The organism is Ochrobactrum soli (assembly GCF_003664555.1).
Taxonomy (GTDB): domain Bacteria; phylum Pseudomonadota; class Alphaproteobacteria; order Rhizobiales; family Rhizobiaceae; genus Brucella; species Brucella teleogrylli.
On record NZ_RCHH01000023.1, the window covers coordinates 1 to 54,440 of the forward strand.

Consider the following 54,440-nt stretch of genomic DNA (forward strand, 5'->3'; position numbering starts at 1 on the left):
CACCGCTGCTGACCGCGTGGCGAAGGGCCATTCGGTGACCGGGCTTGCGCTCGTTTCCGCTTTCTGGTGCCGCTATTGCTATGGCACCACAGATAGCGGCGCTGTTATCGAGCCGAATGATCCGTCATGGGATCGCCTGACCAAGCAGGCAGCGCGCGCCAAGGCCGACCCGGCTGCGTGGCTTTCCATGGATGATATTTTCGGAGCGCTTGCCGCCAATCCCGCCTATGTCACCGCGTTCAGCTCTGCACTGAAAGCAATCTGGCGGGATGGCACGGTCAAGACATTGGAACGCTATCTTGCAGGTCAGCAGTTTTAATTACAAAGGAGCTGCAATCAGATGCCCGGTCGCGGCGTGGCGCATGACTTCCATCGGCACGCCGTAAATCTCCCGAAGCTGATTGGGCTCCATCACACCGGCGGGTGTTGATTGGGCGATCAGGCGGCCACTGTGCAGCGCGAAGATGGAATCGCAGAAGCGGGCGGCCATGTTCACATCGTGTAGGACGATGAAAACGCTCAGTTCCTTCTCCTGCGACAGCTTGCGTACCAGCGACAGAACTTCCAGCTGATGGGCAATATCGAGCGCCGATGTGGGCTCATCGAGAAGCAGGCATTGCGCATCCTGCGCCACCAGCATGGCCAGCCAGACGCGCTGGCGTTCGCCGCCGGAAAGCGTATCGACAAGCCGGTCCGCAAAAGGTGCTATGCCGGTCAGTTCGATGGCCTCTTCCACCTTCGCCCGGTCGGTATCACCAAAGCGGCCCAGAGCGCCGTGCCACGGATAACGGCCAAGCGCGACCAGTTCCTTGACCAGCATGCCCGATGCGGATGCCGTCTGCTGCGGCAGATAGGCAAGCTTGCGTGCAAATTCGCGGTCGCCCCATTGGTCGAGGCGCTTGCCTGCAAAATGGATTGTGCCTCCCGACGCTGGCTGCTGGCGGGCAAGTATTTTAAGCAGTGTCGACTTGCCTGAACCGTTATGTCCGATCAAGGCTGTCACACTTCCTGCCGGTATCGACATGGTCAAAGGCTGCAACAGCGTGCGCCCGGCAACCGAAAAGCTGACATTCTCAAGTTCGAACAAGTTGGTCATCAATCGTCGTCCTCTGGCGCAGTGCTTTCCCTGCAATAACGCAGCTTTTCGAAAGTTGCCACAAAAACATGAGTAAGTTATACCTCTTTTAGATTAAGATTTCAGGAAAGCAGATTTGGGTTTCCATCCGCATATGAAAAGCCGGATCGAAGACGTCACCTTGCTGGACGACCTTCACTATCGCGTCTGGAATGGCGCGATTGCCGACGTGTGGTCTGTCGAATGTGGTCCCGGCGCGCGCGGTGAATATGTCTCGCAAGCGCCACGCCTGTTTCTCGTCTGCGAAAGCCAGGGCGCGCTCGATATCCGTCCCGGCAGCAAGGGGCGTGCCGTTGCGCAAGGCGCGAACCCTTCGCGTCTTTGCTATATTCCGGCGGGCATGACGATCTGGAGCGAGAGTGCGAGACCGGGTAAGCTCAAGCATCTTGATCTGCATCTCGACATCAACACGCTGCAGCAGCGCTTTGGTGGCGCGCTCGACAGGGCTGCGGTCGAGCGTCCACGCCTTTTGTTTTCCAATGCCAGGATTGAGCAGATCGGCGGGCTTCTGGCGGAAGAGTGCCTGTCCAATGCGCCGTTGCACGATCTCTATGGTGAAGGCCTGATCAACGCGCTTGTCGCGGAACTGTTCGGGGCGGAAGCGCAGCCGCGTGCAGGCGCGAGCAGGCTGTCACCATGGCGGCTCCGGCGCGTGACAGATTTCATCGAGGACAATTACGCGCGCATCATCCGCTTGCAGGAACTGGCCGATCTGGCTGGTCTGTCGGAAACATATTTCTGCAGCGCCTTCAAGGCATCGACGGGGGTGTCGCCCCATAGCTGGCAGATGGAGCGACGCATCGCGCGTGCGCAGGCGCTGCTGCTTCAGGCGCACACGCCGCTGCCGCATATTGCGGCGCTGGTCGGGTTTTCCGATCAGGCCCATTTCACGCGTGTTTTCAAGAAGCAAACCGGCACAACGCCGGCGGCATGGCTGAGACAACAGGTGTAGCAGAGCCACAGAAAGGATTGCTTTTTTACTGCACGCTGAGATGAACTGAAGATCGTTCAATTTGCCATAAAAACGAACAATCCTGCCGAATATTCTTGATATAAGCACTCATATTAACGCGCCCGTCTGCGGGGTCGCGGGAGCCTGTGAAGGTTCGCGTTTTTATCCGTCTTAGGGGTCACATCATATGCCGTCGATGAAGCACAATCTTCTCGTCCTGCTGGCAAGCGGTACTGCGCTTGCCGCCATTCCTGCCTTGGCGCAGGAAGACAGCAAACCCCTTCAGCTAAACACGGTTGTCATTCAGTCTGATGGAAATGGCGGCACCACGCGGGCCGACGGTGTTGCGCCGGTCCGGGGCTTTGTGCCTCAGGCGACCACCACCGGCTCGAAGGACAGCGTTGCAATCGACAAGATCCCGCAATCCGTATCGGTCGTCGGGCGCGATCAGATGGATGCGCTCGGCGCGCAGAAGATCGACGAAGCCTTGCGCTATACGCCCGGCGTGCTGGCGCAGCCTTTCGGCGTCGATAATGACACGAACTGGCTCTATATTCGCGGTTTCGACGCGACGGCCAATGGCACCTATCTCGATGGGTTGCAGAATTTCAGCTACGGCTTTGGCGGCTTTTTAATCGACAGTTTCGGTATCGAGCGCATCGACGTGCTGCGTGGTCCGGCATCGGCTCTTTATGGCGGTGCCAATCCCGGCGGTATCGTGAATTACATCAGCAAGCGCCCGACCGGCGAACGCCTGCGCTATCTTGAGGCGGGCATCAACAGCTATGGCAATGGCTATCTCGGCTTCGACATTGGTGACAAGGCGACGGAGACGGTTAATTACCGCGTCAACGGCAAGATCCAGGGTGGCGACAACTATACGGATTTTTCCAAGGAATTTCGTGGCGTCATCTCGCCAAGCATCGAATACAAGCCGGATGAATCGACCAGCCTGACCATTCTGGCCAACTATACCCATCTGGACCTGACGCATGATGGCGGCTTTCTGCCTTACTATGGTACCGTGGTGCCGACCGAGTTCGGCAAGATTTCGCGCAAGGCGAATTTTACCGAGCCGGATGTCGATTCCTATAATCGCGAACAGCTATCGATCGGCTATGAATTCGAACACACATTCGACAGTGACTGGACCGTCCGTCAGAATGTGCGTTACGGCTTTGCCAATGTGAAGGAGCATAGCCTCTACCCTTACGGCTATGACGGATTTCTGGCGCAGCCAGCTGCTGGCAATCCCTACCTCGCCCGCATCAATTTCAAGCACGATACCACGGTCAACACCTTTCAGGCTGATAACCAGCTTGAAGGCAAGGTGACGACCGGGGCCATCGACCACAATCTGCTGTTCGGCGCGGAGTACCGCTATTTCCGCATCGACCAGATGCAGCAGACCGGCGGCGCAACGATCATCGACGCCTATAACCCGGTTTATGGCGAGCCGCAGGGGCCTATGTGGGACCCCTATATTGATCAGGATCTGCGCCGCAATCAGGTGGGTGTCTATGCGCAGGATCGCATGGAATTCGGCGATGGCTGGATACTGACGCTGAATGGTCGTTACGATCATGTCTGGACTGAAGCCTCAGGTCTGCCGAGCTTCGAATATGATACGGGCCGCTTCTCCGGTCGTGCAGGTCTCGGCTATGAGTTCGAGAACGGCATCACGCCTTATGTGAGTGCTGCGACCTTCTTCAATCCGATTATCGAGACCCTGTATGACGGCAGCTATGCCAAGCCGGAAACCGGCGTTCAGTATGAAGCCGGTGTCAAATATCGCCCGGCATTCTTCGATGGCCTGATCACCGCGTCCTTCTTCGATCTGACCAAGGAAAATTCGCTGACCGGCTCCAGCTTTGCCCGTGAACAGCTCGGCAAGGTCAATTCGCGCGGCTTCGAACTCGAAATGCAGGCCAATATTGCCGAGGACTGGAAGGTGACGGCAAGCGTGACCGCCTATGACCTGAAGGTCAAGGAAAACGCCTCGGACCCAACGCTGGTCGGCAAGCGTCCTTATCTCCTGCCGGAGCAACAGGCTTCGGTCTTCGTCGAGTATAAGGTGCCCGAAGGCGCGCTGAAAGGCGTGACGCTGGGCGGCGGCGTCCGTTATATCGGCTCGTCCTATGCCGACGAGCAGAACACGCTGAAAGTGCCCGCTGTGGCACTCGCCGATTTGAAACTCGGCTATGAAAAGGATAATTGGGGCATCGATCTCAACGTGACCAATCTTTTCGACAAGGATTATGTTGCTGGATGTCAGGGCGTCTATGTCTGCGGTTATGGCGAGGGCAGGAAGGCTTTGCTCAAGGTGCACACCAAGTGGTGATGCGACGGTTTTCGCCGCGCGTTCCGTCATGACAGTCACCCGTCGCGCGGTTCTCGGATTCGCAGGCGCCCTTTTTGCGGCGCCTGCACTGCGTTCGGCCCATGCCGCGACGATGCGTTTTGCGGTGATCGACTGGGCCATGCTTGAGACCGCTCTGGCGATCGGCGCTGTGCCGGTGGCAGCGGCAGAACTGCGCCAATACAGGCAAATGCAGCTTGAGCCGGCGGTGCCGGAAAATGTCGCTGATCTTGGTCTGCGCGGAGCGCCCAATCTTGAGCTTCTGCGCATGATGGAACCGGATCTGATCGTCGCGTCCAATTTTTACGAATATCAGCGTGCAGCCTTCGAGCGCATCGCGCCGGTCTTCGCGCCGACTGTCTATAGCGCCGGTCAGCCGCCCTATGCGATGCTGGAAGAGGCGACGTTAAGTCTTGGGGAAAAGCTCGGTCTGGCTGCGGAAGCGCGCGCTTACGTCGCGACTGTTGCACGCGAGATTGCGGAGGCGCGGCAGCGCTTCGCTGCGATACCGGGACGGAAGGTCTTCGTCATCAGTCTGGGCGATGCCCGGCATTTTCGCGCTTTCGGGCGCGACAGCCTGTTTGGCGATGTGCTGGTTCGGCTCGGTTTTGAGAATGCGTGGACGCGCGATACAAGCTATTCAGCCGCGGCGCCGGTGGGGCTGGAGCAATTGGCCGAAACGCCGGACGCATCCATCGTGATCGTCGGCCCGACCGATCCTGAAACGCTTTATCGTCTGCCGCAAAATGCCTTGTGGAACGCGCTGCCCGCTATCCGTGAAAAGCGGGTTCTGTTTCTGCCGCCGCTCGATCATTTCGGCGGATTGCCTGCCGCGCGCCGCTTTGCCCAGCTTCTTCGTGAAAACTGGAAGAGCAGCCCATGACGGAGAAGAGTGTTGCAGGCATAAGGCCGCTGCTGTTCTGGGCGCTGCTCGCGCTTGTCGCGGCACTGATGGCCGCTTTCGAATTCACGCGGGCGCTGAATGCCCCTGCCGGTTCACCGGAACTGCTGGCGCTGCACCGGGTCATCGCGTTTGACACCGTCTTACCGCGCAATGCTATGGCCCTGATCTGTGGCGCAGGCCTTGGGCTTTCCGGCCTGCTGTTGCAGCAGGTTTTACGCAATCCGCTCGCCGAACCCTCGACGCTCGGCATTGCTGCCGGAGCGCAGCTCGCCATGACGGCGGGTATACTTTATCTGCCCGCAGCCTTCATCTTTCGAGAATGGCTGGCTTTGGCGGGCGGTCTGGCGGCGGTCAGTCTGGTGCTGGCGCTCAACTGGAAACGCTCGCTGGAACCCGCTTCTGTCATTCTCTGCGGAATGATCGTGTCGCTGACCGCAACGGCGGCAAGCACGGCGCTCATCCTCGCCAATGGCGAATATGTGTTCTCGCTGTTCGTCTGGGGCGGCGGTTCGCTGGAACAACAAAGCTGGGGGCCGGGCATTGCGCTCTCCCTGCGGGTTCTGATCGGCGGCGGGATTGCCTTCTTCCTGCTGCGCCCGTTGACATTGCTGGCGCTCGACAATGCCAATGCGCGCAGCCTCGGCCTGTCGCTGGCGGCAAGCCGCCTTCTGGTGATTGCCATTGCCGTCTGGCTGGCGGCAAGTATCACGGCAGAAGTCGGCATATTGGGCTTTGTCGGTCTGGTCGCTCCGACGCTGGCGCAGCTTTCCGGCGCGCGCCGTCTCAAGACAAAGCTGATCGCCGCGCCCGCCATTGGGGCAATTCTGCTCTGGTTGACCGATGGCTGCGTCAGCCTGTTGCAGGCCGTCACCGGCGACCGCCTGCCGGTGGGCGCTGCGACTGCATTGCTCGGCGGTCCGCTGCTGCTCTGGATGCTGCCGCGTCTGCGCATGTTTGAATGGCCATCGGGCCAGAGCGAGGCCAGCGCTGTTCGCCTCAAGCGTACCGGCTTGTTCTTCGCCATTTTGCTGCTGCTTGTCCTGCTTGTGGCCGCCATCACGCTGGGTCTCGGCCGGGGGCAGGACGGTTTTGTCCTTGCCCGTGGTGAAGTGTTCGATGCGCTTTTCGACTGGCGCGTGCAAAGACTTGCTCTTGCGGGCCTATCGGGCGGCATGCTGGCATTGGCCGGAGCCATTCTCCAGCGCATGACGGGTAACACGCTCGCCAGCCCCGAAATTATGGGCGTCGGCCTTGGTGCTGGTGCGGGTTTGGCGGTGGTTCTCCTGCTTCCCGTCGCAAGCCTTTCCCTGCAATGGCTGGGCGCTTCCATCGGCTCGGTGCTGGCGCTGATCTTCATTCTGGCGATTGCCGCGCGCAGCGGTTTTGGTGCGGAAAAGCTGCTTCTGGCCGGTGTCGGCCTTGGCGCTATGGTCAGCTCCATTCTGACAGCCATCATTGCAACCGGCTCTCCACAAGCCTTTGTCCTGCTCGGCTGGTTGAGCGGTACCGGCACGCAGGCGACGCCTATGCAGCTTTGGCTGGCCGCTCTTGCGCTGGCTGCCAGTTTCACGATCCTGCTTGCTTTGTCGCGCTGGCTCGACATTCTGCCGCTTGGTTCGGTGACGATGCGCACCCTCGGTCTTTCGCTCGTCCTGCCGCGTCTTGTGATCGTGCTGATTGCAGCGCTTCTGACAGCGATTGCATCGATGATGGTGGGGCCGCTCTCGTTTGTCGGGCTGATCGCTCCGCATCTGGCGCGCAATTTCGGCCTGCATACGCCGAAGCGCTTCCTGACGGCATCCATGCTGATCGGCGCGCTGATGATGGTAAGCGCCGATTGGCTCGCGCGGATGGTGGCCTTTCCCTACAATCTGCCGCTTGGCCTGTTCGCCTCGCTTCTGGGTGGGGCCTGCTTCATCGCGCTGCTATCGCGGCGCGGGTAGCCTTTATGACGTGGCCTTCGCCGGGGCGGTTCTAAGCACGCGCCAGCCGAGAAGACTGAAGCCGATGGTCATCAGCGGATTGAGAATGTTGAAAAAGCAAAAGCCGAGATAGGCGGTGGTGCTGACCCCCAGCGCCGCAGCCATATAGGCGCCGCAACTGTTCCATGGGATCAGCGGAGACGTCACGGTTGCGCTGTCGCCAATCACGCGGGAAAGAAGTGCCGGTGCCAGTCCGCGATTGGCAAAAGCCTGCTTGAACATGCGCCCCGGCAGGGCAATGGAAATATACTGATCGGACGTGACGACATTCGACAGGACAGCGGTTCCTGCGACGGTCGAGATCAGACTGGCATCGGATTTCGCGCGATGGATCAACGGGTCGATCAGGCGATTGAGAATGCCTGCATGTTCGATTACCGCGCCAAAGGCGAGCGCCGTGATGATGAGCCAGATGGTCGTCATCATGCTCGCCATGCCACCCCGGCTGAGAATCATGTCGATATCGGGATCGCCGACGGAGCTCGTATAGCCGGTGGCAAGCGCCAGCCATGCGCCTTTCAATAGGGCGAGCGCACTGGGAAGTGCTGCATCATTGGCAAATGCGATCACCCGTTGTGGGTCCATGATGACGCCCTGGATAGCGCCTGCCAAAGCGCCGCTGAATATCGCCACGACCGGAGATACCCGCGCTACCGACAGCACGAAGACCAGCAGCAGGGGCAGGAAAGCCCAGAGCGAAACCTGAATCTGGCTGTCGATCTTTGTGAGAAGCGAGCTTGCGTCAAAATCGTTTTGCTCACCAAGAAAGCCGAACAGCACAATGGACAAAAGCAAAGCGGGGATCGAGGTCCAGAGGGATTCCCGGATGTGGTCGAATATTTCCGAACCGGCGGAGGCGGCCGCCAGATTGACCGTGTCGGAAAGCGGCGATGCCTTGTCGCCAAAATAAGCGCCGGAAATGACGGCGCCCGCTGTGATTGCGGGGGAAAGGTCCATATGAGCCGCGACACCCATAAGCCCGATGCCGATAGTGCCTGCGACGGTCCATGAACTGCCGATGCTGAAGGCCACCACCGCGCAGACAATGGTGGTCGTCGCGTAGAAATAATCGGGGTTGAGAAGCTTCAGCCCGTAATAGACCATGGACATGATCGTGCCGCTGAGCGCCCATGTGCCAATCAACGCGCCAACCGCCATCAGGATGAGAATGGCGGGCAAGCCGGTCGCGATCCCGTCAACAACGGCGGCGCGGACCGCGGCCCAGCTCGATCCGTTCTTATAGGCAACACCGGCGGCGATCAGCCCGCAGACCGCAAGGGCGATCTGGTTGGGGCCGGACGAGGCCGCATCACCAAACAGATAATAGGAAAGGGCGAGGAAAACGATAAGCGCAATACATGGAACAAGTGCATCCAGCATGGATGGAATATGACCGCCAGTGGTCGGCGCCGGTTCGTTTTCGCTCACCTTGTGGTCTCCCCTGATAGCGACTTTAGTAGATTAAACGCTGAAAACTCCGGTCTTCCCTCAAAGACCGGAGCTTCCAATATTTCATTCAATGCCAGGTCAGTTTTGAAAAGCCTGTACTGACAATGGTTCCTTTTTTGCCATCGACAATGCCGGGAATGTCGGCCAGCGCGCCGATGGCGGCGGATTTTCCGGTCGCCTTGGCAAAATTGCAGGCGGCATCCACCTTCGGTCCCATCGAACCTGCCGGAAACTGATAGTGCGAAAGGGATTCCGGGGTCGCTTCGTGGATGCCCTTTTGCGTCGGCTTACCCCAGTCGGTAAAGACCGCTTCGGCGTCGGTCGCCATGATGAAGAGGTCGGCGCCAAGTTCACGTGCGAGAAGCTCGCTCGCCAGATCCTTGTCGATGACGGCCTCCACGCCGCCAAGCGAGCGTTCCTTGCCTTTCTCATACATGGTGGGAATGCCGCCGCCGCCCGCGCAGATGAGAATGGTGTTCTTTTCAAGCAGCCATTTCAACGGGCGAATTTCGAAAATCCGCTTCGGAAGCGGCGAGGGCACAACCCGTCGCCACTTGTCGCCGTCCTGCTTGAAGGTCCAGCCTTTTTCGCCACGGATGCGGTCGGCATCGTCTTTGGAATAGACCGGGCCGACGAACTTGGTCGGGTTTTGGAAGCCGGGATCATCGCCATCCACCTCAACCATGGTAAGGACGGTTGCGATGGGAATGTCGAATGGCAGAACATTGCCAAGTTCCTGTTCCAGCATATAGCCGATCATACCTTCCGTCTGGGCGCCAAGCACGTCCAGCGGATAGGCCTCGTCAGGCTTGTAGGCAGCGCCCTGCAAGGCAAGCAACCCCACCTGCGGACCATTGCCATGGGTGATGATGACCTGATGGTCCTTGGTGACCGGCGCGATGGCTTCGACAGCGGTGCGGATATTCCTGCGTTGCACCTCGGCTGTCATCGGCTCGCCGCGCCGTAAAAGGGCGTTGCCGCCCAATGCGATGACGATGCGCATTCTCAATCTCCAATCGTTGCCACAAGCAGGGCCTTGATGGTGTGCAGACGGTTCTCCGCCTGTTCGAATGCGATATTGGCGTGGGATTCGAAAACTTCGTCGGTCACTTCAAGACCGTCCGAGATGCCGAACTGATCGGCAATCTGCTTGCCCACGACGGTTTCGGTATCGTGGAAGGCTGGCAGGCAATGCATGAACTTCACCTGCGGATTGCCTGCGGCTTTCATCAGCGCAGCATTGACCTGATAGGGCTTCAGCAGCTTGATGCGTTCGGCCCAGACTTCCTTCGCTTCGCCCATCGACACCCAGACATCGGTGTGGATGAAGTCCACGTCCTTGACCGCCGCCTTGACGTCATCGGTGATGGTGACCTTTGCGCCCGATGCAGCGGCGAGGTCTTCTGCAATCTTGCGATATTCGTCAGCGGGCCACAGTTCTTTCGGTCCGCAGATGCGGACATCCATGCCCATCAGGCTGCCGACGATCAGAAGCGAATGACCCATATTGGACCGCGTGTCGCCGACATAGGCATATTTGATCTGGGGGATCGGCTTGTCGCTGTGTTCCCACATGGTCAGCACGTCGGCCAGCATCTGTGTTGGATGATATTCATCGGTCAGGCCGTTATAGACCGGTACTCCGGCATATTTGGCCAGCGTTTCAACACCGCTCTGCGATGAGCCGCGATATTCGATAGCGTCATACATACGCCCCAACACACGCGCCGTGTCCTTGAAGGATTCCTTGTGGCCGATCTGGGATCCGGCAGGATCGAGATAGGTGACATTGGCGCCCTGATCCGAACAGGCGACCTCGAAGGCACAGCGGGTGCGTGTGGAGGTCTTTTCAAAGATGAGGCAGATTTCCTTGCCTGACAGGTGCTTTTGTTCGGTGCGGGCATATTTGGCGCGCTTCAGATCGCGCGCCAGATCGAGCAGGAAGCGGAATTCGCGTGGCGTGTAATCCTGCACCGTGAGGAGGGAACGATTGCGCAGATTAAAGCTCATGATACGTCTCCAAAACTATATAACGTTGCGATGGAAGTCCGGTCCTCAGACTGGATCGCGCCATATGGGGCAAGTCATGCAATGCCCGCCGCCCCGACCACGGCCCAGCTCTGAACCGCGAATGGTGATGACTTCAACGCCCGCCTTGCGCAACAGCGTGTTTGTGTAAGTGTTGCGGTCGTAGGAAACCACCACGCCGGGCTCCAGCGCGACGACATTGTTGCCGTCGTCCCACTGTTCGCGCTCGGCTTCGTAGGCGTTGCCGCCAGTTGCCACCGAGCGGAGTTTCTTCAGTCCCAGCGCTTCCGCCGTCACTTCCAGCAGGTGCTTTGTTTCGGGACGAACGGCGATTTTTCCGTCGTCGCCCGGATAAATGCTGAAGCAGCGAATTTGGTCCACGACTTCGCCAAAAATGGTCACGAGGTCGCGGTCGCAGAAGCTGAACACCGTATCGAGATGCATGGCCGCACGGCTTTTCGGCATCACACAGGCGATGACGCGGGTGGCGGCATTGGCGGCAAACAGCGCTTCCGCCACCTGACCGACAGCCTGATAAGTTGTGCGTTCGCCCATGCCGATCAGCACAACGCCATTGCCGATGGGCATGACATCGCCGCCTTCCATCGTGGCGTTGCCGTGGTCGGTGTCGAAATCGCCCCACCAGATTTTGAAATCGCCGTCCTTGAATTCCGGATGATATTTGTAGATGGCGCGCTGGATCAGCGTTTCCGGCTGACGGGCTGGCCAGAACATCGGGTTCACGGTCACGCCGCCGTAAATCCAGCAGGATGAGTCGCGCTGGAACAACGTGTTGGGGATCGGCGGAATAATGAATTCCGTACCGCCCAGCACGTCCAGCATCAGTTCCTTGCCCCATATGTCCGGCAGGTCGGAAACGGCCACGCCGCCGATGAGAAATTGGGCCAGGTTTTTTGATGGCAGTTCATCCAGCCAGGGGCGCATGGAATTGGCGACATTGCGCCCGATCTGATTAGGCAGAATACGCCGGTCGAGAACGAATTGGCGTGCTTCCTTGTCGTCCAGCGTTTTGGCGAGCAGGTCCTGCATTTCCAGAACCTCCACGCCGCGCTCCCGCATTTTGAGAACGAAGTCGAAATGGTCCTTCTGGGCCTCGTGCACCCAGATCACATCATCGAACAGAAGGTCATGGCAATTGGCTGGCGTCAGTCGTTGATGGGCGAGCGATGGGCTGCAAACCATCACTGTGCGTAGCTTGCCGACTTCCGAATGCACTCCAAATTGTCTCATCTCGATGCTCCTGTTTGAAAGGGTGATCTGGGCGGGAAGATTTTCCGGTAGCCGGCAAAAGATCGTTCCCGTGGATGAATGCGTCAGAAAGGGGTGATAACTCCCGTCCACATCAGATAGATGGCGACGAGGGCGAGCAGGGTTATGCCTGCCGCGATCCAAACTTCATGTCCCTCAAAGATCGGTTCTCCATGTTCCTTGCGGGCTTTCGCGTAAACCAGAATGCCGGGTGCGAAGAGCACCGTGCACATCAGTAGAAAGCTTAGTCCCGCCGCGTAGACGAGCCAGACGCCGTAGAGCGTCGCTATCAGGCTCACCCACAGGTCTCGCCGTCGCGACTTGCTGTTGGCGCCATATGTCTCGCCGCTGAGCGCGAGTTTCAGTGCAAAAGCGCCGGAAAACACATAAGGCGGCAGAATGGCGACCGATGCGATGAAGTAGAAGAACTGGTAGGCGCTTTCGGAAAAATAGGTCAGCAGCAGGAAGAACTGAATCGCGAGGTTCGTTGCCCAGAGCGCATTGGCTGGCGACCCGTTCTTGTTCTCGACCGCAAACCACTTTGGAAATGTGCCGTCGCGACCGCAGGAAAATGGGATTTCCGCGCAGAGCAGGGTCCAGGACAGGAAAGCCCCACCCACTGAAATCAGAAGGCCGATATTGATGAGCAGCGCGCCCCAATGACCGACAAGCGGCTCGAAGACGCCTGCCATGGAGGGCACTTTCAACCCGGCGAGTTCCGGCTGGCTCATCAGCCCGGTCGAGAGCAGCGATACCAGCACATAGATGCCGAGTGCGCCGAGAAAGCCGATCACGGTCGCGCGGCCCACATCCTTGCGGTTGGCGGCGCGGGCCGAATAGACGCTGGCGCCTTCAATGCCGATGAACACCCACAGCGTCACCAGCATCGTGCTTTTGATCTGGTGCGTAATGCTGCCAAGTGTGGCTTCCTCACCACGGCCCCAGAAATTGAAGGTGAACTTGTCCCAATGGAAAGCAACGATGGCGATCAGGATGAACAGCATCAGCGGCACAAGTTTGGCTATCGTCGTGACGATATTGACGAATGACGCCTGCTTGATGCCGTAGAGGACAAGCGTATGGATCAGCCAAAGGCAGATTGATGCGCCGATGATTGATGGCAGGTTGGAACCGTCGCCGAAAACTGGGAAAAAGAACGACAAGGCCGAGAAGATCGCCACCGCATAGGCAACATTGCCGAGAAAGGCGCTGAGCCAGTATCCCCAGGCGCTGTTGAAGCCGATAAACGATCCGAAACCGGCCTTAGCATAGGCGTAAGGTCCGGCATCGAGATCGGGACGACGATTGGCGAGCGACTGATAGACGCGCGCCAGCATCAACATGCCGATGCCGGTGATGATCCAGCCGATAATGATTGCGCCCGGCGATGCCGCGCGAGACATATCCGATGGCAGATTGAAGACGCCGCCGCCGATCATCGATCCCAACACAAGCGCAATCAAAGGAAACAATGTCAGTTTGTGCGGCTCTTTTTCTGCCGTGACTTGCCCACTCTGCGTATCGGCCATGCAATTCTCCAATCGTGCGCGATTATGAGCATGAAACGAAATTTCACAGACAATGATGTGATCGCTAATCTCACGTCATTGATCAAGATCAATGGTATAATTATTATTTATCAACTGCATAAATGCAGAGTTCGCAACTGATATTAGCGCAAATTAAATAAAGTCAAGAAATTTTGTCAACTTAAAATGATTTTAGATATTTCATATTTGGATAAACTATGAAATTTGACTGTTAATCAGCTAAACACGTTAAATAATATTTCTCGAATCGCGCAGTCTGCTTGAGATATATTTAATTGATACGAAAATACTCGGGCGTCAATGGCAGTCAAGCCATGCGCCGGTTGTGGTGGACCGATATCATTTTTTTTTAAGAGCCGATGAGCCGCGAAGCGGTCCCGGCTCATTCTTCAATAAGGTTTGTTTTTCATGCGATCCCCGCGATACGCGTTTGATCTACACCGCGACCAGATCCAAAGCTGGCTATTAAGCAAACAATAAATCAGACCAAGCTAACGGAAAGCTATGGCAGAGCTGGATTTTATCAATATGGTTTTCTTTAAAAAATTCGGGTGGTGCCGCGTTTCAAGGCCGGTCGCGCAAATGGGTTGCGCAGAGCGCCCACATTGCGGGGATGGCCGCCAGCGCAAGGGCGCCGACGATGGAAAAGAAGACGCCATAGCCGAAATATTGGGCCACATAACCCGCCGCCACACCGCCCGCCATGCTGATCAGCGCATCCATGCATTGAAACAGCGTGAAATCCACCCCTGCCTGGCGCGGGTCAGACCACAGCATAAATTGCGCATAAAGCGCGACGAAACCCAGCGCCACAACGCCGGATGAGCTGATAATCGCAACCGCTATCAATTGCACGCTGGCGGTCTTGTCGCCGGCATGTATGGCGAAAAACAGGAAGCACAGCGCCTGAAGCAAGAGCGCTGCAGCCAGTATCTTGCGCATGCCGAAGGCGCGCACCAGACCGCCACCGGCAAGCGCTGCGGCAAGGCCGACAAACATGCTTCCGGCACCGTTCAGCAATCCGACGGTGGTGAGGTCGAGACCGGTATCGATCAGGAAGGGTCCAAGCATTGCGAGCCCCGCCTTCTGTGCGATGACATAGACCGCTGCCGCCGCCAGTCCGCGCCGGATATCACGCCGCCGCAGTGCTGCCGCAAGCGATGGCACATGCGGGCGCGTTTCCGCGACGGAACCTTTGCGGGCGAAAAGCGCGAAGGGCAGGCCGAGGAGCACCAGAATAACCGCCATTGTCCAGATGGCGATATGCCAGTCGAATGCGCCGACGAGAACGAGAAACAATCCCGCGCCGATCGCCGAACCGAGATAGGCGCCGCCAACCTGTGCGGCATTGCCCCAACCGTAATTGTCTTCCGACAGGCTTTGCACGGCATAACCGTCGCAGGCGATATCGACGGTGGCCGTTGCAAAGGCGATCAGCATCAATATGCCGAGAAGCGGATAGACCTGTGATGGGTCGATAAGCCCGATAATCAGAAGGCCGATGACCGAGACAGCGCCGCCGCCCAGAATGATGGTTGCCGTTCGGGCGGCACCGCTATGCGGCAGCCGGAAACGTTCCACTGCGGGCGCCCAGAGAAATTTGAGCGCCCATGGCAGTATGATCAGCGAAACGAGGCCGATGCGGTCGAGCGGCACGCCGCTGTCGCGCATGATGGCAGGCAAGCCTGACCAAGTGATACCGCCAATGACGCTTTGCGCCACATAGAGCCCGCTGATCGTCAGGAACACGCGGGCTGGCGCGACGGTCGGTGACGGCTGGTCGGCCTGTTTCTGCATCGACGTCATCAGAAGCGATAGCGTAGGCTGCCGAATATCTGGCGGCCTTCCTGCTGGTAGCAATAGCCAGCGGTGCAGACCGGATCGCGATTGTCGAAGATGTTCTTCGCATTCACTTGCAGCTGCATGCCGTCGAGCTTCGGATTGCGATAGCTGAAGTCATAGGACAGCGCCGCATCCACCATGACACGCGAGTCGTTCTTGAAGGTGTTTTCGTCATCGCCATAGCTGGAGCTGACATAGCGCACACCGGAGCCAAAACCGAGGCCAGCCAGCACGCCGTTCTCGATCTTGTAATTGCCCCACAGCGACAGCACGTCATTGGGCGTGCCGGAAAGCTCGTTGCCTTCCGTACCTTCGGTGCCGCCTTCGGTCTTCACGCGCAGATGGGTGTAGGACGCGATGATGCCGAGACCGTTATCGAGCGTGGCATTGGCTTCCAGTTCGAAGCCACGCGAGTTGAGATCGAGCTGGCGCTGCTTGTTGCGATCCGCCGAGGCGACGAGGACGACACCGTCTTCCTGATCGATATCGAAGAAAGCGGCACTCACTACGGCATTATAGCCGGGGATTTCGTATTTGACGCCGATTTCCTTTTGCGTGGCGATGGTCGGCTTGGCGACATGTTTGTCGTCGCTGGCGATATCGTCATAGACGAAGCCGATATTGGGCGAGAACGAGGTGGAATAGTTCACATAGGGGATGAAGCCCCATTCCGTCTTGTAGGCTGCGCCGACGCGACCGGAGAAGGCGCTGTCCTTCTGTTCGCTTTCCGAATAATCCACATCGGTGGTGTTGGTTTTCACCCAGTCATAACGGCCGCTGCCGAACAGGGTGAAATTATCCCATTCGATCTGGTCATGGGCATAAATGCCGACCTGATTCATCTTCTGCCCGCCATAATAGGGCACGTCCTGGGCCCGCATGTCCTCGACGGACACATAGGACAGGCCGCTATAGGCGTTATAATCCGACCAGCCATAATCGATGCCAGCGATGGCCTTATGGGTCATCGGGCCGGTGTCGAAATCGAACTGCGCCATCGTATCGACGACAAAATTCTTCATCCGCTCGGTGTAATGGCCCCAGTAGCGTGACAGGTCTGTGCTGCCTGCTGTCGTGTAATGGCCGCTATATTCGAGATCGGCATCGACATCGCTGTAACGCAGGTTCTGGTGGATGGTCAGCAGGTCGTTGAAGCGATGTTCGAACTCATAGCCGATGCGGCCCTGGTTCTGAACGAAGTCGTTATAGGCAGGGTCGCCCTCATAAATATCCGAAACCTCGCCATAGGACGGATTGTAGAAGGCCGCCGTTCCACCGGTCTTGGAGCGGGAAAACTCGCTTAGAACCGTGAATTTCGTGTCTTCGTCCGGCTTCAGCGTGAAGGCTGGCGCGATGTAATATTTGTCGTCGGGATAGCCGGGCAGTTCGGTATCGCTTATGCGGCCAAGGCCGGTGATGCGATAGAGGAAGGTCTTCTCGTCATTGGCGGGGCCGGATACGTCGAAGGCAGCCTGATACCGATTATGGTTGCCGAACAGCAGTTCCACTTCGCGGAAATCTTCGTCCTTCGGGCGCTTTGTGACGACATTGACGATGCCGCCGGGGCCGCTGACGCCATAGAGCGACGAGGCCGGGCCTTTCAGCACCGTGATACCTTCAATGCCGTAAGGTTCCGCCTTCAGCCATGCGGAAGGGCCGTTCATGACGCGGAGGCCGTCGCGGAACATGCCGTTGTAATAAGCGGGAAAACCGCGCAGGTAGAACGCGTCATAGCGCGTATCGAAACCGTAATTGTTGGGATTGGCGCTTGCCGTATAGCTCAGCGCATCGTTGAGCGTGTTCGGCTTCTGGTCTTCCATCTGGCGCTGCGTGACGACGGAAATCGACTGCGGAATCCGGGCGATTTCCGTGTCGATCTTGGTGCCGTCGCGATCCTTCTTGGCGACATAGCCATCCTGCACCAGCGTATCGTTGCTCTGCGACTCGATGGTCACGGTGTTGAGCACCAGAGGCTGCGAGGCGTCCTGCGCAAAAACGATGGCAGTGGAGGCGAGAAGGGTGGAACTGGCGAGTGCAAAGCGTAGCGGGAGGCGGAGAGCAGGAGTCGGCATGGATGTCCCTCGAACAACGATCTTGCGTCGCTCGGCTCCCCCGATCCGGCGATGCAAATTTGAGTATGAGACTCCACTATAAAATTGACTCTAAAAGTCAACTATAAGCAGTTCATTAAATTAGCTCTCAATGATATTGCGCTGCGGCTTGCGATTTTTCTGCAACAGATGGGCGCTGCGGCGTGCCCTTTGGCGTCAGCGATTGCGAAATTGCGGCGGGCGCTTTTCGGCACTGGTAGAGATGCTGATGAAGCTGACTGCCCCGGAACAGCAAGCGCTTCGAGGGCAGGTTGAGCCCTCAAAGCATGAGTGGGACGCTTATCGCGCCAGACCTGCATCCTTCAGGAACTTGACCGATGGCATGATCTTGTTCTTGTCGCGCAGTTCGAGGATCAGGCGCGGATTGCTTTCGAGTTCAGCCAGAGCCGCGAAAACGCCATGCCAGCGGATGGTGCCTTCGCCGATGCCCCAATGACGATCCGCATGGCCGTCCGCGTCCTGCAAATGAACATGCTGCAGGCGGTTGCCCGCACGACGGATGAAGTAATCGACCGGATGCGCGCCCAGCGAACCATAGGTGAAATGGGCATGGCCGGTATCGACCGAAACGGCGACCGATGACGACTGGAAGCTGTCGGCGAGCAGGCAGCGGGCATCGGTATCGATATCCTCGATATTTTCGATCACCAGCGTGCAGCCGATTTCTTCGGCGCGGTTGACGACCGGCGCCAGCGTTTCATGGGCGTAGTCGATGATCTGCTGGCCGCTTTCGACAAAATTGTCGAGATTGTTATAGGTCCAGAAATTATAAGGGCTGTGGATCACCATCTGCGTGGCGCCGATGAATTCGCAAACCTCCAGTCCCTGAAGATAGCGCTGGGTGACGATCTTGCGAATGTCTTCGTCCTGATTGGAGAAGTTGAGACCCCAGAATGGACCATGAATGCCGAGGCGGCCCTTATAACCGTTGAGCAGAGTCTTGATGCGGCTTGCAGGCGTCTTCCAGTCGGCCTTCAGGAGAGCGACATGGACAAAATCCTGGATCTCCAGATCGCGGTTTTCCGACAGGATGAAATCGAGATTTTCTTCGAGATAGGACAGCGGCACGGCTGCGCCGAGAAGCGGCAGGTCGGACATAATCAATTTCCTGGATTGACCGGATGGCATGGGATGAAAGCGGTCCTGCCTCGCCTCCGGACTAAAGTGCAGGCAGAACCGTACTTGTATCGCCTTTCAGGCTGCTGCTTCAGCCAGCGCCAGACGCGACGCGATCACCAGATCGGGGCTGTCGGAGGTGATGTAGGCAACATCGCGCTCCATCCAGCGGTCGATCAGCGCGCGGTCGTTGAGCGTCCAGACGCCAAGGCGGTCATCGAGAAACAGCGACGTGATGCGGTCAAATTCGGCTTCGAACAATTCGTGATGCACGCCAACATAACGGACCAGAGGTTCCACGCTGCGGAAGAAATTTTCCAGCCCGCCATTGCGTTCCACCCATTGCGCGTTGAGCGAAATCAGCCGGTCGATTTCTGGCGCAACTTCCGCACAGCGTTCGACGACACTGCGGTCGAAGGAGTGCAGCACCACATGGTCGCCAATATTGCGGGCGCGGATGATTTCGACGGCCTTTTCCACGAGGCCTTCATAGGGCTTACCGTCGGCATCGGATTTTAGCTCGATATAGAGATGCACGTCCGGGCGCGTTGCGAGAACGTCCAGCACTTCCTCAAAGGTCGGGATGTGATCGCTTGTGACGGTGCCCTGTTCGTTTTTCAGTCGGACAGCACGGCGACCGGCATCGTCGAGCGCGCGCACATTGCCGGAACCGGTGGTGGTGCGGTCGAGCGATGCGTCATGAATGACGAGTATCTGCCCCGCATCGCTCAGGTGAAGATCGAACTCGACGCTGTCGATTTCGAGAGCCAGAACGTTGCGAAAGCCGGTGAGCGAGTTTTCCGCCCACAGATTGCGCGCGCCGCGATGGGCCATGATCTTTTTCATGTCTGTATGTCCTATTGAACGGTTGGGTCGAGCTTGTCGCGAAGCCAGTCCCCGAGAAGAGAAATCGAAAGTGTGGTGAGAACGATCACCAGCGCCGGAGCCAGCATTATCCATGGCGCGCGTGTCAGATATTCGCGCGCGAACCCAACCATGTTGCCGAGCGATGATTCCGGCGGCTGAACGCCGAGACCAAGGAAGGAAAGGCCGGATTCCATCAGGATGATTTCCGGGAATGTCAGCGTCATCGAGACGATCAGCGTCGAGGCGACATTGGGCAGGATGTGGCGGAAATAAACGCGGAACGGTGTTGCGCCAAGCTGCACCACGGCGCTGGCATAGCCCTGCGCTCCGGCGGAAATGGCAAGGCCGCGCGCGATGCGGGCATAACGCTCCCAGCCGTAGAAACCCATCAGGCCGATCAGCAGCGGCATGGAATTGCCGAAGAAGGCGAGCACTGCAAGCGCCAGAACCATAAAGGGCAGGGCGGCCTGAAAATCGGCCAGCATCAACACGATATGTTCGACCCAGCCGCGAAAGCGGGCGGCAAGAAAACCCAGTAAGGTGCCGAAGACGGCAGAAAGGATCGTCGCGCCAAAGGCGATGACCAGCGACACGCGGATCGACTGTATCAGCCGCGAATAGACATCGCGGCCCAACTCGTCGGTGCCGAGCCAGTGTCCCGGTGATCCCACCGGAACAAGCCGCGCCATCAGGTCCATCTTGGTGATGGAATAGGGCCGCAGATAATCCGCGAAGATCACGACGAACAGCATCAGCGCGAGCCAGAAACAGGCAAAGGCGACGCTCATCGGCATGGAGGTGCGTAGGCGAGTGATGAGCGCGGGCGCCTTGACGGCGGGGGCAGGGATAAGGGCGGTATCGGTCATGGCCTTCCTCAATGCGCGGCTTTGGTGCGCAGGCGCGGGTCGAGAACGCCATAGAGCACATCGACAACAAGATTGGAGATCACCATGCAGCTCGCGATAATCAGCAGCAGGCATTGCACCACGGCGAGGTCGCGATTGGCGACTGAGACCACCAGAAGGCGACCAATGCCGGGCCATGAGAAGATTGTTTCGACCACCACCGCCCCGGCGATGAGCGCGCCCACCATGAAGCCCACGATGGTGACAATCGGCACGGACGCATTGGGCAAAGCGTGTTTCCACACCACATCGCTCCAGCTGATGCCTTTGGCCGATGCCGTGCGGATATAAGGCTGTCCCAGCACTTCGATCATGGCCGAGCGTGAGAAGCGCGCCAGAATGGCCGTGCCACCAATTGCGATGGTGAGGGTTGGCAGAATACCGTGGACCCACGTATCGCTGCCGCCGGACGGCAATACGCCGAGCTGTACCGAGAAGATCAGCACCAGCACGAGGCCAAGCACGAAAGATGGCACGGTGAAGCCGAGGATCGAAAGGGTGATGACGCCACGGTCAGCGATGCCCTGACGGTGCAGCGCGGCATAGACACCTGCCGGAATGCCTAGGCAAAGCTTGATGATCAGCGCCGGAATGGTGATCTGGAGCGTGGCAGGCACACGTTGCAGCACCAGATCGATAGCCGGCGCCTTGTCGCGCATCGAGATGCCGAAATCGAAGCTCAATATGCCTTTGAGATAGGACAGATATTGCAGCCAGATGGGATCATCGAGACCCCAGGCCTTGCGGAAGGCATCGATGGATTCCTGCGGCGCATCGGGACCAAGCATGATCTGCGCCGGATCGCCAGACAGGCGCAGCACCACGAAGGCAAAGGTCATCACCAGAAAGACGGTGATCAGCGCACGGATGAGGCGGGAGGCGATGAAAGTAAGCATGGGTGCCTCACGCAGCACTTTTTGCCGGCTCAACGAAGTGACAAGCCGTGCGCCGGTCAAAGCCGGTCGATTCCAGATCGGGCATCGTTGTCGGGCATTGAAAGCCCGCCACCGGACACCGGGGATGAAACACGCAGCCGCTCGGGCGGTTTGCGGGGTTTGGCGGTTCACCTTTGAGGATCATGCGCTGGTTGAATTTCTTGCCCGGAATGGGAACCGAAGACACCAGCGCCTTGGTATAGGGGTGCTGGGGTGTTTCGAAAATCACGCCGGAGCTGGCCTCTTCAACGATCTTGCCGAGATACATGACGGCGACGCGGTCGCAGATGTTGCGCACGACTTTCAGGTCGTGGCTGATGAACACCATGGCGATGCCGTGTTTTTCCTGCAGGTCGCGCAGGAGATTGACCACCTGCGCCTGAATAGAAACATCAAGCGCGGAAACCGGCTCGTCGCAGACAAGCAGCCTTGGGCTGGTCGCAAGGGCGCGGGCGATGATGACGCGCTGGCGCTGGCCGCCAGACAGTTCGTGCGGATAGCGTTCACCCTGATCGCGGCGCAGTCCAACGGATTGCATCAGCTCGCCGACACGTTCTTTGAGTTCCGCGCCGGAGGCGATCCCGTGAATTTGCAGCGGTTCGCCGATCTGTGTCGCGATCGGCAGGCGGCGATCTAGTGCCGCCAGCGGGTCCTGAAAAACAAGCTGCATTTGTGCCCGCAGTTTGCGCCAGTCGGCTGTGTGGCGGCGTGGCAATGGCTTGCTGTCGAACAGAACCTGACCTTCGGTGGCGTCGTCTATGCCGAGCAGCATGCGTCCAAGCGTGGACTTGCCGCAGCCGGATTCACCGACAATGCCAAGGGTCTCTCCGGGCCGGACACGCAGGCTGACACCATCCACCGCCTTGACCGGATCGGCCTTCTTGAAGAGGCCGTCGCTTCGGTAAACCCGAACCAGATTGTTTGCTTCGAGCAGGAAACTCATGCCAGAGCGCCTTCTGTCGGGATAGTACGGCTGTGATAGAGATGCGATGCCGCGCTTTCGCTATGGGGGTGGAAACAGGCCACCTTCTGGCCGTTGCGCATCTGCAAATCGGGAATTGCGCTCGTGCATGCTTCGCTGGTTTGCGAACAGCGGGGCGCGAAGGCGCAGCCTATCGGCAGATTGCGCGGGTCGGGTACAGTGCCGGGAATGGCGCGCAGGCGCTCACGTCCGCCGTCGAGGCGCGGGATGGCTTCGAACAAGCCGCGCGTATAGGGATGCTGCGGCCTGTCGAACAAGTCGACGGTCGGGCCGCTTTCAACGATGCGCCCGGCATACATGACGCAGAGGCGTTCGCAAATCTGGCTGACCGCGCCGAGATCATGGCTGATGAAAACCACCGCCATGCCGGTTTCGCGGCGAATCTGATCCAGAAGATCAAGGATCTGCGCCTGGATGGTCACATCGAGCGCGGTGGTCGGTTCATCGGCTATCAGCACATCGGGCTGACCGGCCAGCGCGATGGCTATCATCAGCCGCTGGCACTGCCCGCCGGAAAACTCGTGTGGATAGAGATTGAAACGACGCGCCGCATCGGGAATGCCGACGCGTTCCATCAGCTGGATGGCTTCGCTGCGCGCTGCCGTGTCTTTCAGTCCGCGATGCAGCGCCAGCGATTCAATGATCTGATGGCCGACTTTCTTGACGGGATTGAGCGACGAACTCGGGTCCTGAAAGATCATGGCGATGCGCCCGCCGCGAACGCTTTCCTTGACGGAGCGGGCGGAGCCGACCAGTTCCTGACCGTCGACGTTAACCGAACCTGACACAGAAGCCTTGCCGGGGAGAAGCCCAAGCGCGGCAAGCCAGGTTACGGATTTTCCGCAGCCGGATTCTCCGACGAGGCCGAGCGTCTCGCCACGGTCTACATCGAGATCGATCCCGTGCAGAACCTGCACGCCGCTGAAAGAGACCTTCAAGTCCCGGATGGAGACGAACGCCACGGGCGGCACCTTTTCATTGAGAGTAAGAAGGCTGGCATAGTGAAATGCCAGCCTTGGTCAGTGGATCAAACGTTCCAGTTGGTGGAACGGAAATCCATCGCGAATGCCGGTGCGGCTTTCCAGTTCAGTTCCTTCTTCATGCCGGTGAAGACGGCATTCTGATGCAGAACATTGTAGGCCGGGTCTTCCCGCTCGCAGATTTCCAGCATGCGCTTGATGGCCTTCTTGCGCTGGTCGCGGTCGGTGGATGTTTCCATGATGACCGACAGCTTGTTGACCTCGTCGTTCGACCAGTCCTTCTTCTGCTGCGCTTCGCCATTCGGGCCGAACTGGACCACCAACGGGGTGATCGGATCGTTGATGTTGTTGGATGCCGACCAGTCGCGGACGCCCTTGACGCCTTCCGGGTCGTGAACCTGCGCCCAGTTTTCCTTCATCTCGATTTCGACATTGAGGCCCACCTGCTTCCACATTTCCACCAGAACTTGCGCCGTTGGCGTCTGGTTGGTGTAGTAGTTGTTCAGCAGACGGTAGGGGATGGGGTCGCCCTTGTAATTGGCCTGCTTGAGCAGATCGCGTGCCAGTTCCGGGTCGAATTTCGGCGGCTGCCAGTCGTCGATGAACATATCGGAGGTGCGGAAGCTCTCAAACTGCATGCCAGCCGGTACGACCGTCTGTCCGGCCCACAGCGCATCCACAATCGCCTGACGATCGATCGAATGGGTCATGGCGCGGCGCACGAGCGGATTGCGCAGGATTTCGTTCTGCGTGTTGAAAACCGTGATGCGGTGGTTCCAGATGGTCGAGCTCTGGATTTCGAGGCCCGGATTGGCAGTAACAGTGCTGATCTGGTCTGGCGGCAGGTCGCAGGCAAAATCATACTGGCCGGAGATAAGGCCGTTCACGCGGCTTGCAACTTCCGGCACTTCGACAAAGCGGATCTGCTGCAGCGGCGGCTGTCCGCCCCAATATTCGTCATGGGCTTCAAGAACGAGTTCCACATCCGGCTTATAATCGGCAACCTTGTAAGGTCCGGTCGTGACCGGCTTGCGTGCCCATTCGGCATAAGACTTGGATTCATCCCAGGCGCGCTTGTTCGCGATCTGCGAGCCGAAGGCATAGAGACGGCCTTCCAGCGTCACATCCGGCGTCGCATTGTGGAAACGGACGGTATATTTGTCGACAGCTTCGACACCGCGCAGCGCAGGCCAGAGACGGCGCGAAATGCCCGGAATGGCGGCGGGCAATTCCTTGGCCGTCTGCGGTTTGAAATTGGCTTCGTAAAGCGTCTTGCCGCCAGCAGGCTCGGTGCCTGCAAAAAGGCGCTCGTCGGAGAAGGAGAAGACCACGTCTTCGGCGGTCAGCTCATCGCCATTGTGAAATTTCACGCCCTGACGCAGCTTCAGTTCGATGGTCTTGTCGTCCAGACGCTTCCATTCCGTGGCAAGGCCCGGAACCGGACCTTGATTGCCCATCCAGTCGCGCAGGATCAGGCCTTCCCACAGGTTCGGGAAGAACACGCGCTCGCCGACATTCGACTGTTCGTTCCAGATATCGAGCGTGTTGTTGTTGGTGATCTTCTGAACCGCGACGGTGACCGAGCGGCGCTGATTGGCGCGGACGATCCCCGGCATGATGAACGTGCCAGCGGCAGCGCCCATGAGACCCAAAGCGTGACGACGGTTGATAAGCATGTTTTCCCCGTTCCGTAGCGGCCACGGAAATCCGCTGGCCAGACTAAAACTGAGGGCGGGGAATAGGCCTCAAATGTAACAGGCTTTTCTCAGTTTATTGAAGCTTTCTTGACGCTGTTGTGTGTATGTCAATACAAAAGCATATATATCTAGTTGTATATCGAATTTATTGCTTATTTATACGTGTGAAATCTTTTGTTGCAGGATAGCGATTTATCGGGCCGCACATGGCCATGCTAATTTTTTTTCATCCCCGCTTTCCGCCGATCATGACCTGCCGTACCTTTCGCCTGCAATCTGATTTGATCCGCGGGGTGTGCAAGCAGTGTTGACGTCCATCGATACCGGCAATCTGGAAAAACTCGCCTCGCAGCGCGTCAATGGCGTTGGCGGGCTGACCGTCCATTTCAAAGATGGGCGGACCCGCATTTCCAGGCTTTATCAGGAAGGCGCGGCCAAAATCCGCATGCCGCAAGTGGCGCGTGATCCGCTGGAAGCGATCCTGATCAACACCTCCGGCGGACTGACCGGCGGCGACCGGCTGCGCTGGGATGTGGAATTGCAGGAAGGTGCTTCCGCCGTCATCACAACGCAGGCCTGCGAGCGAATTTATCGCTCCGGCGGTGGCGATGCGCGCATCGCTACACGCATCAAGGCTGCAAAAGGCACGCGTCTTGCATGGCTCCCGCAGGAAACCATCTTGTTCAACCGTTCCGCGCTGTCGCGGGGGCTGGATGTGGAGATGGAGGAAGGCGCGGACGTGCTGCTGGTGGAGGCGACTGTTTTTGGGCGACTCGCCATGGGTGAGGCGGTCGAACAGGCATCGTTCAGTGATCGCTGGCGGGTGCGGCTTGGCGGGCGTCTGGTTCATGCGGAAGAGTTCCGCCTTGGGCCTGATGTTGCCGCTGAATTGCGGGCGAGAGCGGTCGCCGATGGCGGGCTTGCCGTTGCCACGGTGTTGCTGGTTTCGGATCAGGCCGAACGGCAACTGGGGGCCGCACGCGCGATCATCGGCGAAGAGGGCGGCGCCAGCATCTGGCAGGTCGGCGGCGCCTCGAAGCTCATGGCGCGGCTTTATGCGCCGGACAGTTATGCCTTGCGCAAGCGCCTTGTTCCTTTGCTGGCGCTGCTTAATGGAAAGGCAGGGCTGCCCAAAGTTTGGTCAATTTGAATTCGCGGCCATCGTGTCGCTTTTGGTGAGAAGGGTCGAAACAAGTCATGAATTTGACGCCCAGAGAAAAAGACAAGCTGTTGATTGCCATGGCGGCGATGGTTGCCCGCCGCCGTCTGGAACGCGGTGTGAAGCTCAATCATCCGGAAGCCATCGCCTTGATCAGCGATTTTGTTGTTGAAGGCGCGCGTGACGGACGCACCGTCGCCGATCTGATGGAAGCAGGCGCGCATGTCATCAGCCGCGAACAGGTGATGGCGGGCGTTGCCGAGATGATCCACGACATTCAGGTCGAAGCGACATTTCCCGATGGCACCAAGCTTGTCACGGTACATGAGCCGATCCGCTGATTTTGAAATCTAATTTTTGAAAAGGTGCACGATGAAGAAGATGACGGTCCTGACGGCAGCAGCGTTTGCGCTCATTGCAAACCCTGCCTTTGCCCACCTCAATCCCGCCGAACACGGCTCGTTTGCCGCCGGTTTCTCGCATCCGTTTTTCGGTGCGGATCATATTCTGGCGATGGTCGCCATCGGTCTCTGGGCGGCGATGCTGGGCGGGCGCGCGCTTTTCATCGTGCCTGCGGCTTTTGTCGGCGTCATGCTTCTGGGCTTCATGGCGGCGCTTCTCGGTATGCCGCTGCCATTCGTCGAGCCGGTCATTCTGGCCTCGGTGGTCGTGCTTGGTTTTCTCGTTGCACTGGCGCTGCCGGTCTCGCCGCTTGTCGGCGCGGTGATTGCCGGTTTCTTCGCTTTCTTTCATGGTCATGCGCATGGCGGTGAAATCGGCGCTGCGACCTTCTTCAGTTATGCGGCAGGCTTTGCACTGGCGACGGCCCTGCTCCACGCAGCGGGTATAGCGTTTGGTCTTGGCATCGGGCGTCTGGTGTCGGGCCCGAGCGGACGCCTCGCCCTGCGGGTTGCCGGTGGCGCGACCGCGCTTGGCGGACTGATGCTGATCGCTGGTTGAGGTGCGCCATGATACCCGGCGAAATCTTCACAGTTGATGGCGAAATTGAGCTCAATGCGGGGCAGCCCACGATCACGATCAAGGTTGCCAATACCGGCGACCGACCGATCCAGGTTGGCAGCCATTATCATTTCTACGAGGCGAATGCGGCACTTGCATTCGACCGCGAGAAGGCACGCGGTTGCAGGCTCGATATAGCGGCGGGAACCGCCGTGCGTTTCGAGCCGGGACAGGAACGCGACGTGACGCTGGTTCCGCTTGGCGGCAAGCGTGAGGTCTATGGGTTCCGCCAGAAAATCATGGGTAAGCTTTAATTCAGAGCCAGAGCACATCCCGAAAAGTGTGAAACGGTTTTCGGACGAGATGTGCGTCAAAACAAAGAGCGCCGACGGAGAATTTCATGCCAGCTAAAATCAGTCGCGCCACCTATGCGCAGATGTTTGGCCCCACCACTGGCGACAAGCTTCGCCTTGCCGATACGGAACTTATCATCGAGGTCGAACACGATCTCACCACCTATGGCGAGGAGGTCAAGTTCGGCGGCGGCAAGGTTATCCGTGACGGGATGGGCCAGAGCCAGCTCCCGCGGGCGCAAGGGGCGGTCGACACGGTCATCACCAATGCGCTCATTCTGGATCACACCGGCATCTACAAGGCAGATATCGGGTTGCGCGACGGGCGCATTGCAGGCATTGGCAAGGCAGGCAATCCTGATACGCAGCCGGGTGTCACGATCATTATCGGCCCGGGCACCGAAATCATTGCGGGCGAGGGCAAGATCGTCACGGCGGGCGGCATCGATTCGCATATTCACTTCATCTCGCCGCAACAGGTGGATGAGGCGCTGAATGCCGGCATCACCTGTATGGTGGGCGGCGGCACCGGCCCCGCGCACGGCACGCTGGCGACAACCTGCACGCCCGGACCGTGGCACATTGCGCGGCTGATCGAGTCCTTCGACGGCATGGCGATGAATTTCGGCGTCTTCGGCAAAGGCAATGCCTCATTGCCGGGCGCGCTGGAGGAAATGGTGCTGGCAGGGGCTTGCGGCCTCAAGCTGCATGAAGATTGGGGCACGACGCCTGCGGCTATCGACAATTGCCTTTCCGTGGCCGACCATTTCGACGTGCAGGTGGCGATCCACACCGATACGCTCAATGAAAGCGGTTTTGTGGAAGACACGCTGAATGCTTTCAAGGGACGCACCATCCACTCCTTCCACACCGAAGGTGCGGGCGGCGGCCACGCGCCGGATATTATCCGCGTCTGCCAATATCCCAATGTTCTGCCCGCATCGACCAACCCGACGCGGCCTTATACGATCAATACGGTGGCCGAGCATCTCGACATGCTGATGGTCTGTCATCACCTCTCCCCCGCCATTCCCGAAGATATCGCCTTTGCCGAAAGCCGCATCCGCAAGGAGACCATCGCGGCTGAAGATATTCTGCACGACATGGGCGCGTTTTCGATTATCTCGTCCGACAGTCAGGCCATGGGCCGCGTCGGCGAAATGATCATCCGCTGTTGGCAGACGGCGGACAAGATGAAGCGCCAGCGCGGCAGTCTGCCCGATGACAGACCGGGCAATGACAATTACCGCGCCCGACGCTATGTGGCGAAGTATACCATCAATCCGGCCATCGCCCATGGCATGTCGCATGAGATCGGCTCGATTGAAGTTGGAAAGCGCGCCGATCTGGTGTTGTGGAACCCGGCTTTCTTCGGCGTCAAGCCGGATATGGTGCTGCTGGGCGGCTGGATCGCAACGGCTCCGATGGGCGATCCCAATGGGTCTATCCCCACGCCGCAGCCGATGCATTATCGCCCGATGTTCGGTTCTTTTGGCAAGGCGCGCACCAATACCTCAATCACTTTTGTTTCGCAGGCGGCAATCGACGGTGGGCTGCGTGAGAAAATTGGAGTGGACAAGCAGATGGCTGCGGTCATCAATACGCGTGGCGGCATTGGCAAGCAGTCGATGATCCTCAACAATGCGATGCCGCAAATGGAAGTCGACCCGGAAACCTATGAAGTGCGCGCCGATGGCGAGCTTCTGACATGCGAACCGGTTGACGTGGTGCCGATGGCGCAGCGTTATTTCCTGTTCTGAGATTTGAGGTGGAACATGTTTCGAGCAACAAACATCATCCGCGCGCATGAAGTGATCGACGCTGTTCCGGCGGCGCATGCCGTGCTGGAGCGTGACGAACGCCATCTGCGCCGCAAGGCTATCACGCTCGATAGCGGCGAGAAGGTGCTTGCCGATTTTCCGGAGCCGGTGGTGCTGGAACATGGCGACCGGATTGTTCTCGACGACGGGCGGGAGATCGAGATCCGCGCCGCCAGCGAAGAGCTTTACGAAATCCACGGTCGCGACCAGTTGCATATCGCTGAGCTTGCATGGCATATCGGCAACCGGCATCTGGCGGCGCAGATTGAGGCGGACCGCATCTTCATTCTGCGTGACCATGTGATCAAGGCGATGCTGGAAGGTCTGGGCGCAACCGTGACCGATGTGGTGGCGATTTTCAGCCCGTTGCGCGGCGCTTATTCAGGTGGCCATTCGCATCATGACCACGGCGGGCATAGTCACGGACATGACCACGCACATGGTCACGATCACGGCCACGAGCATGACCATCACCACCACCATCACGACTGACCCCAACACCGCCCTCCTGCGGCTGATGGCGTGGCTGTCGCCGGTGTTTCCGGTTGGCTCGTTCAGCTATAGCCACGGGCTGGAGCAGGCGGTGCATGATGGCTTCGTCACCGATGCGGACGCATTGAAGGACTGGCTGCGCTGGCTCGTCACACGCGGTTCCGGCTGGAATGATGCGGTCTTATGCGCTGAAAGCTGGCGGCGAGCGATGGCGGGTGAGGATTTGCGGGAAGTGGCCGATCTGGCGGAGGCGCTGGCCGGTTCGCGGGAACGGCATATGGAAACCACGCTGCAAGGCGGTGCCTTCCTGTCGGCGGCGCGCAGCTGGCCGTCTCCAGTCTTCGATCAACTGCCGGTCGATTGCGCCTATCCGGTGGCCGTCGGGGCCGTGGCCGCCGCGCATGGTGTTCCGCTCGGCTCGACGCTGGCAGCCTTCTTGCAAGCCTTCTGCATCAATCTGTTGCAGGCATCTATCCGCCTGTCGGTAACAGGACAAAGCGGCGTGACCACTACCATGGCGGCGCTGGAAACCACGCTGGCGGAAACCGCCATGCGCGCAGGACAGTCTGGTCTGGACGGCCTTGGCTCGGCGACATTTATCGCCGACATTATGGCCATGAAACACGAAACACAGCATTCGAGGCTTTTTCGCTCATGACACAGAAAAACGGACCGCTCAGAATTGGTATCGGTGGGCCGGTTGGCTCCGGCAAGACGACGCTGACCGAAAAGCTCTGCAAGGCGCTGCGCGACACATATTCGGTCGCCGTCATCACCAACGATATCTACACGCAGGAAGATGCCTATATTCTGGCGCGCCACCAGGCGCTGTCCGAGGACCGTATCATGGGCGTGGAAACCGGCGGTTGTCCTCATACGGCAATTCGTGAGGATGCGTCGATCAACCTGCAGGCTATCGCCGAAATGAACCGGCGCTTCCCTGATCTGGATATCGTGTTCATCGAATCCGGCGGCGATAATCTGGCGGCGACCTTCTCTCCCGATCTGGCCGATCTGACGCTTTATGTCATTTCCGTCTGTCAGGGTGAGGAAATTCCGCGCAAGGGTGGGCCGGGCATCACGCGTTCAGATTTTCTGGTCATCAACAAGAGCGACCTTGCACCCTATGTCCGCGTCGATCTGGAGGTGATGGAAGGTGACGCGGCACGCATGCGCGGCAAGCGTCCGTTCGGCTTTACCGATCTGCATCGCGGCGAGGGTGTGCAGGCGGTGATCGATTTCATCGTCGAAAATGGCGGGCTGGATATTCGCGCCGCCTGATAAACGGCGTTTCGTTAGAGCGGTTCCGGTTAAAATGGAATCGGGGAACCGCTCTATCTATTTGTTTTTACGCATTATCCTACGCAAAACCGCTACGCACTTTTGCTGGAAATGCTCTATATCCGAACCAGCGGCGTATCCTCATCGAACAGGTCGGAGAGGTTGTGCAGCGGGTCGTTGAGCGACCGCTTGCGGATGGTCAGCAACGTATTCAGCCCGTTTGCAATGCGCCTTGCATAGCCGAGATCGTTGAGAAGCGAGCTCAGCTGCAAGCCGCTGACTTTTTCCTGCCTGTTCGCTTCGAAAAGCTTCGCGCCGAAATCCCGCTCGAAGTCTTTGACCTTCTCGGTAAAAGTCTGCTGGTGGATATCCCAATTGTCGCTTGCTGCGTCGGCGCGGCTCAAAACGCGCACTTCATGCAGCACATTGACCAGATGTTCGCGCAGCTCGACATAGGCGTCGCGCACGGGTGAATTGGTCTGCCGGAGATAGAAGCCGAGATTCTTCTGGAGATGCTTGGCATCCTTGACGATTTCCGCCATTTGCAGCGCGATGATCTGGGCGGTCATCCAGAAATTCTGCTGGTCCTTGTCGTTCCCCGGATCGACCTTGCCGATGAAACTCAATATGTCACCATAGACGCCTTTGATGTAGAGCCGGTAGAGCAGGTCGGCATCCACATAATCGGCATCGGGCGCGGCGCGCATAACGGCGTCGTCATGCTTGGCACGGTTGATCTCGCTGATCGGCAGATAAAGCGCGTGGCAGATCACCTCCACGCTCAAGCGCCCGAGATGCTGCAATTCATGCACCAGCGCCAGAGCCGCCGTTTCCGGCGAGCTGAGCGCCGTCTTGTCGAGATAACGGGCGCGCAGCGCATTGTCCGGCAGGTCCGGTGTGCCCGCCGGGATGAGAACGCGCGGTTCCGGCCTGTCGGGCAGCATACGTTCGAGAAACCGCGTGAAGGGAACCAGTGCGGGCCAGAAGATCAACACGCCTAGAATGTTGAATTCGCTGTTGAAGATCGCAAGCTGGATGAGCTGGTTGTCGCCGACGCCCATTGCCTCCGACAGCCACACGGCAAGGCGAACAAGCACCCACATCAGGACAAGTGAAATGCACGCGGTGACGACATTGAAAATCACATGCGCCAGCGCCAGCCTTTGGCCGCTGCGGTTGCCACCGAGCGCACCGGCAATGCCGGTGGTGACACTGCTGCCGACATTGGCCCCGATGGCAATCGCCGCCGATTGCCAGAGATCGACCTGCCCGAGACCAAGTGCTGTCAGCGTCAGCATCAGGGTCGCATGGGTTGATTGCAGCAGCAGGGTCAACACAAGGCCGATGCCAGCGAAAATGACCTGACCAAGCCAGCCATCGATCCTGTATTGCGCGAGATCGAAATTCTCGGTGACAACGGAAAAGCCCTGCTTGATGCCGTCAATGCCAAGAAAGATGAAGGCGATGCCGAGCAGAATGCGCCCGATAGCCTTGATCTTCGGTCCGAAGAAACTCGCCAACACGCCGAACACCATCAGCGGCAGCGCCAGCGACGACAGGCTGAAATTCTGCCCGGCCAGCGACAGCAACCATATGCCGGTTGCGGAACCAAGATTTGCGCCGAAGATGATGGATATGCCCGCGGCCAGTGAAATCAGGCCGGTGGTGATGAAGGCGATGGTCATCAGCGAAACGAGCGTGCTCGATTGCATCACCGTCGCGCCGACCAGCCCGACCAGCAGACTTTTCCACGAGGTCGAGGTGCCGCGCGCCAGCATGCGCTCCAGTGCGCTGCCTGCCAGATTGCGCAAGCCGTCTTCAAGGCACTGCATCCCGAACAGGAAGATTGCAAGTCCGGCGCAGAGCGTCAGCCAGCTTTCGTTGAGCCAGAAACTATAGCCGAGGACGGCGACCAGTATCAGGCCAAGAAAGCGCGCCGCCTTCTGCCCCATTCCATTTTCCGACGACACAAGCGCTGCCATGGTTGCTGTCTTTGTTTCCTTCGTGCGGGGATGTTTTGGGATTGCAATCAGTCGGTCAGATTTTTCGCGCCTTCGGATGAAGTATTGCTTGATGATAAGCAGCTCGTTTTGAAAGCGCTATCCGGAAATTTCGATCCGGGAAATCTGTTTGCTATGGGCACCCTGCCGGAGTGAAATTCGTTTCACCTGAATTAATTTGAATTGCAAAGCAAATTAATTCGTGCTTTATTGTCCCTATGCAATCCAGTTCGTCTTCTCCTCGGTCCCAATTCGGGATTCGCTTCTCGTTGCTTGCCCGACGCTGGCGGCGCGCGCTTGATACGCGCCTTGCTGAAGCGGGGCTTTCCGATGCCACCTGGGTTCCGTTGATCCATCTTCAGACCACCGGCGGCGGCGTGACGCAGAAGGAACTCGCCGCTCTGGTCGGGATCGACGGATCAAGCCTTGTGCGGCTTCTGGATATTCTGTCCCGTCAGGAACTGGTCGAGCGCCGGGTCGATGAAAACGACAACCGCGCGCGGTTGATCTTCCTTACGCCCAAAGGTGAGCAGCGCGTGGCCGAAATCCGGCGCGAACTGGCCAAAGGCGAGGAAGATATGCTGGCGGACATTTCCGATGCGGATCTGGCCACCATGCTTGACCATTTTGACTCTATCGAGCAGCGCCTCGCGGCCAAGCCGCTGAGACGCTCACAGGAAACCGGAGAATGAGTACCGAAACGTCTACGATGACATCGGCCCGCAGGCTGGATGCCGCGCGCCAGCTTTTGAAGCCGCAACAGTTTCGGGAAAGCGTCGCGCTTTCGCGGCAGCCTTCCATTCGCAATTCGTCGCTCGCTGGCCTTCAGTCAGCGGCCACGGCGGTCATCGCTTTGCCGCTGGTCTATCTTTCGCCCTGGTCGCATCTGATCGGCTTTGCTTCGCTTGGCGCTCTGGTCGCCCTGTTTGGGCGCTTCGCACCACAGGCACGCCGCAACCGCGTTGTGCTTCTGTGCGCCATCTGCCAGACGCTGGCCGTGCTCAGCATGTCGCTTGTCGCCGCAGCGGGTGCGCCGCTGGCTGTACAGCTTATGCTTCTCGCCGTTCTGTGTGGCGTGTTCTGTTTTGTGACCACCACCGGAAAATTCGGCCCTCCCGGAGCGTTGATCTTCATTTTTGCCGCCGGGGCGTCGATGAGCCAGTCGGTTACGGTACATCAGACGGCGGAACGCACCGCCGCCACTGCGCTGGTCGCGATACTGGCCTTTCTGGTCTGTGTGCTGACGGAGTATTTCCGCCATCAGGCAAGCCCAGAAAAGCCTTTCCCTTCGGAAGCGTTGCGACCAATTCGTCACCGGCTGATCGCTGCGGTGCGCGTCGCTTTTGGCGCGGGTGTAGCGGCGTTTGCCGCCTATGCGATGGACGTCGCGCACCCTGCCTGGGCGGCAATGGGCGCTGTTGCCGTAATGCAGGGCGCGCATCTGCATATCAATATGAACCGTGCCTTGCAGCGCATGGTGGGCACCCTTTTGGGTGCGGTCGTCGCGTGGATGATCCTGACGCAAGCACCGTCCATTTGGACGCTGATCGCGATACTGGGGCTCCTGCAATTTGCAACCGAAGTGATTATCGGTTCCAATTATGCGCTGGGGCAAATCCTCGTGACGCCGATGGCGCTGCTGATGACCTATATCGCTGCGCCGGGTCTGAATGGGGCCGATATGGTGTCGGAACGGGTTCTCGACACATTGCTCGGGGCTGCTATCGGCATTGTCTTTTCCGTGTTGTTTTCAACGCAGGACGACCGCGTCTATCTGGCCGAACATCACATAAAAAGAACGCAGCGCTGACGGCGCTGCGAGCGGATTAATTCCATTCGTTTTATAGAAAATAGAAAATGCTTTCTCTATTTGCGATGAGAAGGCAGTCAGCACCTTTGAACGCCAGTGCGTAGCGTGACACCATTCCGTTACGTTTGATCCGGTCGACCGGAGAGGCGATGACGGCAATAAACGATGGTGACAAGCATGGGCGATAAAGCGTTGAGATTGGTGGAAGATACGGCGGATATCGCTGTTTCACCCGATGAGCTTAAGGCTGCAATGCGGCAGCTCGCTGGCGGCGTCAGCGTTGTCACCGCAGGCTTCGGCGACGGGCGCACTGGCGCGACTGTCACCTCGGCGACCGCGCTTTCGGTCGATCCGCCAACGATCATCGTCAACATCAATCGGGGTTCGTCGGTCTGGCCCGCCATCAGCCGCCACAATCATTTCTGCGTCAATGTGCTGTCGGCGGCCCAACAAACGGTTGCGGATCGGTTTGCCGGTAAGGACGGTATCAAGGGTGTTGCGCGCTATGCCGGCGCCGAATGGTACACGCTGGAAAGCGGCGCGCTGGCGCTGACGGGCGCACTGGCCGCAGTCGATTGTGCCGTGGAAGACGTCATCGAGCGGCACACCCATGCCATCATTATCGGTCGTGTTTTGAAAATCGTAGCGGGCGGCGGCGAGCCGCTTGTCTATCACAATGGCGGCTACCGGCTGCTGGATCTGTTGTCAGGCGCTTAACCTGGCCCATTCTGGTGCGGTGCTGTCATCTTCGAGGCCACCGTTACGCGCGAATTGTTCCAGCGTCATCGTGTCGAGAACGCCAGCAATGGCTTCGCGCACGAGCAGCATCGAACGGCGCACCTGACAGGCGCGGTGATCTTCGCAATCTTCGCATGGCTGATAGGCCATGCGGCTTGCGCAGCGGATCGGCGCGAGCGGGCCATCGAGAACGCGGACAACCTGACCAATCGTAACCTCGGTTGCTGGTTTGGAAAGGCTGTAGCCGCCGCCGGGGCCCTTCTTGGAACGCAATATGCCGTCGTTGCGCAGTTCCAGAAGAATGGCGTCGAGAAATTTCTTGGAGATATTGTTCTTGGAAGCAATCTCGGCGACGAACGCGCTTTCGCCGGGTTCAAGCAAGGCAAGATGCGCCAGTGCTTTCAAACCATATTTGCCCTTCTTCGTCAGCATGGACACTCCACCGATAATCGCCAATGGTTGGTGCGCATGCTTTTGCATGAAATCGAGCGAATAGATAGTCTATTTACAGGTAGTAGACCCCGATCCGCTTCCCGCCGATAATTTCAACCGAGATATCTATATCGTAAATGGCGCTCAGGATTTCCGGATGGACCAGCGCGTCCGGCGTGCCCTGATGCGCGACCTTGCCGTTGCGCATGGCGACGATGTGGTCGGAATAGCAGGAGGCGAAGTTGATGTCGTGCAACACCAGCACGACCGTCTTGCCGAGCTCATCGGCAGCGCGGCGCAACAACTTCATCATCGATGCCGCATGCTTCATATCCAGATTGTTCAATGGCTCATCAAGAAGCACATAGTCCGTATCCTGACAAAGCACCATGGCCACGAAGGCGCGCTGGCGCTGTCCGCCGGACAATTCATCGAGAAAGCGATCGCTCAAGCATTCAAGGCCAAGATACTGGATCGCCTGTTCGATATGCTTGCGGTCTTCGCTGTTAGGTCGCCCCTTGGAATAGGGATAGCGCCCGAATGCCACCAGATCCCGCACGGTCAGTCGTGAATTGATGGCGTTTTCCTGCCTCAGTATGGAGAGGCGCTTTGCCAGCACATCGCCCGAGGTGGTGGTGACATCCAGACCGTCCACGGTCACGCGGCCTTTGTCCATCGGCAAAAGGCGGCTGACCATGGAAAGCAGCGTTGATTTGCCCGCGCCATTGGGGCCGATGATCGATGTTACGCCGCCCGCGGGCAGGTGCAGGGACACGTCATCGACGACAAGAGCGCCGCCATAGGATTTGCTGACTTGGCTTATTTCGATCAACGTGCATTTCCCCTGACAAGAAGGATAATGAAGACGAGACCGCCCAGGAATTCGATGATGACGCTGAGCGCGGTATTGAAGGCAAAGGCCCGTTCGAGAATGGTCTGGCCACCGACAATGCAGATGATGGCCAGCAGGACGGCAATCGGCAGGACGACGCGATGTTTCCCCGAGCCTGCCAGCATGTAGGCGAGATTGGCGACCAAAAGGCCGAAGAAGGTGATCGGTCCGACAAGCGCGGTCGAAACCGCGACAAGCACCGTTACCATCAGCAGGATGAGCCGCACCACGCGGCGGTGATCGACACCGAGATTGATGGCAGGCTCGCGTCCAAGCGCCAGTACGTCAAAGACATGCATCAGCCGCCAGCCATAAAGCGATACGGCGGCGACGATGATCGCCGAGAGCGTCAGAATATCGGCGTTGATCGTGTTGAAGCTGGCAAAAAACCGGTCCTGCAACACCGCGAAGAGATCGGGATCGAGCATACGCTGCATGAGATTGGACAGGCTGCGGAAGAACACGCCGCAAATAATGCCGACCAGCATCACCAGATGCAGGCTGCGCGCCGCGCCCGAAAACAGCCAGTAATAGAGTGAACCTGCAAACAGCACCATCACCAGCGTTTCGGTGACAAAGCGCATGTTCGGTCCAATCCAGTCGACCTGCACCGCGCCGAAGAAGAACACCACAACGGTCTGGATCAGAATATAGAGCGCATCGAAGCCCATGATGGAGGGCGTGAGGATGCGATTATTGGTGACGGTTTGAAACAGCACGGTCGATACCGCGATTGAATAGGCCACCAGCACCATGGCGGCGAGTTTGGTGCCGCGGAAGGACAGGATGAACGACCAGCTGCCCTTCGCACCGATTGTCATGAAGGCAATGGCGGCGAGTAGCGCGATCGCGCCGAGAAGCGGAATGAGGGTAGCGGGGCGTTTAAGCAAGGCGTGAACCCCGCCGCAACAGGAGGTAAAGGAAGATGACGCTGCCCACGACGCCCATCATCGTGCCGATGGGGATTTCATAGGGAAAGCGGATCAGACGCCCGGCAATATCGCAGGCGAGCACCAAACCCGCGCCGAGAACGGCGATCCATGGCAAGGCGCGGCGCATATTGTCGCCGACGAACATGCTGACGACATTGGGCACGATCAGGCCGAGAAACGGGATCATGCCGACGGTGACGACGACCGACGCGCTGACCATCGAAACGATGATGAGGCCGAGTGTCACCACACGGCGATAATTGAGACCGAGATTGGTGGTGAAATCCTCGCCCAGCCCTGCGACGGTAAACCAGTCGGCGGCGATATAGGCGACGACGGTGAGCGCGAAGGCGATCCACAGCAATTCGTAGCGTCCGCGCAGCACGCCGGAAAAGTCGCCGGTCGTCCACGAATTCAGCGATTGCAACAGATCGAAGCGGTAGGCGATGAAAGTCGTGATGGCGCTGACAACGCCACCGAGCATGATGCCGACCAGAGGAACAACCAGCACGGAGCGAAGCGGGATGCTGCGCAGGATACGCAGAAACAGCGCCGTTCCCGCCACTGCGGTGACGGAGGCAACCAGCATCTTGACGAAGACGGGCGCTTCCGGCGCAAAGAGAATAACCAGAAGAATGCCGAGACTGGCGGATTCGACCGTTCCCGCCGTCGAAGGCTCGACGAAACGGTTGCGGGTCAGCATCTGCATGATCATGCCGGCAACGGCCATCGACATGCCCGCCAGCACAATGGCGATGGTGCGCGGAATGCGGCTGACAAGCAGCAGTTCAAGCGCGCTGCCGGGGCTGCCATCCACGCTTTCACGGGAATAGAAAAGCGCATGCAGTGAGACGTCGCCGACCCCGATAAACAGGCTGATGACAGCCAGCACGGCGACAACAACTATAGCTGCAGCTAATCCCTTCACGCTTTATCCTGTTCTCTTGCCTTGTCATGCATCGGGCTGTCCGGCATGGCGGACAGCCCGGGTGACTGGGTCAGAAAGTGCCTGACTTTTACTTTGCCTTGTCGAAGACTTCCAACAATTGATCGATAGTGCCGTGCAGGCCATTGAGACCGCCACCGACGAGATACCAGTTCTGCGACTTCAGATAGACGATCTGGTCTTTCTTCGCCGCCGTGGTCTGGCGAACGAGATCATTGTCGAGAATCTGCTTGGCGGAATTGCCCTCGCGACCGATGGCGGCGTCGCGGTCGATCACGAACAGCCAGTCAGGATTGGTCTTCAGAATGAATTCCTGGCTGATCGGTTGGCCGTGATTGCCCTTGGTGGTCAGGTCTTTGGCGGCAGGCGTCACGCCATAGGCGTCATGCAGCATGCCAAAGCGCGAACCCGGGCCATAGGCGCTCATCTTGCCGCCGGTGGTGAGGATCAGAAGACCCGTGCCCTTGTCTGCGGCTTTCTGCTTCAGCGTGGCAACATCGGCGTTGAGCTTTTCGATTTCTGCCTTGGCTTCCGCTTGCTTGCCAAAAATCTGGCCAAGCTTTTCAACATTGGCTTCTGTGCCGCCGATGAGGTCCTTCGAGGAGACCGTCAGATCAATGGTGGGCGCGATCTTTGCAAGTTCCGGATATTTGGCTGCCGAACGACCGCCAACAATGATGAGATCCGGCTCGGCGGCATTGATGGCTTCATAATCCGGCTCGAACAGCGTGCCGACTTTCGGATAATCGTCGGACTGGTACTTCTTGAGGAAGTCCGGGGCAGTGACCAGCGTTGGCACGCCGGAAACCTTGACGCCGAGGCGGTCGAGATTGTCGAGCGTCGCCAGATCGAGCACGATTACCTTGGCTGGCGAAGCAGGCACTGCCGTTTCACCCTGCGCATGCTTGATGGTGATGTCTGCGGCGCTGGCGGCGGAGGCCAGAGAAAGCGCCACGACGGCTGCGCCACAGAGGCGGGCGACATGTTGGCCGAAATTCAGCATGGTGCACAATCCTTTCGTCAATCCTGTGCTTTATAGTCCAGTTTTCCGCAGGTCAAAGCCCGACGGACAAAAAACGCTCAATTGTCTGTGTGTTCGGGCTTCCTGCCGAGCAGAATGAAGTTCAGGCTGTCCGCCACTGTCAGCGGGATCATCGAACCATGCCCCTCGTTGGCGAAACGGTGAAAAGCCGTTTCCAGCTGCGGCAGCGGTTCCAGTTCCTTGTACACATCCGTGCCCGATGGCCCGCCGCGCAGCTTGCGCATGCGCTGGATATCCGCAGGCGATTGACCGGGGCGGGAACCGCGCTTGCCGGAGGTTTCCATCAGCAGACGCAAAGGGTGGGGAGCCGATTTGAACGAGGCGATGAAACGATCCTTGTCCGACAGGATCGAATGATTATCCCACCAGATCGAAGGGTCGGCAGCGCTGTAGGTCTGGAAGGAATTCGTGTGATTGAACAGCGCATAGAGCGTGAAAAGCCCGCCCAGGGAATGGCCGAACAGCGCCTGCCTGCTTTTGTCGATGGAGAACCGCTTTTCGATTTCGGGCTTCACCCGTACTTCGATGAAAGCAAAGAACGCATCGCGACCGCCGGTCTTTGGCTGGTTGGCCGGATCGGGCGTCAACTGTTCACTGGTCGCCGACGTCAGATCGAAATAGCGCAGCCGCACGATTTCATCAGCATCGTCGGTCGGATAACCAATACCCACCAGAACGGCCTTGAGGTCATCGTTCTTCGCCATTTCAGCAGCGGCAAGCGGCAGCATGCGATTGCCGTCGACCATATAAATGACGGGATAGCCGCCTTCGGGAGCGGCTTCAGCGGGCGCTGCGGTGAAAATGCGATAGGAAATGCCGTTGGCTTCCATGTCGAAGGAAGCGCGCACCTGTTCTGCTGCCTGAACCGTGGAGGCAAAAATCATGCTGCCGACCATTAGCCACAAGGTCTTCTTTATGTTCTTCAGAGCGCTCATTGAGCATCCATTCAATCGAAAAAATGACGCCAGCCTTTCGTTTGGCTGGCGTCACACTGCGTCAGATCAGAAGCGCGACGTCATGCTGACCCAAAGGCGACGACCATCGACAACCGTGTTGAACTCATCGACATCGATTTGCTTGTCGAAGATGTTGTAGATGGCTGCGTTGAACGTCACGTTCTCGCTGAAGTCATAGGAACCGCCGAGATCGACCGTCGCGTAGGGCTTGTACTTGCGCGCCAGAACGGTCTTTCCGTCCGCTGCATAGACCGGCGTACCTGCTGTTCCGATACGCGCGCCGGCATTGGTTTCCTCGCCATGATAATTGGCGGCGGCCCATGCCTTCAGCCCCTCGACGGGGGTGATCCAGTCGCCGCGCAGGCTCGCCATATGCTTCGGCGTGCGGGCCAGCGGAAGGCCCGCATAGGTGCCGGTCTTTTGTTCGGAATCCGTATAGGTGTAGTTGCCGCGAAGGGTGATCGTGTCGGTTGCTTCCCAGTTGAAGGTCAGCTCCACGCCCTGCATGACAGCTTCATCGATATTGAAGGCATACCAGAGACGGTAGTTCGGATCTTCGCTCCAGCGGACGGGATCGCCGTTGCTGTCGGTGACAAGCGCGTTGGAAATCTTGTCCTTGAAGTCCGTGTAGAAGTAGGTGGCGCCCAGACGAAGGCCGGTCTGGTTGTCCCACAACACGCTGGCTTCGTAGCTGGTGCTCTTTTCCGGTTCCAGATTTGGGTCGCCGATGATGACGCCGCAGGTGCCGGTCGGGCCGTAGGAGCAGCCGCCGCCGCCCGTCGTATAAGCATAACCCGGTGCGATGGTGCGGATATCGGGGGCCTTGAAGCCGGTCGAAATACCGCCCTTGAAGGTGATCTGATCGGTCGCGTGCCATACCGCATAGCCGCGGGGACTCAAATGCGAACCATAGACCTCGTGATCGTCCATGCGCAGACCGCCGGTCAGCGAGAAGTCGGGCGTCAGCCACCATTCGTCTTCGGCGAACAGCGCCCATTGGCGTACGCTGAATTCTTCGTCCAGTCCGGTGCGGCGTCCCGGATTCTGGTCGGTGAGAACCGTGTCCATGAACTGGCCGCCGGTGACGAGCGTGTGATTGCCGTACAGTTCGAACGGCGTGGTGAATTTGCCGTCGAGCACCGAGTTCTTCACATGCGGAGAGCGAAGGTTCTCGACATAGCTCTTCGATGCGTTGTTCCAGTTGAAGTTGGTCCGCTCGGACCATTCCTGCATGAAGGAGAATTCCGACGTGGTCGGGCCCCAGCGGCCGGTATGGCTGATCGACCAATGGTCGCGGTCGTTGTAATTGTAGGAATCGACAGCCGACGCGGTTTTTTCCGTCGTGTTGCCAACGGTGCTGTCGCGGCGCAGGCGCGTCTTGCCCAGTTCAAGCTGGATATCGTGGTCTTTGTTCGGGGTCCAGGTGATGCGACCCGTGATGTCGACATCCTGCTGCTCGGGCGAGCCGCTGACGATCTTGTCTTCCTGACGCTTCAGGCCGCGTCCCCAAAGCTGCACGCCGATAAGGTCCGGCACCAGCGGTCCCGTGATATAATAGGAACCCTGAAGGGAATTGCCGTATTTGGAATGCTGCTGAGCAACGCCGTCCACCGTGAACGAGCCGCTCCACTTGTCCGACACTTTCTTGGTGATGACGTTGATGACACCGCCCATCGCATCCGAGCCATAGAGCGAAGACATTGGACCGCGAATGACTTCGATACGCTCAATGGCGTTAGCAGGCGGAAGGAAGCTCTGTTCGAAACCGGAATTGCCGTTGGTGCGGGCATCGCGGGTGCTCTGGCGCTTGCCGTCCACGAGCAGCAGCGTATAGGAGCCGGGGAGGCCGCGAATAAAAATATCGCGTTCGGCGGCAGGGCCGGTCACGGCCACACCCTGCACGTCTTTCAAGGCGTCGGTCAGGTCGCGATAAGCGCCTTTTTCAAGCTCTTCGCCCGGCACGACGGTGATGCTGGCAGGCGCATCGGTGATGTTCTGCTCAAAGCCCGTCGCCGTCACCACGATCTGGTTCAGCTTGACCGTGCCATCGGATGCAGTGTCAGCAGCCTGTTCGCCTTCCGCAGCCTTTTTCTTCTGGGCTTCGGTTTCTTCAGCGGTGGCGCTGGTCGCACTATTTGCTGCTTGCGCGAAGGCGCCCGTTTCGCTTAACAAAAGGGCGGTTGAAAGACACGTCCCTGCAAGGATCGCTCTGGAAGCAAGCTTTCCTCTGGTAATCTGCCTGCCTTGCGCGCCACTGGCACACAAGCCCCAAAACAAGCTGGTCATTTTCACCACCGTCTAAAGTTGAGTTTTCTACTCTCCTTATGTATGGCTATAAGATGACGTCAATCATCATGTTTTAGAAACTTTCCAAGTTTCAAAAAACGCAACTGACGAGGCAGGCATCGGAAATGGCGGATAAGCGGGCGAAGAGCGCAAAACCGGCGGAAAAGGCCGAAAGCGATGGCGCCAATCCTCGTCTGGGGCAGTTGCGGCTGCTGATTGCGCTTGATGCACTTCTTGTGGAAGGCAGTGTCGGTGGCGCGGCCAAGCAGATGGGCTTGAGCATTCCGGCGATGAGCCGTCTGCTGGGGCAGATCCGCGACCATTTTGACGATCCAATCTTTGTCCGCTCCGGTCGCGCCATGATCGCGACGCCAAAGGCGGAAGCATTGCGCGGTCGCTTGCGGCGTTTGGCGAATGAAGCCGATGCCTTGATGAAGCCCGATGCAGAAAACGCGCATGTGTCAGCCTGCACCGGACATCATGGATGGAACCGCAGCGCTATCGTTACGCCGCCGCCACTGACCATCCGCAAGGTGACGGATCTGGAGAACCACCCGTCGGCGGAATATACCGCCGCGCAGTTCGCCGATATCCAGAGCGAGAACGACCCGACGCGGCGGCTGGCCAAATATATTGCCGTCGTTGGCCGCAAGGTGGGGCACACCCGTCCGCTGGAACTGCATGAGGCGGAAGATGCCTTCACGACCATTTTCGCGGGCGAAGCGGACCCGATGCAGATCAGCGCGCTGTTGCGCCTGATCCATTATCGCGGGCTGACCGCGCCGGAGCTTGCAGGCATGGCGTGCGCATCCGCGCGGTTTTATGCGGCGGGAACGAGTATCAACACGCCTGCGCTGGATTGGCCCGCCTACCTGTCTCCCAATTCTTCGCAGTCGCCATGGTTCATGCTGTCTGCACTGCTCGTCGCGCGCGCCGGTTACCCGGTGCTGATGCATGGCAGTTGCGGTGTCGGCGAACTGTCCGGCAAACTGGAGATTGCGGCGGAAGCGATCAACATGCCGATTGCCACATCGCATGAACTGGCGGAAAGTGCGCTCAGAGCGCATGGCATATGCTTCATGCCGATGGCGGGTTTTGCGCCGCAGGTGCAGGCGCTGCTGGCGCTTTATCCGCTATTCGAGTCCCGTTCGCCGGTGAACAGTCTTGTCCACCTCCTGAACCCGTTGGGGCTGAAATCGTCATTTCTCGGCGTGTCGCAACCCGCTTATCGCGAGTTGCATCGCGATGCTGCCGTGCTGCTCGACATGCAGTCGGTTTCGGTCGTCTCGACCAGCCGCGATGTGGCGGAACTGGTCCCGCACCGCAAACACACCATATATCGCCACGTGCAGGGGCATTCCAGCGCCTTGCAGCTGCCGACGCTTTCGAAAGCCAGCAGCGACAAGCATTCCAGCCTCAGCTCTTTTGAATATTGGCACGGTGTTTGGAGTGGCACCGCCACCGACGAGCGCGCCGAAAGCATAGTCATCGCAACGGCAGCCATGGCCATGATGACGGTATCCGCCGCTGATAATAACAGCTATGATGCGTTCCACCAGAAAGCCGCAGCCATGTGGCGCAACCGTCATTCGGCTAATACACAAGTCGAAAATCGGTAGGGGTTAACCCCAATATCTAGACCGCATCCTCCGTCCTATTATCCCCCTGTCAAGCAAATGGGGAGGATTTGCCGGAGGAGCGATACGTGCGAACTGATGGGCCAGGTTCTGGCACCCGTTCTGCCACGACCCACCCATCCAGCGTCCTTTCAAGCTGACTCACCACACCACCGCTTCAAGGCGTGCAGTGCGCGTATCCGCGCCGGTCAAGCCTCCCCATTTGGCGTCTGGTGCGGCGACCTGAGGAAGATCAGAAAGGACCCACTATGTCCAAGAAGAAATGCGCGATCATCGGTTCCGGCAATATTGGCACGGATTTGATGATCAAGGTGATGCGCACATCGAAGAATATCGAGATGGGCGCAATGGTCGGCATCGATCCGAATTCGGATGGTCTGGCACGCGCCGCACGGCTCGGCGTGCCGGTGACCCATGACGGCATCGACGGCCTGATGCGTATGCCCGAATATCGCGATATCGATATCGTGTTCGATGCAACTTCGGCCAAGGCGCATCTCCATAATGACGCGCTCTTGCAGAAGGACGGCAAGAAGGTCATCGACCTGACGCCTGCCGCCATCGGCCCCTTCACCATTCCCGCCATCAATGGCGACGCCAATATCGACGAGCCGAACGTCAACATGGTCACATGCGGCGGTCAGGCGACGATCCCGATGGTCTATGCCGTCAAGCGCGCCACCGACCGCGTGGTCTATGGCGAAATCGTCGCTTCGATCTCGTCGCGTTCGGCTGGTCCCGGCACCCGCGCGAATATCGATGAGTTCACCGAAACCACGTCGAAGGCAATCCGTGAACTGGGCGGCGCTGAACGCGGCAAGGCGCTGATCATTCTCAACCCGGCAGAACCGCCGCTCATCATGCGCGATACGGTGTTTGTTCTGTCGCAGGGTGGCAGCCGCGAAGCCATCGAGGCTTCGATTGCCGAAATGGTCAAGACGGTACAAGCCTATGTGCCGGGCTATCGCCTCAAGCAGAAGGTTCAGTTCGAAGTGATCGGCGACAATGCGCCGGTTCGCGTACCGGGCATCGGGCTCGTATCGGGTCTCAAGACGACCATCCTGCTCGAGGTCGAAGGCGCTGCGCATTATCTGCCCGCCTATGCCGGCAATCTCGACATCATGACATCCGCTGCATTGGTCACCGCTGATCATTGGGCAGCAAAAGCGCTTGCCAAGGAGGCTGCATAATGGCCCGCTCCAATCCCGATAAGCTCTATGTTCAGGATGTCACGCTGCGCGACGGCATGCATTCGATCCGCCATCAATACACGCTGAAGGATGTCGTCGCGATTGCGAAGGCGCTGGATGCCGCCAAGGTGGACGCGATTGAAATCACCCATGGCGACGGCCTTGCCGGTTCGACCTTCAATTACGGCTTTGGCCTGCATGACGATGTCGAATGGATCGGCGCGGTTGCCGAGGCCTGCGATCATGCCCGTGTCACCGTGCTGCTCATTCCGGGCATCGGCACGGTGCATGACCTGAAGGAAGCGTATAACGCCGGCGCGCGTTCGGTTCGCGTTGCGACCCATTGCACCGAGGCCGATGTATCACGCCAGCATATCGAGGCTGCGCGTGAACTGGGCATGGACACGATCGGCTTTCTGATGATGTCGCATATGGCCGAACCGGAAAAGCTGGTCGAACAGGCGAAGCTGATGGAAAGCTATGGCGCGGAATGCGTCTATGTTACCGATTCGGCAGGCGCGCTATTGCCTGAGCAATATACGCTTCGCGTCAAGGCGCTGCGTGATGCGCTGCAACCTGAAACCGAAATCGGCGTTCACACCCACCACAATCTGACGCTTGGCGTTGCCAATGCCGTTGCCGGTATCGAAGCAGGCGCTGTTCGCGTCGATGCGTCGCTCGCAGGCATGGGGGCAGGGGCCGGTAATGCGCCGCTTGAAGGTCTGATAGCGGTTCTCAACCGCAAGGGCATCGATACGGGCTGTGACCTCTATGGCCTGATGGATGCCGCCGACGATCTGGTGCGTCCGTTGCAGGACCGTCCGGTGCGGGTGGATCGTGAAAGCCTCTCGCTTGGCTATGCGGGCGTCTATTCGAGCTTCCTGCGTCATGCGGAAAACGCCTCGAAACTCTATGGCGTCGATACGCGCGAAATCCTCATCGAACTTGGCAAGCGCCGCATGGTCGGCGGCCAGGAAGACATGATCATCGATGTCGCGCTCGACATTCTCAAAAACAAGGCCGCATAAGCGGCCCACTCAGGAGGAAATGCTATGACCGTCTTGGAGGGCGCGGCTTCTGCACGCGTAGAAAAAGACACTTTGATTACCGATGGCGATCGCCGTCGCGCGCTGATTGGCAGCGCGGTAGGCAGCACCATCGAATGGTATGATTACTTCCTTTATGGCACCATGTCGGCCATCGTGTTCGGAAAGCTGTTCTTTCCGTCCGATGATCCGGTGACCAGCCAGCTTCTGGCGCTTGCCTCTTTCGCGCTGGCTTTCCTAATCCGCCCCATCGGCGGCATCGTGTTCAGCCATATCGGCGATCGTATCGGACGCAAGAAAACGCTCGTCATCACTCTGTCCATCATGGGCATTTCAACGGTGTTGATCGGCCTGATGCCGACCTATGCCACCATCGGCGTCTGGGCACCGATCATCCTGACGCTGCTGCGTCTGTTGCAGGGACTCGCGCTCGGCGGCGAATGGGGCGGCGGCGTGCTTCTGGCGGTGGAATATTCCCCGCGTAACAGGCGCGGCTTCTATGGCGCTGTGCCGCAGACGGGCGCATTGTTCGGTCTGGCGCTCGGCAATCTGGTGACGTCCGGCCTTGCGCTCGGCTTTTCGGAAGAAGCGTTCCTGTCCTATGGCTGGCGCATTCCGTTCGTGCTGTCCATCGTGCTGGTCGCCATCGGTATGTGGATCCGCAACACGGTTGATGAAACCCCGTCCTTCAAGCGCGTGGCTGCGGCCAACACCGCCAAGAAAGTGCCGTTGGTCGAAACACTGACCAAGCATTGGCGCGCGGTTCTGATCGTCATCGGCGCGAAGTTCATCGAAACCTCGACCTTCTTCCTGTTCGCAACCTTCACCGTGTCCTATCTCGTGGGACTGGGTTTCGAGCGCGTCCATGCTCTCAACTCGGTGCTGATCGCCGCATTGATCGCTGTTCCGGTCATGCTCTACTTTGGCAGCCTGTCCGACCGCATCGGTCGCAAGAAGGTCTTCCTGCTCGGCACTGTCGCCATGGTCATCTATACGGTGCCTTATTTCTGGCTGCTCAATCAGGGTTCGTGGGTCGTGGCGACGCTTGCCGTCGTGATCGGTTTTGCCATCATCTGGTCGACCTATGGTTCGGTTCTCGGCACGTTCTTCGCCGAAAGCTTCCCGGCAGATGTCCGCTATACCGGCGTGTCGCTCGGCTATCAGGTGGGTGCAGCTATTGTCGGTGGTCCGCTGCCGCTGATCGCAACGGCTCTGCTTGCCAAATATAATGGCAGCTATCTGCCGATTGCTGTGTTCATCGCGGCTTGCGGCGTTATTTCGCTGGTCGCGGTCGCCTGCACGACCGACAGAAGTGGCCAGCAGCTCGACGACTGATCCTGTTCTGCAAAACAAAGGGAGCCGGCTTATGCCGGCTTCTTTTTTGCGCCTTCGCTGAAGGACAGTTTCTGGCGCACCAGCTCCGCCACATTCGTCACCTGCATCTTTTCCATCACGCGGCTGCGATGCACTTCAACCGTCTTGATGCTGATATCCATCAGATCGGCGATCTGCTTGTTGAGCTTTCCCGCCACGATATATTCCAGCACTTCTTTTTCGCGTTGCGTCAGGCTTTCATAGCGGCGGGCAAAATCATCCGCCTGCTGGCGCAACCTTGCGTTCTCCCGCGCCTTGGCGAGACAGAATTCGATCCGCTCCAGTACATACTTGTCGTCGAGAGGCTTTTCGATGAAATCCACCACACCGTCGCGGAAGGCCGTGACGGCCATCGGCACGTCACCATGACCGGTGACGATGATTGTCGGCAGATCGACGCCAAGCGTTCGCAGGCGCCGGTGCAGTTCAAGACCGGTTATGCCCGACATGCGCACATCGGCTATCACACAGCCGGACATGTCCGGGGATGCGGCATCCAGAAAAGCTTCCGCCGAATCGAAAGCGCGGACGGTGTACTGGCTCGATTCCAGCAGCCAGACGAGCGAATCCCGAAAAGCCTCGTCGTCATCGATGACATAGACCGCTTCGCTCATACGGCTTTTTCCCCAAGCGTGCCGCTGACAGGCAGCGTGAAATGAAAAGCTGTCCCGCCGTCCGGATTTGGCTCCGCCCAAAGCCTGCCCCGGTGGAACTCCATGATCGAGCGACAGATATTGAGCCCCACGCCCATGCCTTCGGCCTTGGTCGTGTAGAACGGGTCGAATATCTTGGCCATCTCGTCTTCAGCAATGCCTCCTCCGAAATCCAGCACAGCTGTTTCCACCTCCTGCCCGTCAGGACTGATTCTGGCCGAAACGACGATATCGCGCCGTGGCGCTGGCACGGCTGACGTGGCCTCGGTGGCGTTTCGCAACAGATTGAACACAACCTGTTCGATCATAACGCGGTCGGCCAGTACGGTCGGCAGGTCTTTCGCTATATCGACCTTGATCTTGAAACCGCGCCTGCGCGATTCAATCTCGGCGATGGATGCGGTCTCCTCGACAATCTCCCGCAATATTTGCGGCTGCGGGGTCGGCTCGCTGCGGCGCAGAAAATCGCGGATGCGCGACACGATGCCAGATGCGCGGCTTGCCTGCCGTGACGCTTTCTTCATGGCGTCGAGCAACGCTGCGCGGTCGTCGGTGCCTGCTTCCAGCCGCCGCACCGATCCCATGCAATAATTGCTGACCGCAGCCAGCGGCTGGTTCAGCTCATGGGCAAGGCTGACAGCCATTTCGCCCATCGAAATCAGCCTCGCCGTCTGTTCGAGCCGCAGGGCGCTGTCGCGCTCGAAGGCAAGGGCCGCTTCGCGTTCGGCCTGCGCTTTCGCTTCCTGCTCGCGCATCTTCGCCTGCAAAACCTCGAATTCCTGGCCGGTTTTCTTGAAAATCTCCACGGCGCGCGCAATATCGCCAATCTCGTCGCGGCGATCCTGATCCTTGACGGTCAGATCGTATTTGCGGCGGGTCAGTTGCCCGATTACCGCTGTCAGTCGCCCGAGCGGTCGCGTGATGCTGCGCGACAGGAGAATCAGAAGCGCCGTGGTGACAACGGCGATGGTGGCGAGAATCCCGCCTGCGCGCAGCAGCACGGCCTTGGTTTCACTGTCCACATCTTCCAGATAAATGCCCGTCGCGATAAACCACCGCCACGGCTCGAACGGCATGACATAGGCCATTTTCTCGCCGCTCACATTCGTGTTGGGCTTGGTGAATTCATAACGCACCACGCCGCCGCCGGACTTGGCGGTGTCGATCTGCATCTGCACGTAATGGCGGCCTTCGGAATCGACCAAGGCGGAAGCGTCGGTGCCTTCAAGATCGGGCCGGATCGGCAAAAGCACGGAATTGCCGTCGAAATCGTCGATGAAGAAATATTCGTCATTGGCATAACGCAGCTTGCGCAGCGTTTCGACGGCATTTTCCTTGGCGGCAGCTTCGCTGATCTCGCCGCTTTGGAAACGATCATATTCTTCCTGAATGATCTTGCGGCCGATTTCGGTCAGGTTGCGAACCATGGTGACACGGTCATCGATCATCTGTTCGCGCAGCGCATGCACCGTCACCGCCGCCATGACCAGCAGGCCGATCAGGCTGACAAGGCTCGACAGAAGAAGTTTGGAACCGATACCCAGTTTGATTCTCATCACGCCCATTCGCAGCAGCCGACGGGGCAATCTGCCCGCAATTCCCGTTTCCACGCACTGTTGCAGCAGCGTGGCGCTGTTGGCAACCGGCAGTGCACGCGGATTTTTCCGATGCCGGGGTCTATCAACTTTGTGTCATTTGCCCTAGATCATCCAGGAATACGATACAGATTATCAGCCGTTGTCGTCGGAATAGTGCGACAACCAAATATGCCGGGTTCCAGCCTGTTTGCAGTGCATGCCTCCCAATGCCACGCGACAGGCCAGCTGGTTGCATTTCTGAAGGGCCTAAAATGGAAAAAGCAGATATCGGAATGGTCGGTCTTGGCGTGATGGGTTCCAACCTGGCGCTGAACATAGCCGAGAAAGGCTACACGGTGGCTGTCTATGATCGTGACGAGCCGGTGCTGAAAGCTTTCCTCGATAAAGCCGGTCCGCTACGCGACAAGATCATCCCCTGCGCCACTTTCGAAGAATTGGCGGAAAACACGCGCAAGCCGCGTCCGTTCATCTTCCTCATCAAGGCGGGCGCGCCTGTCGATGCCGAAACGACTCGGCTGAAAGCTCTTCTCGAGAAGGGCGATATCATGATCGATGCGGGCAATTCCGATTATCGCGATACGGTCCGCCGCCTCAAGGCTCTTGGCCCGAATGATCCGACCTTTGTTGGCATGGGCGTTTCCGGCGGCGCGGAAGGCGCACGCCATGGCCCGTCGATGATGGTGGGTGGAACGCCGGAAGCTTATGAGCGCATCGCGCCGATCCTTCTCGCCGCCGCCGCGAAATATAAGGGCGAACCATGCTGCGCGCTGGTCGGTCCTGACGGTGCGGGCCATTTCGTCAAGACGATCCACAACGGCATTGAATATGCCGACATGCAGATGATCGCCGAAATCTACGGCATCCTGCGCGACGGTCTCCGCCTTTCGGCTCCGGCCATTGGCGATGTGTTCGAAAAATGGAATTCAGGTCCGCTCGATTCCTATCTGATCGAGATCACCGCCAAGGTTTTGAAAACCACCGATCCGGAAAGCGGCAAGGCGATGGTCGATATGATCCTCGACGAAGCCGGACAGAAGGGCACCGGACGCTGGGCCGCCATTGAAGCGCAAATGATGGGCGTTCCGGCAACGGCGATTGAAGCTGCGGTCGCCGCGCGTTCGCTTTCGTCTTTGAAAAGCGAGCGTGAGGAAGCCGCGAACATCTACAAGCCTGCGCCGCGCACGCTCGACGTCGCGGATCACACCAAGTTCCTTGCCGATCTGGAGCAGGCATTGCTTGCTGGCAAGATCGCTGCCTATGCACAGGGCTTTGCCGTGATGGAAGCCGCGTCGAAGGAGCATGGCTGGAACATTCCGCTGGCCACCACAGCTCGTATCTGGCGCGCCGGTTGCATCATCCGTTCGGAACTGCTGGACGATATCGCCCAGGCATTCGAGGGCAATGAAAGCCGCAACCTTCTGCTGGCTCCGGCTTTCGTGGAGCGCATGCAGAAGGCGTCGAAGGGCCTGCGGAACATCGTTTCCAAGGCTGCGATTGCTGGTTTGCCGGTTCCCGCACTTGCATCAGCGCTCAACTATTTCGACAGCTATACGCAGTCGCTTGGTACGGCGAATCTCATTCAGGGCCAGCGCGATTTCTTCGGTTCGCATGGCTTCAAGCGCATCGACAAGGATGGCGATTTCCACGGCCCTTGGGGCGAATAATCGCTTCCAACACCTACTGCTTAAAAAAGTCGCCCAGTTGGGCGGCTTTTTTCATGTCGCATCCAGATATGGCTTTAAAGGCATATCGTCATGGGTAGGAACGGTTTGGCGTTCGATCATGTGATGGATGCGGGGAGGGCTGTCGCCACGATGCAACTCATCAAGATGTTTTGCAATCTCGGCATCGGCATGGGTCAGCCGCTGGCTGTGGCGGATATATTCGATCCAGGTCGGCACATGATAGCTTTCCGTCCAGACGCTCGGGTTTTCGAGATCACGCAATAACACCCATTGCTTAGCTCCGTCGCGAATTCTGGTGCGCCGCCGCAGCGCCATTGTGGCGAGAAATTCCGGCACGTCTTTCTGGTCGATGGAATAATCGACCATCACCATGATAGGGCCGCTGCGGGCGCGCAGGTCGAGCTGCAGTTGCGGCTCGCTGAAGGCGTTCGTCGGATCAAGGTTCAGCGATTCGAAATTGGGCTGGCGCAAGATGAAGCCGAGCAGCCCGCCGACAATCAGCACGGCGCTCGCGATGAACAGCGCACCCGATACGCTGTGCAGGTCGGCCAGTTGCCCCCAGACCCAGCTACCCAAGGCCATGCCGCCGAAGGTTGCCGTCTGGTATAATGACAACGCACGACCGACGACCCAGCGCGGGGTCGAAAGCTGCACAGTCACATTGAACAGTGAGAAAGCCTGCACCCAAGCCATGCCAGCTGGCATCAACAGAAGGCAGCTCAACCACACCCGGTTGCTCATGGCGAGGAAGAAACAGCTGACAGCGAGCGCGAAGAATGCGCCGCGGATCACCCATTCATTGCTGAGAATATCGCGCACCCGCCCGATCAGTAGCGCGCCGCAGATCGCGCCGAAACCGAAAAAGCCCAGCATAATGCCATAGGTAATGGCGGTGCCCTGCACCTGATCGCGCGCAACGAGTGGCAGGAGCGCCAGAATCACCACGGCGCTGAAGCCGAAAGCGAATGAACGCACCATGACCTTCAAAAGATTGGGCGACATGGTCACATAACGAAAGCCCGCTGACATGGCGCTGCCGAAGGATTCGCGCGGCAGCGGGTTGCGCGGTGTCACTTTCTTCCAGCGGAAAAGCGCGAAGATCAGGGCGAAATAGCAAAACACGTTAAAGAGAAAGGCAAAGGCCGCACCCGCCGTCGCGACAATGATGCCGCCAATGGCCGGGCCGATACTGCGCATGAGATTATAGCTCATGCTGTTGAGCGCCACTGCGCCCGGCAGATGTTCACGGGGAACAATGTCGCCCATCGAAGCTTGCCAGGAAGGATTATAGAGCGCGCCGCCGCATCCGATCAGAAAGGTGAGGCTGAGCAACAGCCATGGTGTCAGTGCATTACTATAAGAGAGTAGCGCCAGCATCGCCGAAAAGCATAGCATCATCATCTGCGCGATAAGCATGATGCGTCGGCGGTCGTAATTGTCAGCCAACGCCCCGGCGGCGAGCGAGAAAATCATCACCGGCAGCGTCATCGATGCCTGGACCAGTGCCACCATCCCATGAGATGTGGTCAGACTGGTCATCAACCAACCGGCGGCGACGCCTTCGATAAGTCCCCCCAGATTCGATACCAGCGTGGCAGACCACAGCGAGCGGAACGTCCGGGACTGAAAGGATTCGAGCGGAGAGGCGCTTTTGGGCATGGCGTTTTCTGCATCTACGGGCTTGTCTTCGATCCCCTGGAAAAGAGCACGAAGAAAGCGCATCGGCGGGATACAAACCACGGTATAATGAATTGCCCGCTACGGAAACACGCGAGTACCGTTCCGGCCATCACTGAACAAAACAAGATGAAATATCCCGTCGTTCTGGCTCTGGCCCGGTGAAGTGGGCTGTCGCTGGCGTATTCGAGACGCTCTTCCTTACTATGGCACCATGAACGACGCTGTCCGCGCTTTACAGAATCGGGTGTCCATGCAGCTTAATAAGGAGTAAATTTCGTTCCTTATCCCTGTGGAAAAGAAAATCGCATTTTTATCGAAAGCTGTGTTGACAGTTTGTGAGTGCGGGGCCTATATAGCGCCACAACGAGGGCGGCGACGCTGCTAGCGGCAGGTTGCTTCGTCCTTGAGTTCTGGT

The 54,440-nt window shown here is 58.5% G+C and carries 47 protein-coding genes; 21 read left to right on the top strand and 26 right to left on the bottom strand.

The window, feature by feature from the left end:
• On the top strand, nt 1-319 hold a 319-nt coding region (locus D8666_RS21950; protein WP_503591168.1), incomplete at its 5' end, for a mannitol dehydrogenase family protein.
• Here the strand turns inward: D8666_RS21950 and D8666_RS21955 are convergent.
• Nucleotides 320-1,096: an ATP-binding cassette domain-containing protein gene (locus tag D8666_RS21955; RefSeq protein WP_109366952.1), complete on the bottom strand. Its 777-nt coding sequence runs from the start codon at nt 1,094-1,096 to the stop codon at nt 320-322.
• A 115-nt stretch (nt 1,097-1,211) separates the two neighbouring features.
• On the opposite strand from D8666_RS21955, the gene D8666_RS21960 reads away from it, so the two are divergent.
• From D8666_RS21960 to fhuB, 4 genes are all read left to right on the top strand, one after another.
• Nucleotides 1,212-2,087, top strand: a complete 876-nt coding sequence (locus D8666_RS21960) for a helix-turn-helix transcriptional regulator (protein WP_109366953.1) — start codon at nt 1,212-1,214, stop codon at nt 2,085-2,087.
• A 187-nt stretch (nt 2,088-2,274) separates the two neighbouring features.
• A complete protein-coding gene (locus D8666_RS21965) occupies nt 2,275-4,428 on the top strand; it encodes a TonB-dependent siderophore receptor (protein WP_109366954.1) in 2,154 nt (717 codons plus the stop codon).
• Between the two features lie 28 nt (nt 4,429-4,456).
• On the top strand, nt 4,457-5,329 hold the full coding sequence (locus tag D8666_RS21970; protein ID WP_235859047.1) for an iron-siderophore ABC transporter substrate-binding protein: 873 nt from the start codon (nt 4,457-4,459) through the stop codon (nt 5,327-5,329).
• On the top strand, nt 5,326-7,293 hold the full coding sequence (gene fhuB, locus D8666_RS21975; protein ID WP_109366955.1) for a Fe(3+)-hydroxamate ABC transporter permease FhuB: 1,968 nt from the start codon (nt 5,326-5,328) through the stop codon (nt 7,291-7,293). Before D8666_RS21970 ends, fhuB begins: the two co-directional genes overlap by 4 nt.
• Nucleotides 7,294-7,296: 3 nt before the next feature.
• On the opposite strand, the gene D8666_RS21980 is transcribed toward fhuB, so the two are convergent.
• The 14 genes from D8666_RS21980 to D8666_RS22045 all read right to left on the bottom strand — a co-directional run bounded on the left by D8666_RS21980 (nt 7,297) and on the right by D8666_RS22045 (nt 25,042).
• Nucleotides 7,297-8,760 (bottom strand): Na+/H+ antiporter NhaC family protein, encoded by a 1,464-nt coding sequence (locus D8666_RS21980; protein ID WP_209446017.1) that lies wholly within the window; start codon nt 8,758-8,760, stop codon nt 7,297-7,299.
• An 88-nt stretch (nt 8,761-8,848) separates the two neighbouring features.
• Entirely contained in the window at nt 8,849-9,784 is a 936-nt protein-coding gene (arcC, locus tag D8666_RS21985) for a carbamate kinase (protein WP_109366956.1), read from the bottom strand.
• A gap of 2 nt (nt 9,785-9,786) precedes the next feature.
• Entirely contained in the window at nt 9,787-10,791 is a 1,005-nt protein-coding gene (locus D8666_RS21990) for an ornithine carbamoyltransferase (protein ID WP_121539445.1), read from the bottom strand.
• Nucleotides 10,792-10,836: 45 nt separating this feature from the next.
• Nucleotides 10,837-12,060, bottom strand: coding sequence for an arginine deiminase (gene arcA, locus D8666_RS21995; protein ID WP_121539446.1), 1,224 nt, complete (start codon nt 12,058-12,060; stop codon nt 10,837-10,839).
• An 83-nt stretch (nt 12,061-12,143) separates the two neighbouring features.
• Entirely contained in the window at nt 12,144-13,607 is a 1,464-nt protein-coding gene (gene arcD, locus D8666_RS22000) for an arginine-ornithine antiporter (RefSeq protein WP_109366959.1), read from the bottom strand.
• A gap of 585 nt (nt 13,608-14,192) precedes the next feature.
• Nucleotides 14,193-15,434 carry an MFS transporter gene (locus tag D8666_RS22005; protein ID WP_235859048.1) on the bottom strand — a complete coding sequence of 414 codons (1,242 nt, stop codon included), beginning with the start codon at nt 15,432-15,434 and terminating at the stop codon, nt 14,193-14,195.
• Nucleotides 15,434-17,542, bottom strand: coding sequence for a TonB-dependent siderophore receptor (locus tag D8666_RS22010; RefSeq protein WP_121539447.1), 2,109 nt, complete (start codon nt 17,540-17,542; stop codon nt 15,434-15,436). The genes D8666_RS22005 and D8666_RS22010 overlap by 1 nt, the downstream gene beginning before the upstream one ends.
• 318 nt (nt 17,543-17,860) lie before the next feature.
• Nucleotides 17,861-18,679 (bottom strand): sugar phosphate isomerase/epimerase family protein, encoded by an 819-nt coding sequence (locus D8666_RS22015; protein ID WP_109366961.1) that lies wholly within the window; start codon nt 18,677-18,679, stop codon nt 17,861-17,863.
• 96 nt (nt 18,680-18,775) lie between these two features.
• On the bottom strand, nt 18,776-19,543 hold the full coding sequence (locus D8666_RS22020; protein ID WP_121539448.1) for a glycerophosphodiester phosphodiesterase family protein: 768 nt from the start codon (nt 19,541-19,543) through the stop codon (nt 18,776-18,778).
• Between the two features lie 11 nt (nt 19,544-19,554).
• Nucleotides 19,555-20,430, bottom strand: a complete 876-nt coding sequence (locus D8666_RS22025; protein WP_109366963.1) for an ABC transporter permease — start codon at nt 20,428-20,430, stop codon at nt 19,555-19,557.
• An 8-nt stretch (nt 20,431-20,438) separates the two neighbouring features.
• Entirely contained in the window at nt 20,439-21,365 is a 927-nt protein-coding gene (locus D8666_RS22030; RefSeq protein ID WP_109366964.1) for an ABC transporter permease, read from the bottom strand.
• A gap of 7 nt (nt 21,366-21,372) precedes the next feature.
• Nucleotides 21,373-22,347, bottom strand: a complete 975-nt coding sequence (locus D8666_RS22035) for an ABC transporter ATP-binding protein (protein ID WP_121539449.1) — start codon at nt 22,345-22,347, stop codon at nt 21,373-21,375.
• Nucleotides 22,344-23,348 carry an ABC transporter ATP-binding protein gene (locus D8666_RS22040; RefSeq protein ID WP_121539450.1) on the bottom strand — a complete coding sequence of 335 codons (1,005 nt, stop codon included), beginning with the start codon at nt 23,346-23,348 and terminating at the stop codon, nt 22,344-22,346. Before D8666_RS22040 ends, D8666_RS22035 begins: the two co-directional genes overlap by 4 nt.
• 65 nt (nt 23,349-23,413) lie before the next feature.
• Nucleotides 23,414-25,042: an ABC transporter substrate-binding protein gene (locus tag D8666_RS22045; RefSeq protein WP_121539451.1), complete on the bottom strand. Its 1,629-nt coding sequence runs from the start codon at nt 25,040-25,042 to the stop codon at nt 23,414-23,416.
• Nucleotides 25,043-25,370: 328 nt separating this feature from the next.
• On the opposite strand from D8666_RS22045, the gene D8666_RS22050 reads away from it, so the two are divergent.
• The 8 genes from D8666_RS22050 (at nt 25,371) to ureG (ending at nt 31,128) form a co-directional block, all read left to right on the top strand.
• The gene (locus D8666_RS22050) at nt 25,371-26,213 is read left to right on the top strand and encodes an urease accessory protein UreD (RefSeq protein ID WP_121539452.1); all 843 of its coding nucleotides are present in this window, start codon (nt 25,371-25,373) and stop codon (nt 26,211-26,213) included.
• A 47-nt stretch (nt 26,214-26,260) separates the two neighbouring features.
• The gene (locus D8666_RS22055; protein WP_109366969.1) at nt 26,261-26,563 is read left to right on the top strand and encodes an urease subunit gamma; all 303 of its coding nucleotides are present in this window, start codon (nt 26,261-26,263) and stop codon (nt 26,561-26,563) included.
• A gap of 31 nt (nt 26,564-26,594) precedes the next feature.
• Entirely contained in the window at nt 26,595-27,182 is a 588-nt protein-coding gene (locus D8666_RS22060; protein ID WP_121539453.1) for a HupE/UreJ family protein, read from the top strand.
• An 8-nt stretch (nt 27,183-27,190) separates the two neighbouring features.
• Nucleotides 27,191-27,496 carry an urease subunit beta gene (locus tag D8666_RS22065; RefSeq protein ID WP_109366971.1) on the top strand — a complete coding sequence of 102 codons (306 nt, stop codon included), beginning with the start codon at nt 27,191-27,193 and terminating at the stop codon, nt 27,494-27,496.
• A gap of 86 nt (nt 27,497-27,582) precedes the next feature.
• Nucleotides 27,583-29,295, top strand: coding sequence for an urease subunit alpha (gene ureC / locus D8666_RS22070; protein WP_109366972.1), 1,713 nt, complete (start codon nt 27,583-27,585; stop codon nt 29,293-29,295).
• A gap of 15 nt (nt 29,296-29,310) precedes the next feature.
• Nucleotides 29,311-29,847: an urease accessory protein UreE gene (ureE, locus tag D8666_RS22075; RefSeq protein ID WP_109366973.1), complete on the top strand. Its 537-nt coding sequence runs from the start codon at nt 29,311-29,313 to the stop codon at nt 29,845-29,847.
• Complete coding sequence (locus D8666_RS22080) at nt 29,819-30,505, top strand: urease accessory protein UreF (RefSeq protein ID WP_109367946.1); 687 nt, start codon at nt 29,819-29,821, stop codon at nt 30,503-30,505. Before ureE ends, D8666_RS22080 begins: the two co-directional genes overlap by 29 nt.
• Entirely contained in the window at nt 30,502-31,128 is a 627-nt protein-coding gene (gene ureG / locus D8666_RS22085; protein ID WP_109366974.1) for an urease accessory protein UreG, read from the top strand. The genes D8666_RS22080 and ureG overlap by 4 nt, the downstream gene beginning before the upstream one ends.
• A 116-nt stretch (nt 31,129-31,244) precedes the next feature.
• On the opposite strand, the gene D8666_RS22090 is transcribed toward ureG, so the two are convergent.
• The gene (locus D8666_RS22090; protein ID WP_209446018.1) at nt 31,245-33,110 is read right to left on the bottom strand and encodes a Na/Pi cotransporter family protein; all 1,866 of its coding nucleotides are present in this window, start codon (nt 33,108-33,110) and stop codon (nt 31,245-31,247) included.
• Nucleotides 33,111-33,397: 287 nt separating this feature from the next.
• On the opposite strand from D8666_RS22090, the gene D8666_RS22095 reads away from it, so the two are divergent.
• The 3 genes from D8666_RS22095 (at nt 33,398) to D8666_RS22105 (ending at nt 35,655) form a co-directional block, all read left to right on the top strand.
• The gene (locus D8666_RS22095) at nt 33,398-33,820 is read left to right on the top strand and encodes a MarR family winged helix-turn-helix transcriptional regulator (protein ID WP_235859049.1); all 423 of its coding nucleotides are present in this window, start codon (nt 33,398-33,400) and stop codon (nt 33,818-33,820) included.
• Complete coding sequence (locus D8666_RS22100; RefSeq protein ID WP_109366977.1) at nt 33,817-34,938, top strand: FUSC family protein; 1,122 nt, start codon at nt 33,817-33,819, stop codon at nt 34,936-34,938. Before D8666_RS22095 ends, D8666_RS22100 begins: the two co-directional genes overlap by 4 nt.
• A gap of 177 nt (nt 34,939-35,115) precedes the next feature.
• Nucleotides 35,116-35,655 carry a flavin reductase family protein gene (locus D8666_RS22105; protein ID WP_235859050.1) on the top strand — a complete coding sequence of 180 codons (540 nt, stop codon included), beginning with the start codon at nt 35,116-35,118 and terminating at the stop codon, nt 35,653-35,655.
• Here D8666_RS22105 and D8666_RS22110 read toward each other — a convergent pair.
• The 7 genes from D8666_RS22110 to D8666_RS22140 form a co-directional block, all read right to left on the bottom strand.
• A complete protein-coding gene (locus tag D8666_RS22110; protein ID WP_109367947.1) occupies nt 35,644-36,108 on the bottom strand; it encodes an Rrf2 family transcriptional regulator in 465 nt (154 codons plus the stop codon). The genes D8666_RS22105 and D8666_RS22110 overlap by 12 nt on opposite strands.
• Nucleotides 36,109-36,181: 73 nt before the next feature.
• A complete protein-coding gene (locus D8666_RS22115) occupies nt 36,182-36,940 on the bottom strand; it encodes an iron ABC transporter ATP-binding protein (RefSeq protein WP_121539455.1) in 759 nt (252 codons plus the stop codon).
• Nucleotides 36,937-37,890 (bottom strand): iron chelate uptake ABC transporter family permease subunit, encoded by a 954-nt coding sequence (locus D8666_RS22120; RefSeq protein ID WP_121539456.1) that lies wholly within the window; start codon nt 37,888-37,890, stop codon nt 36,937-36,939. Before D8666_RS22120 ends, D8666_RS22115 begins: the two co-directional genes overlap by 4 nt.
• Nucleotides 37,883-38,860 carry an ABC transporter permease gene (locus D8666_RS22125; protein ID WP_121539457.1) on the bottom strand — a complete coding sequence of 326 codons (978 nt, stop codon included), beginning with the start codon at nt 38,858-38,860 and terminating at the stop codon, nt 37,883-37,885. Before D8666_RS22125 ends, D8666_RS22120 begins: the two co-directional genes overlap by 8 nt.
• 88 nt (nt 38,861-38,948) lie before the next feature.
• Nucleotides 38,949-39,881 (bottom strand): siderophore ABC transporter substrate-binding protein, encoded by a 933-nt coding sequence (locus D8666_RS22130; protein WP_121539463.1) that lies wholly within the window; start codon nt 39,879-39,881, stop codon nt 38,949-38,951.
• A gap of 77 nt (nt 39,882-39,958) precedes the next feature.
• Nucleotides 39,959-40,855 carry an alpha/beta hydrolase gene (locus D8666_RS22135; protein WP_121539458.1) on the bottom strand — a complete coding sequence of 299 codons (897 nt, stop codon included), beginning with the start codon at nt 40,853-40,855 and terminating at the stop codon, nt 39,959-39,961.
• 66 nt (nt 40,856-40,921) lie between these two features.
• The gene (locus D8666_RS22140; RefSeq protein ID WP_109366983.1) at nt 40,922-43,162 is read right to left on the bottom strand and encodes a TonB-dependent receptor domain-containing protein; all 2,241 of its coding nucleotides are present in this window, start codon (nt 43,160-43,162) and stop codon (nt 40,922-40,924) included.
• 125 nt (nt 43,163-43,287) lie between these two features.
• Here D8666_RS22140 and D8666_RS22145 point away from each other — a divergent pair, with 125 nt between their 5' ends.
• From D8666_RS22145 to D8666_RS22160, 4 genes are all read left to right on the top strand, one after another.
• Nucleotides 43,288-44,781 (top strand): glycosyl transferase family protein, encoded by a 1,494-nt coding sequence (locus D8666_RS22145; protein ID WP_121539459.1) that lies wholly within the window; start codon nt 43,288-43,290, stop codon nt 44,779-44,781.
• 266 nt (nt 44,782-45,047) lie between these two features.
• Entirely contained in the window at nt 45,048-45,989 is a 942-nt protein-coding gene (locus D8666_RS22150; RefSeq protein WP_109366985.1) for an acetaldehyde dehydrogenase (acetylating), read from the top strand.
• A complete protein-coding gene (dmpG, locus tag D8666_RS22155; RefSeq protein ID WP_109366986.1) occupies nt 45,989-47,017 on the top strand; it encodes a 4-hydroxy-2-oxovalerate aldolase in 1,029 nt (342 codons plus the stop codon). The genes D8666_RS22150 and dmpG overlap by 1 nt, the downstream gene beginning before the upstream one ends.
• Before the next feature lie 24 nt (nt 47,018-47,041).
• Complete coding sequence (locus D8666_RS22160; protein ID WP_109366987.1) at nt 47,042-48,370, top strand: MFS transporter; 1,329 nt, start codon at nt 47,042-47,044, stop codon at nt 48,368-48,370.
• Between the two features lie 29 nt (nt 48,371-48,399).
• Here the strand turns inward: D8666_RS22160 and D8666_RS22165 are convergent, their stop codons facing one another.
• Both D8666_RS22165 and D8666_RS22170 read right to left on the bottom strand, forming a co-directional pair.
• A complete protein-coding gene (locus D8666_RS22165; protein ID WP_109366988.1) occupies nt 48,400-49,023 on the bottom strand; it encodes a response regulator transcription factor in 624 nt (207 codons plus the stop codon).
• A complete protein-coding gene (locus D8666_RS22170) occupies nt 49,020-50,618 on the bottom strand; it encodes a cache domain-containing protein (RefSeq protein ID WP_167836164.1) in 1,599 nt (532 codons plus the stop codon). Before D8666_RS22170 ends, D8666_RS22165 begins: the two co-directional genes overlap by 4 nt.
• Before the next feature lie 293 nt (nt 50,619-50,911).
• On the opposite strand from D8666_RS22170, the gene gnd reads away from it, so the two are divergent.
• Nucleotides 50,912-52,324 carry an NADP-dependent phosphogluconate dehydrogenase gene (gnd, locus tag D8666_RS22175; RefSeq protein WP_109366990.1) on the top strand — a complete coding sequence of 471 codons (1,413 nt, stop codon included), beginning with the start codon at nt 50,912-50,914 and terminating at the stop codon, nt 52,322-52,324.
• Nucleotides 52,325-52,375: 51 nt separating this feature from the next.
• On the opposite strand, the gene D8666_RS22180 is transcribed toward gnd, so the two are convergent.
• On the bottom strand, nt 52,376-54,004 hold the full coding sequence (locus D8666_RS22180) for an MFS transporter (RefSeq protein ID WP_121539464.1): 1,629 nt from the start codon (nt 54,002-54,004) through the stop codon (nt 52,376-52,378).
• Between the last annotated feature and the right edge of the window lie 436 nt (nt 54,005-54,440).

Excerpts from the sequence above, each read along its gene's own strand:
- D8666_RS21955 (WP_109366952.1), bottom strand. The coding sequence starts at position 1,096 with ATGACCAACTTGTTCGAACTTGAGAATGTCAGCTTTTCGGTTGCCGGG.
- D8666_RS21965 (WP_109366954.1), top strand. The coding sequence starts at position 2,275 with ATGCCGTCGATGAAGCACAATCTTCTCGTCCTGCTGGCAAGCGGTACT.
- D8666_RS21970 (WP_235859047.1), top strand. The coding sequence starts at position 4,457 with ATGACAGTCACCCGTCGCGCGGTTCTCGGATTCGCAGGCGCCCTTTTT.
- fhuB (WP_109366955.1), top strand. The coding sequence starts at position 5,326 with ATGACGGAGAAGAGTGTTGCAGGCATAAGGCCGCTGCTGTTCTGGGCG.
- arcC (WP_109366956.1), bottom strand. The coding sequence starts at position 9,784 with ATGCGCATCGTCATCGCATTGGGCGGCAACGCCCTTTTACGGCGCGGC.
- D8666_RS21990 (WP_121539445.1), bottom strand. The coding sequence starts at position 10,791 with ATGAGCTTTAATCTGCGCAATCGTTCCCTCCTCACGGTGCAGGATTAC.
- arcA (WP_121539446.1), bottom strand. The coding sequence starts at position 12,060 with ATGAGACAATTTGGAGTGCATTCGGAAGTCGGCAAGCTACGCACAGTG.
- arcD (WP_109366959.1), bottom strand. The coding sequence starts at position 13,607 with ATGGCCGATACGCAGAGTGGGCAAGTCACGGCAGAAAAAGAGCCGCAC.
- D8666_RS22005 (WP_235859048.1), bottom strand. The coding sequence starts at position 15,434 with ATGACGTCGATGCAGAAACAGGCCGACCAGCCGTCACCGACCGTCGCG.
- D8666_RS22010 (WP_121539447.1), bottom strand. The coding sequence starts at position 17,542 with ATGCCGACTCCTGCTCTCCGCCTCCCGCTACGCTTTGCACTCGCCAGT.
- D8666_RS22015 (WP_109366961.1), bottom strand. The coding sequence starts at position 18,679 with ATGTCCGACCTGCCGCTTCTCGGCGCAGCCGTGCCGCTGTCCTATCTC.
- D8666_RS22020 (WP_121539448.1), bottom strand. The coding sequence starts at position 19,543 with ATGAAAAAGATCATGGCCCATCGCGGCGCGCGCAATCTGTGGGCGGAA.
- D8666_RS22025 (WP_109366963.1), bottom strand. The coding sequence starts at position 20,430 with ATGACCGATACCGCCCTTATCCCTGCCCCCGCCGTCAAGGCGCCCGCG.
- D8666_RS22030 (WP_109366964.1), bottom strand. The coding sequence starts at position 21,365 with ATGCTTACTTTCATCGCCTCCCGCCTCATCCGTGCGCTGATCACCGTC.
- D8666_RS22035 (WP_121539449.1), bottom strand. The coding sequence starts at position 22,347 with ATGAGTTTCCTGCTCGAAGCAAACAATCTGGTTCGGGTTTACCGAAGC.
- D8666_RS22045 (WP_121539451.1), bottom strand. The coding sequence starts at position 25,042 with ATGCTTATCAACCGTCGTCACGCTTTGGGTCTCATGGGCGCTGCCGCT.
- D8666_RS22055 (WP_109366969.1), top strand. The coding sequence starts at position 26,261 with ATGAATTTGACGCCCAGAGAAAAAGACAAGCTGTTGATTGCCATGGCG.
- D8666_RS22060 (WP_121539453.1), top strand. The coding sequence starts at position 26,595 with ATGAAGAAGATGACGGTCCTGACGGCAGCAGCGTTTGCGCTCATTGCA.
- D8666_RS22065 (WP_109366971.1), top strand. The coding sequence starts at position 27,191 with ATGATACCCGGCGAAATCTTCACAGTTGATGGCGAAATTGAGCTCAAT.
- ureC (WP_109366972.1), top strand. The coding sequence starts at position 27,583 with ATGCCAGCTAAAATCAGTCGCGCCACCTATGCGCAGATGTTTGGCCCC.
- ureE (WP_109366973.1), top strand. The coding sequence starts at position 29,311 with ATGTTTCGAGCAACAAACATCATCCGCGCGCATGAAGTGATCGACGCT.
- D8666_RS22080 (WP_109367946.1), top strand. The coding sequence starts at position 29,819 with ATGACCATCACCACCACCATCACGACTGACCCCAACACCGCCCTCCTG.
- ureG (WP_109366974.1), top strand. The coding sequence starts at position 30,502 with ATGACACAGAAAAACGGACCGCTCAGAATTGGTATCGGTGGGCCGGTT.
- D8666_RS22090 (WP_209446018.1), bottom strand. The coding sequence starts at position 33,110 with ATGGCAGCGCTTGTGTCGTCGGAAAATGGAATGGGGCAGAAGGCGGCG.
- D8666_RS22100 (WP_109366977.1), top strand. The coding sequence starts at position 33,817 with ATGAGTACCGAAACGTCTACGATGACATCGGCCCGCAGGCTGGATGCC.
- D8666_RS22105 (WP_235859050.1), top strand. The coding sequence starts at position 35,116 with ATGGGCGATAAAGCGTTGAGATTGGTGGAAGATACGGCGGATATCGCT.
- D8666_RS22110 (WP_109367947.1), bottom strand. The coding sequence starts at position 36,108 with ATGCTGACGAAGAAGGGCAAATATGGTTTGAAAGCACTGGCGCATCTT.
- D8666_RS22130 (WP_121539463.1), bottom strand. The coding sequence starts at position 39,881 with ATGCTGAATTTCGGCCAACATGTCGCCCGCCTCTGTGGCGCAGCCGTC.
- D8666_RS22135 (WP_121539458.1), bottom strand. The coding sequence starts at position 40,855 with ATGAGCGCTCTGAAGAACATAAAGAAGACCTTGTGGCTAATGGTCGGC.
- D8666_RS22140 (WP_109366983.1), bottom strand. The coding sequence starts at position 43,162 with ATGACCAGCTTGTTTTGGGGCTTGTGTGCCAGTGGCGCGCAAGGCAGG.
- D8666_RS22145 (WP_121539459.1), top strand. The coding sequence starts at position 43,288 with ATGGCGGATAAGCGGGCGAAGAGCGCAAAACCGGCGGAAAAGGCCGAA.
- D8666_RS22150 (WP_109366985.1), top strand. The coding sequence starts at position 45,048 with ATGTCCAAGAAGAAATGCGCGATCATCGGTTCCGGCAATATTGGCACG.
- dmpG (WP_109366986.1), top strand. The coding sequence starts at position 45,989 with ATGGCCCGCTCCAATCCCGATAAGCTCTATGTTCAGGATGTCACGCTG.
- D8666_RS22160 (WP_109366987.1), top strand. The coding sequence starts at position 47,042 with ATGACCGTCTTGGAGGGCGCGGCTTCTGCACGCGTAGAAAAAGACACT.
- D8666_RS22165 (WP_109366988.1), bottom strand. The coding sequence starts at position 49,023 with ATGAGCGAAGCGGTCTATGTCATCGATGACGACGAGGCTTTTCGGGAT.
- D8666_RS22170 (WP_167836164.1), bottom strand. The coding sequence starts at position 50,618 with ATGAGAATCAAACTGGGTATCGGTTCCAAACTTCTTCTGTCGAGCCTT.
- gnd (WP_109366990.1), top strand. The coding sequence starts at position 50,912 with ATGGAAAAAGCAGATATCGGAATGGTCGGTCTTGGCGTGATGGGTTCC.
- D8666_RS22180 (WP_121539464.1), bottom strand. The coding sequence starts at position 54,004 with ATGCCCAAAAGCGCCTCTCCGCTCGAATCCTTTCAGTCCCGGACGTTC.